This is a genomic window from Methylobacterium sp. AC832 (assembly GCF_979256025.1).
In genome coordinates this window covers 1-57,671 of the sequence record NZ_CEEDMV010000011.1, presented here as the reverse complement: position 1 = coordinate 57,671, position 57,671 = coordinate 1, and the positions used below count along the sequence as shown (strand labels likewise).

42 protein-coding genes and 2 pseudogenes (1 of these 44 running past the window's edge) are annotated in these 57,671 nt (G+C 66.1%); 12 read left to right on the top strand and 32 right to left on the bottom strand.

All coding sequences use genetic code 11. The features are described from left to right. From AC0IXR_RS23585 to AC0IXR_RS23575, 3 genes are all read right to left on the bottom strand, one after another. Positions 1-918: the start of a TRAP transporter large permease gene (locus AC0IXR_RS23585; RefSeq protein ID WP_471762389.1), read on the bottom strand. It extends 966 nt beyond the left edge of the window; 918 of the gene's 1,884 nt are visible here — the first part of the coding sequence; it begins with the start codon at positions 916-918; the stop codon falls past the left edge of the window. 51 nt (positions 919-969) lie between these two features. Next, positions 970-1,689 (bottom strand): TRAP transporter small permease subunit, encoded by a 720-nt coding sequence (locus AC0IXR_RS23580; RefSeq protein ID WP_471762388.1) that lies wholly within the window; start codon positions 1,687-1,689, stop codon positions 970-972. A 568-nt stretch (positions 1,690-2,257) separates the two neighbouring features. Then, a complete protein-coding gene (locus tag AC0IXR_RS23575) occupies positions 2,258-3,748 on the bottom strand; it encodes a diguanylate cyclase domain-containing protein (RefSeq protein ID WP_471762387.1) in 1,491 nt (496 codons plus the stop codon). Positions 3,749-3,938: 190 nt separating this feature from the next. Between AC0IXR_RS23575 and AC0IXR_RS23570 the strand changes: the two are divergent. Next, positions 3,939-4,391 (top strand): annotated as a pseudogene (locus tag AC0IXR_RS23570) (hypothetical protein); the annotation flags it as partial. 94 nt (positions 4,392-4,485) lie between these two features. Here AC0IXR_RS23570 and AC0IXR_RS23565 read toward each other — a convergent pair. Further along, positions 4,486-5,598 (bottom strand): FAD-binding domain-containing protein, encoded by a 1,113-nt coding sequence (locus AC0IXR_RS23565; RefSeq protein ID WP_471762386.1) that lies wholly within the window; start codon positions 5,596-5,598, stop codon positions 4,486-4,488. Between the two features lie 80 nt (positions 5,599-5,678). Between AC0IXR_RS23565 and AC0IXR_RS23560 the strand changes: the two are divergent. Beyond that, positions 5,679-6,001: pseudogene (locus AC0IXR_RS23560) on the top strand (integrase core domain-containing protein); the annotation flags it as partial. Positions 6,002-7,018: 1,017 nt separating this feature from the next. Here AC0IXR_RS23560 and AC0IXR_RS23555 read toward each other — a convergent pair. The 10 genes from AC0IXR_RS23555 to AC0IXR_RS23510 form a co-directional block, all read right to left on the bottom strand. Further along, positions 7,019-7,420, bottom strand: a complete 402-nt coding sequence (locus tag AC0IXR_RS23555; RefSeq protein WP_471762384.1) for a c-type cytochrome — start codon at positions 7,418-7,420, stop codon at positions 7,019-7,021. Next, positions 7,410-8,345 (bottom strand): cytochrome c oxidase assembly protein, encoded by a 936-nt coding sequence (locus AC0IXR_RS23550; protein WP_471762383.1) that lies wholly within the window; start codon positions 8,343-8,345, stop codon positions 7,410-7,412. The genes AC0IXR_RS23555 and AC0IXR_RS23550 overlap by 11 nt, the downstream gene beginning before the upstream one ends. Further along, on the bottom strand, positions 8,342-8,665 hold the full coding sequence (locus AC0IXR_RS23545) for a hypothetical protein (RefSeq protein WP_471762382.1): 324 nt from the start codon (positions 8,663-8,665) through the stop codon (positions 8,342-8,344). The genes AC0IXR_RS23550 and AC0IXR_RS23545 overlap by 4 nt, the downstream gene beginning before the upstream one ends. Before the next feature lie 74 nt (positions 8,666-8,739). Further along, on the bottom strand, positions 8,740-9,393 hold the full coding sequence (locus AC0IXR_RS23540) for a cytochrome c oxidase subunit 3 (protein WP_471762381.1): 654 nt from the start codon (positions 9,391-9,393) through the stop codon (positions 8,740-8,742). After that, complete coding sequence (gene ctaD, locus AC0IXR_RS23535; RefSeq protein WP_471762380.1) at positions 9,390-11,306, bottom strand: cytochrome c oxidase subunit I; 1,917 nt, start codon at positions 11,304-11,306, stop codon at positions 9,390-9,392. Before ctaD ends, AC0IXR_RS23540 begins: the two co-directional genes overlap by 4 nt. Continuing rightward, entirely contained in the window at positions 11,303-12,319 is a 1,017-nt protein-coding gene (gene coxB / locus AC0IXR_RS23530) for a cytochrome c oxidase subunit II (protein WP_419951332.1), read from the bottom strand. Before coxB ends, ctaD begins: the two co-directional genes overlap by 4 nt. After that, positions 12,316-12,879, bottom strand: a complete 564-nt coding sequence (locus AC0IXR_RS23525; protein ID WP_471762378.1) for a c-type cytochrome — start codon at positions 12,877-12,879, stop codon at positions 12,316-12,318. Before AC0IXR_RS23525 ends, coxB begins: the two co-directional genes overlap by 4 nt. Next, entirely contained in the window at positions 12,876-13,709 is an 834-nt protein-coding gene (locus AC0IXR_RS23520) for a substrate-binding domain-containing protein (RefSeq protein WP_471762377.1), read from the bottom strand. The genes AC0IXR_RS23525 and AC0IXR_RS23520 overlap by 4 nt, the downstream gene beginning before the upstream one ends. Further along, the gene (locus AC0IXR_RS23515; protein ID WP_471762376.1) at positions 13,690-15,525 is read right to left on the bottom strand and encodes a methanol/ethanol family PQQ-dependent dehydrogenase; all 1,836 of its coding nucleotides are present in this window, start codon (positions 15,523-15,525) and stop codon (positions 13,690-13,692) included. The genes AC0IXR_RS23520 and AC0IXR_RS23515 overlap by 20 nt, the downstream gene beginning before the upstream one ends. A 58-nt stretch (positions 15,526-15,583) precedes the next feature. Continuing rightward, complete coding sequence (locus tag AC0IXR_RS23510; RefSeq protein WP_471762405.1) at positions 15,584-16,387, bottom strand: Crp/Fnr family transcriptional regulator; 804 nt, start codon at positions 16,385-16,387, stop codon at positions 15,584-15,586. Positions 16,388-16,943: 556 nt separating this feature from the next. Between AC0IXR_RS23510 and AC0IXR_RS23505 the strand changes: the two genes are divergently transcribed. Continuing rightward, positions 16,944-17,921, top strand: a complete 978-nt coding sequence (locus AC0IXR_RS23505; protein WP_471762375.1) for an NAD(P)/FAD-dependent oxidoreductase — start codon at positions 16,944-16,946, stop codon at positions 17,919-17,921. A 30-nt stretch (positions 17,922-17,951) separates the two neighbouring features. Here the strand turns inward: AC0IXR_RS23505 and glf are convergent, their stop codons facing one another. Together glf and AC0IXR_RS23495 are read right to left on the bottom strand one after the other, a co-directional pair. Beyond that, on the bottom strand, positions 17,952-19,109 hold the full coding sequence (glf, locus tag AC0IXR_RS23500) for a UDP-galactopyranose mutase (protein ID WP_471762373.1): 1,158 nt from the start codon (positions 19,107-19,109) through the stop codon (positions 17,952-17,954). Positions 19,110-19,193: 84 nt separating this feature from the next. Beyond that, on the bottom strand, positions 19,194-20,387 hold the full coding sequence (locus tag AC0IXR_RS23495) for a glycosyltransferase (RefSeq protein ID WP_471762372.1): 1,194 nt from the start codon (positions 20,385-20,387) through the stop codon (positions 19,194-19,196). A gap of 312 nt (positions 20,388-20,699) precedes the next feature. On the opposite strand from AC0IXR_RS23495, the gene AC0IXR_RS23490 reads away from it, so the two are divergent. The 3 genes from AC0IXR_RS23490 to AC0IXR_RS23480 are packed head-to-tail and all read left to right on the top strand — an operon-like array spanning position 20,700 to position 25,848. Next, entirely contained in the window at positions 20,700-22,865 is a 2,166-nt protein-coding gene (locus AC0IXR_RS23490; RefSeq protein ID WP_471762371.1) for a sugar nucleotide-binding protein, read from the top strand. Further along, the gene (locus AC0IXR_RS23485) at positions 22,862-24,028 is read left to right on the top strand and encodes a beta-glucosidase (protein WP_471762370.1); all 1,167 of its coding nucleotides are present in this window, start codon (positions 22,862-22,864) and stop codon (positions 24,026-24,028) included. The genes AC0IXR_RS23490 and AC0IXR_RS23485 overlap by 4 nt, the downstream gene beginning before the upstream one ends. Then, positions 24,025-25,848 (top strand): ABC transporter ATP-binding protein, encoded by a 1,824-nt coding sequence (locus AC0IXR_RS23480; protein WP_471762369.1) that lies wholly within the window; start codon positions 24,025-24,027, stop codon positions 25,846-25,848. The genes AC0IXR_RS23485 and AC0IXR_RS23480 overlap by 4 nt, the downstream gene beginning before the upstream one ends. 273 nt (positions 25,849-26,121) lie before the next feature. Here the strand turns inward: AC0IXR_RS23480 and cyoD are convergent, their stop codons facing one another. The 5 genes from cyoD to AC0IXR_RS23455 all read right to left on the bottom strand — a co-directional run bounded on the left by cyoD (position 26,122) and on the right by AC0IXR_RS23455 (position 32,875). Then, entirely contained in the window at positions 26,122-26,508 is a 387-nt protein-coding gene (cyoD, locus tag AC0IXR_RS23475) for a cytochrome o ubiquinol oxidase subunit IV (protein ID WP_471762367.1), read from the bottom strand. Beyond that, on the bottom strand, positions 26,505-27,191 hold the full coding sequence (gene cyoC / locus AC0IXR_RS23470; protein ID WP_461234453.1) for a cytochrome o ubiquinol oxidase subunit III: 687 nt from the start codon (positions 27,189-27,191) through the stop codon (positions 26,505-26,507). The genes cyoD and cyoC overlap by 4 nt, the downstream gene beginning before the upstream one ends. Continuing rightward, positions 27,188-29,194: a cbb3-type cytochrome c oxidase subunit I gene (locus AC0IXR_RS23465; RefSeq protein ID WP_461228433.1), complete on the bottom strand. Its 2,007-nt coding sequence runs from the start codon at positions 29,192-29,194 to the stop codon at positions 27,188-27,190. The genes cyoC and AC0IXR_RS23465 overlap by 4 nt, the downstream gene beginning before the upstream one ends. 2 nt (positions 29,195-29,196) lie before the next feature. Continuing rightward, the gene (gene cyoA / locus AC0IXR_RS23460) at positions 29,197-30,123 is read right to left on the bottom strand and encodes a ubiquinol oxidase subunit II (protein ID WP_471762366.1); all 927 of its coding nucleotides are present in this window, start codon (positions 30,121-30,123) and stop codon (positions 29,197-29,199) included. Positions 30,124-30,508: 385 nt separating this feature from the next. After that, a complete protein-coding gene (locus AC0IXR_RS23455; protein WP_471762364.1) occupies positions 30,509-32,875 on the bottom strand; it encodes an FdhF/YdeP family oxidoreductase in 2,367 nt (788 codons plus the stop codon). Positions 32,876-33,611: 736 nt separating this feature from the next. Here AC0IXR_RS23455 and gltX point away from each other — a divergent pair. After that, positions 33,612-34,958 carry a glutamate--tRNA ligase gene (gene gltX, locus AC0IXR_RS23450; protein ID WP_471762363.1) on the top strand — a complete coding sequence of 449 codons (1,347 nt, stop codon included), beginning with the start codon at positions 33,612-33,614 and terminating at the stop codon, positions 34,956-34,958. Between the two features lie 284 nt (positions 34,959-35,242). Here the strand turns inward: gltX and AC0IXR_RS23445 are convergent, their stop codons facing one another. Beyond that, positions 35,243-36,940, bottom strand: a complete 1,698-nt coding sequence (locus AC0IXR_RS23445) for a methyl-accepting chemotaxis protein (RefSeq protein ID WP_471762362.1) — start codon at positions 36,938-36,940, stop codon at positions 35,243-35,245. 437 nt (positions 36,941-37,377) lie between these two features. Continuing rightward, complete coding sequence (locus tag AC0IXR_RS23440) at positions 37,378-38,289, bottom strand: LysR family transcriptional regulator (protein ID WP_471762361.1); 912 nt, start codon at positions 38,287-38,289, stop codon at positions 37,378-37,380. 121 nt (positions 38,290-38,410) lie between these two features. Between AC0IXR_RS23440 and AC0IXR_RS23435 the strand changes: the two genes are divergently transcribed. Then, positions 38,411-39,271, top strand: a complete 861-nt coding sequence (locus AC0IXR_RS23435; protein WP_471762360.1) for a DMT family transporter — start codon at positions 38,411-38,413, stop codon at positions 39,269-39,271. A gap of 97 nt (positions 39,272-39,368) precedes the next feature. On the opposite strand, the gene AC0IXR_RS23430 is transcribed toward AC0IXR_RS23435, so the two are convergent. From AC0IXR_RS23430 to AC0IXR_RS23410, 5 genes are all read right to left on the bottom strand, one after another. Further along, the gene (locus AC0IXR_RS23430; protein WP_471762358.1) at positions 39,369-41,066 is read right to left on the bottom strand and encodes a methyl-accepting chemotaxis protein; all 1,698 of its coding nucleotides are present in this window, start codon (positions 41,064-41,066) and stop codon (positions 39,369-39,371) included. Positions 41,067-41,470: 404 nt separating this feature from the next. Further along, entirely contained in the window at positions 41,471-42,742 is a 1,272-nt protein-coding gene (locus tag AC0IXR_RS23425; RefSeq protein WP_056434635.1) for a hemolysin family protein, read from the bottom strand. Positions 42,743-42,897: 155 nt separating this feature from the next. Continuing rightward, positions 42,898-44,127: an MFS transporter gene (locus AC0IXR_RS23420; RefSeq protein WP_471762356.1), complete on the bottom strand. Its 1,230-nt coding sequence runs from the start codon at positions 44,125-44,127 to the stop codon at positions 42,898-42,900. Between the two features lie 123 nt (positions 44,128-44,250). After that, entirely contained in the window at positions 44,251-46,401 is a 2,151-nt protein-coding gene (locus AC0IXR_RS23415; protein WP_471762354.1) for an OmpA family protein, read from the bottom strand. A 231-nt stretch (positions 46,402-46,632) separates the two neighbouring features. Continuing rightward, complete coding sequence (locus AC0IXR_RS23410) at positions 46,633-47,643, bottom strand: DUF2865 domain-containing protein (protein ID WP_056434626.1); 1,011 nt, start codon at positions 47,641-47,643, stop codon at positions 46,633-46,635. Between the two features lie 208 nt (positions 47,644-47,851). On the opposite strand from AC0IXR_RS23410, the gene AC0IXR_RS23405 reads away from it, so the two are divergent. After that, positions 47,852-48,331 (top strand): CreA family protein, encoded by a 480-nt coding sequence (locus AC0IXR_RS23405; RefSeq protein ID WP_471762404.1) that lies wholly within the window; start codon positions 47,852-47,854, stop codon positions 48,329-48,331. Positions 48,332-48,413: 82 nt separating this feature from the next. Here AC0IXR_RS23405 and AC0IXR_RS23400 read toward each other — a convergent pair whose 3' ends face one another. Beyond that, complete coding sequence (locus AC0IXR_RS23400; protein WP_056434739.1) at positions 48,414-48,755, bottom strand: hypothetical protein; 342 nt, start codon at positions 48,753-48,755, stop codon at positions 48,414-48,416. Between the two features lie 368 nt (positions 48,756-49,123). Between AC0IXR_RS23400 and cysS the strand changes: the two genes are divergently transcribed. Both cysS and AC0IXR_RS23390 read left to right on the top strand, forming a co-directional pair. Further along, entirely contained in the window at positions 49,124-50,506 is a 1,383-nt protein-coding gene (gene cysS / locus AC0IXR_RS23395) for a cysteine--tRNA ligase (RefSeq protein ID WP_471762353.1), read from the top strand. Between the two features lie 457 nt (positions 50,507-50,963). Next, positions 50,964-51,197 carry a hypothetical protein gene (locus AC0IXR_RS23390; protein WP_156652672.1) on the top strand — a complete coding sequence of 78 codons (234 nt, stop codon included), beginning with the start codon at positions 50,964-50,966 and terminating at the stop codon, positions 51,195-51,197. A 135-nt stretch (positions 51,198-51,332) separates the two neighbouring features. Here AC0IXR_RS23390 and AC0IXR_RS23385 read toward each other — a convergent pair whose 3' ends face one another. After that, on the bottom strand, positions 51,333-53,978 hold the full coding sequence (locus tag AC0IXR_RS23385; protein ID WP_471762352.1) for a caspase family protein: 2,646 nt from the start codon (positions 53,976-53,978) through the stop codon (positions 51,333-51,335). 622 nt (positions 53,979-54,600) lie between these two features. On the opposite strand from AC0IXR_RS23385, the gene AC0IXR_RS23380 reads away from it, so the two are divergent. Continuing rightward, on the top strand, positions 54,601-56,712 hold the full coding sequence (locus AC0IXR_RS23380) for a TonB-dependent siderophore receptor (protein ID WP_471762403.1): 2,112 nt from the start codon (positions 54,601-54,603) through the stop codon (positions 56,710-56,712). A 181-nt stretch (positions 56,713-56,893) separates the two neighbouring features. Here the strand turns inward: AC0IXR_RS23380 and AC0IXR_RS23375 are convergent, their stop codons facing one another. Then, positions 56,894-57,109 carry a hypothetical protein gene (locus AC0IXR_RS23375; RefSeq protein ID WP_018041891.1) on the bottom strand — a complete coding sequence of 72 codons (216 nt, stop codon included), beginning with the start codon at positions 57,107-57,109 and terminating at the stop codon, positions 56,894-56,896. Positions 57,110-57,377: 268 nt separating this feature from the next. Further along, the coding region (locus AC0IXR_RS23370) for a ComEA family DNA-binding protein (RefSeq protein ID WP_471762351.1) at positions 57,378-57,671 on the bottom strand (294 nt) is incomplete at its 5' end.

Sequence of the window (57,671 nt, the reverse complement as noted above, 5' to 3'; positions counted from 1 at the left end):
GAGGGCCAGTGCCAGCAGCGCGGATGCAACGACGCGCTGCGCGCCGAGGAAGCGGTTCATCACTGCGCAGACCAGCGCGACCACGGTGGCGATGCAGATCGTCAGGATGACGTAATCGGCGCCGCCCTTGGTGCCGGTCTGGGTCATCACCGCCATGCCGATCAGGGCGGAGAACAGGACGAGGATTCCAAGCTGCCAGACGCCTCGGGCACCGTTCGCCTCACGGTAGCCGATCGCGTCCCGGGGCAGGCCAGGTGCGGCCTTTGGCCAGATCAGGGTAACGAGGAGGACGTAACCGGCATACATCGCCGAGAGGACGAGACCGGGAACGAAGGCGCCCTCGTACATGTCGCCCACCGATCGGCCGAGCTGGTCGGCCATGACGATCAGCACCAGGGAGGGTGGGATGATCTGCGCGAGTGTGCCCGAGGCCGCGATCACGCCGGTGGCGACGCGCCGGTCATAGCCGTAGCGCAGCATGATCGGCAGCGAGATGAGGCCCATCGAGATCACCGAGGCCGCGACCACGCCGGTGGTGGCGGCGAGAAGCGCGCCGACGAAGATCACAGCGTAGGCGAGACCGCCGCGAATGGTCCCGAAGAGCTGGCCGATCGTGTCGAGCAGATCCTCGGCCATGCCGGAGCGTTCGAGCACCAGCCCCATGAAGGTGAAGAACGGGACCGCCAGCAGCACTTCGTTCGACATCACCCCGAAGACGCGCTCCGGCAGGGCTTGAAGCAGCGGCCAGGACAGGCTGATCGTGTCAGGCGCGTAGGGCGCGAGTTCGACTGCCACCACGAAGAATAGCAGGCCGTTGGCGGCGAGCGCGAAGGCGACCGGATAGCCGAGAAGCAGGAACACGACGAGCGTCGCGAACATGATCGGCGCGAGGTTGTGGGCGATCAACTCGGCGAACATCGGACCTTGGTGGGTTCGAGAGCTGGGGACGGACGTGTCGGTGGGGCAGGCTTACGGGACTGCCTTCGGCGCGGGTTTAGGGCCCGCCTTCGGATCGGCCTCGAAAGCCGCCTTCGCCGGCTCGCCCGCGAGCTCCGCCACGAGGCGCTCGGCCTCCGACTCGGCGGCGGCGTGGTGACCGCCCGCGCTCGTCGTATCCTCGATCCGGCCGGCGAGGATCAGCAGGCGCTTGGTCAGTTCGGAGAGCCACTGCAGCCCGAGCAGGAAGAAGCCGACGAGGATCAGCCCCTTTGCCGGCCAGATCAGCAATCCACCGGCGTTGGTGGAGACTTCGGCGGAATTAAAGGAGTTCAAGAAGAACGGCGTCGTCAGCCAGATCATCACCACCAGGAAAGGCAGCAGGAAGAACAGGTGCCCGAAGACGTCGACGAGGTCGCGGCCACGCTTCGAGAGCCGGCTTGACACGATGTCGATGCGGATATGCTCGTTGTCCTTGAGTGTCCAGGCGGCGCACAACATGAACACGGCGCCGAACAGGTACCATTGCAGTTCGAGCCACGCGTTCGAGGAGGTGCCGAACAGCTTGCGCACGATCGCGTTCAGGGTGGACACGATCACTGCAGCCACGATCGCCCACGCGGCAGCCTTACCGATCCGCTCATTGAGCACGTCAATCCACTGGCTCAAGCGGAGCATGCGCGTCCTCCTCACGGGGTCGTTATTCGACGCCCCTATAAACTTTCTAGCGCGAAGCTCCGCCGAGATCAGCACGCGTTGTGAGAGTTCACAGTCTTTGTTACGGTCACCCGCGTCTAGGCGCCTGTCCCACGCATACCCGCGTCCGCGATTCGATCGGCGTGGGACGCCAGGATGTCCATGACCGCCCTGGTGCCGACGTTCGTCATCGCCCGCCAGCGGCGCGTTCGGCCATGACGACGGGCATCCGCAAGGGACACCATCCGCGAATGGCGAAGCTCGCCGCCGAGCACGGGGCGGACATCGAGCTTCGATCGGGCCATTTCCTTGGGCTAGCGAACGGATCGGATTGACGACTGCGATTCCCGAAACGTTTCTGCCTGCCATTCGGCGATCAGACGCTCGGACTACTGCTACGAGTGGACGGTGTTGATGTCCGCTTGGAGCTTCCAGCGACAAAAGCAGTCGCACCGCTTTCCACCCGTTCCTGTCGTACCCTCTGTCCCGCTCTGCGGCCTGGAAGCGGACTTTCCAGAACCTGCCAAGGGTCGAATGTGGTCGCTAGAAGCTGAAGGACCAAGGGAAGAGAAGGCGTTGGTCCGGGACCCTTCGAGTAGCCCGAGGTCTACCAGCATGATGCCGGCTAGTGCCTGCCCGCTCTTTGTTCTGAGCGCAGCATGTCGTGCGGAACGATTGCGCGCCCCTCACCGGAGACGGCAGCGGACCCGCGTTGGTGGTTCTTGGCCCGGTAGAGAGCTTCGTCGGCCCGTTTCATCAAGCCGCTGCGGCTCGCGATTGTCACGTTAAAGTGGCAGGCCCCGATCGTGGCCGACACGGTGATGACGCGTGCTTCCGTTTCTACATCGTGGCGTAACGTGGCGAGGAGATGCCCGAGGCGCCGTTTTAATTCGGCATCGTTAAGGCTCTCGGACAAGACGAGAGCGAACTCGTCGCCGCCTAGCCGAGCCGCAAGCCCGTCCGCTCCGCAGGAGGCCTGGAGCTTCTCGGCCATCACTCGTAGGACGTCGTCGCCGGCAGGATGCCCACAGGCGTCATTTACGGCCTTGAAGTGGTCGAGGTCGATGAGCAGAAGGACGAAGCCACTATCATTCTCGCGTACCAGCCGAATTCGCTCATCGAGAAACAGGTTGAGGCGGCTTCGGCTGGCAAGGCCCGTAAGGTCATCGGTCTGAGCGGCGTGGCGAAGGGCCTGCTCCATGGCGTGCCGGTCTGTGATGTCCTGAAGCACCCCAATCAGGGCCACCGCCGCATCAGCACGGAATTCCAGTTCGCCCTTTAAACGCACGCGCAAGGCCTCGCCTTGAGCATTACAAAAGTCGCTCTCGATGTCGAAGGACTCACCGCTCGAGATTGCGCGCGAGACCGCCGTCTCGATCATGATGCGTCCTTGTGCCGAGTAGAAATCGAGGACTGCTTCCAGGGACACTTCGTTGCCCACTGGCATTCCATGAATGGCATAGGTCTGATCCGAGTAGGCCATGACCTTCGTGCGAAGGCAGAGTCTCCACGAGCCGATCCGGGCCATCCGTTCTGCCTGACGAAGCTGGCGGTTGCTCCGGTCAAGTGCTTCCAGTGTCCGACGGCGCTCTTCCGCGAGCCGGACGAGCGCGAAGGTATTGCTGCGGGCTGTCAGTAGGGCTTCGGCAAGCCGCGCGAGGTCCCGCAGAACCGTCATGCCAGCCTCATCCAGTTCCCGCGGCTGACGGTCGATAACGCAGAGCGTAGCCACAGCGATGGGGCCGGCACCGTGCGGGCGTTCGACGCGAATTGGCATGCCGGCATAGAAGCGAATGTGCGGGTCCCCCGTCACAAGGGGATTATGGGCAAAGCGCGAATCGACTGTTGCATCGGACACGACAAGCAGGTCGTTGGCCTTGAGTGCATGAGTGCAGAACGCGTCCTCACGCGGGGTACCGTCGATACTCAGTCCGCAAACGGCTTTGAACCACTGCCGGTTCTCATCCACCATCGTAACAAGGGCGATGGGACATTCCAGCACTTGCCCGGCAGTCCGTACCAGGGTGTCGAACTCATGCTCGGGCGGCGTGTCGAGGATGCCGAGGCCCCTGAGGCATGCGAGCCGTTCGGCTTCACTTACGATTGCGTGCATCATTCCCCACCAATGAATCGCGCAGCTTAACACCCCCCTACCACTATGTACGGCATCTGACCGAACTACATTCAGTCCGGCAGCGACCTGTGGAAGGTCTATTCCTGGTTGTGGTCAGCGCTGCCTGGAACATCCCCTGCAGTTACCGTTTTGCTCTCTTAGTCGTGTTTTGCGGGTAAGGGGAGCTTATCGGGTGCAGAGATACGGATCTTCGTTCGGTATTGGAATTGTGGCTGGGATGCGGAGCATGTCCGCGTGCGCTGCCCTGAGCTGGGCGGCATCCCAAGGGCGAACGCGGGATGTACCCATTCCCCATGGTCCAGGCTCGCGCGCAGTTGCGACAGCGGCAGCACTGGCCGAAATGGCGGGCGACAAAATGCCGTTCGCACCTGACCGGCGCATCCCTCCGTCGTTCGCATTACGGCTATGCATTGGTACGGTTGGCGGGTGGGCATTGGCTGGGCAAAGGGCATCGCCAAAAACCGGAGCAATGGCTGGGGTGGCAGGCACGATTGCCGGCACGCTCCTTGGGCGAGCCATGCGGGGGCCAGACTCACGTACGACGGCGGGTCGCTCCAAGGGCCTAGCCGAGGATGCAGCTGCCGCTGTCCTCGCGACATTTGTGGTCGCTTCGGCGGAGCGCCGTTCCGGCACAATCACGACCGCTCCCTCAACCTCCGCTCCGAAAGCGGACCCTCAAGACGAGCGCACCGCGCGACTTCGCCAAAACGTTCAGCGAGTTAACGCAGTAAGAGCTGAGGGATAGCTTTCCGCATCCGGGAATAGCCTCGATTCGACAACGGCCAGGCTGCCTCGTCCCAGGCCCGTCGTAGGCGCAGGCAACCCTCTGGTAGCGCCGTGGCGGATGGCCCGACCGGTGCCCAGGCGGTCACGACTGGTAGGCTGTCCGCCCAACCACTAACAGCAAGGCCAGCCGGGCATCCGAAAAGGGGTTCGGCTCGCGCTAGGGCATCCGCCATCGCGGCTTCATCCGCGGCCTTGACCCGGTCTGAGGCGCTCTCGGCATGGGCAACGAGCCCACCGATACGGACGACCCGCGCGGTGCCAAGGCAGAGGCTCTCCGGGTGCAGGTCGTCGAGGTGCAGGAGGAGCGCGACCTCGCTGTTGGGCATGGCATCGACCAGCGGCAACGGCATTTCTCGGGGCGGCATCGGCTCGTCGAGGGCGTCGGGGTACTCATCGAGGCCAACCGGGTCGAAGCGTCCATCAGTATAGCGACGGATATTCTCGGCGCGGGCAACGTAGTGCTTGCCCCGGGTGTGCAGGCCGGCAACCCAGCGCCAGGAGAGCGTATTGGTGGCCGGATCGCCATCGACGAGGTGGCGCATGAAGAACTCGGCACCGAGAGCCCAGGGCAGGCGGAGGGTGAAGATCCAGATAGAGGCGAACCACATACGTGCGTGGTTGTGGAGCCAGCCAGTCTCAACGAGTTCGTGCGCCCAGGCATCAAAGCAATCAATGCCGCTCCGGCCTTCGACCGCAGCCTCATAGGTCCGCCGTAGGCCCTGTTCGGCGGCAAGGCGCTCATGACCCTCAGCGGTCAGCGCAAGGTAGCCTGTCCAGGCGGCGGGGTGGGTTTCCAAATGCCCCTTTAAGTAGGTCCGCCAGAACACCTCGCTGACGAACTTCTCGGCCCCCTCGTCGCCGAAGGCAACGACGGCCGCACCAACGACCTCGGCCTCGGTGATCAGGCGCCGACGCAGGTAAGGTGAAAGCGCCGAGGTCGTGGACCCCCCTTCGGGCCCAAGGTCGAAATTGCGGGACCCGGCATACTCGCCACCTTCATGTGCGATGAAGGTGGCGAGGCTTTCGAGCCCGGCGGCACGAGTCATTGGGAAACTGCGATCCATGACCATGACCTAGCGCTGGGCGGGGAGATGCCGATGCGACCTATTTTCGAGGGTTGGGGGAACTGCTGCGCGGAGGGCCGCACGCGATACAGGTCGATAACGGGCCTGAGTTCGTCAGGAAGGCGCTCGACCGCTGGCCTATGAGAAGGGCATCACGCTGGACTTCTCGCGGCTTGGCAAGCTGACCGACAACGCGCTGGTCTAGTCGTTCAACGGTTTGCGCGACGAGTGCCTGAACGCGAACTGGTTCGTGTCGTTGGCCGACGCAAGGAGCAAGATCGAGACGTGGCAGCGGCAGTACAACGAGAGCCGTCCTGACATAGCCCTGGGGTGGCTGACGCCCCAGGAATTTGCCTTGGCGGCGGCCCAGCAGGCCGCCGAATGAGACCCGGAGGCCCACCTTTCAACCGGACCAAGATCCGGGGGACCCTCATTCGAATTCCACGTTCTGCCCAGACGTTTCGCGTTATGAATACTGTTAGGCCTGGGCTCACGGGTTCTGCCGCTCGTCAACCATGCCTCCCCGGCACATTGCGGGTTTGACGGTTGCACCGAAACGCTGCTACGAAGCTTGCATTGAGCGCATGAAGAAGCCGTTTGTTTATAGGGCATTAAGGGTGGGGGCGGCGAATCCCCCCCTCTCCGCCAAGTCTTCTCGCCTAGGTGAGCTCCTCCCCGAAAAGTGTCTCTGCCCGTCATGTATACGGGATTGCACGCGCGTGCCGAGCCGTCACCTTACCCGCCATGGGCGGGGCCCTGTCTTCCAGATCCGGGTACCCAAGGCCTTCGATCCTGGTTTGCGGGTGGCCCCCGATTCGGGTCACGATCGGTCACGTGCCGAATTTGCGGTCGCCCCGGATCACCGATATCCTCACGGGGATGGTGCGTGACGAGTTCGAGCGTATCTGAATTAGCTGATTGAACGCCGTCGACCTGTTGTCACTCGCAGGCAGATCGAGAACCGCCTGACGGGCGCGATTCTGGCGCTGCTTGGTCTCACAGTTCTCGATTAATGCGCGCTGCCCGAGGATATTCGCGAGCCCGCGGTGGACGCCGTCTTCGATGCCTCAAGCCACTTCGGCTGCACGCGCGCGATGAGCCAAGTGCCATCGACGTGCGAGCCCTGGATGGAGGTTCCGGTTGCGTCAGCATTTCGGGGCGAAAATACCACTCGTGCAATGCTTGGCATGAACCAAGTCGTGGCCGTCCCGCGACCCGGCCCTGTCATGACTGAACTCGCGGCTATCAGAGCCATCTGGTGTAACTAAAGAATACGACCGGATCGGGCGGGTTTATGCCCAGACGCTTCACGGCAAATCGATAGCAAGGCGGACCTAAGCGTCGAACAGTTGTATGCTTCTTCGCAGCCATTCGCGTCACGGATAGAGCCCCGTTCGGCTCGTCACGGGTTTGCGTAAAGGTAGGCTGCGATGTCCCGAGCCTGCGTTTCCGATATTCCCGTGATGGGCATCGCGGTTCGCGGGTTCAGGGATTTCGGGTCTACGATCCAGCGAACGAGGTTCTCGGGCGTATTCGTGACCACGCCACCGATATAGACGCGCTCGGCCAGCCCGCGCAGAGGCGGGCCAACCCGGCCGCTGGGGCCTGCGACACCCGGAACGTCATGGCAGCCGGCACAGCCATAGGTGATCATCAGGGCCGGTGCACGTGCGGGATCGCTGCCGGTCAGTCCCTTGGCGAGGTCCACCCGAGCTTGTCCGCGCTCGATCCGATGCACGACGATTCCCGCCACGGAACCGATCGCGGCGAGACCGGCGGCAAGGACGATCCATCTACGTCGCATAGGATCGCCGCGTGGGACTTGGGTGCCGTGTGGAACTTGGGTGCCGTATCCAGAGCCCCATCAGGATCAAGGCGGCAGCCGTATAGACCAGACCGGCGGGAACCCACATGACGAGCCCGGCCAGCTGCTGGTCCTCCAGGGGAGTCAGTCCCCATTCGGCGGCGGCAGCGGTTTGGCGTGGATACCAGAGACGGGGCGAGACCGTGAGCAGCACGCCAAGCAGACCGGTATGGAGGCTCGTCAGGAACAGGTAGACGAAGGCCGCGCCAAAACCGCGGCGGCGCGCCGGTCCTCGCAACAAGGCCCACCAGAACATCAGGGCCGACATCAGGAAGCTGACATGCTGCAGCCAATGCGCGAGCGGGCTGACGAGAACGAGGTCGTACACTCCCGGCATATGCCAGGCCCAGAGCGCAACGGCATGAATGAGCGTCGCCGCCAGAGGTAGGCTGACGACGCTCCAGGCGCCCGCAAGACCAAGCCGTTGCGGCAGTCGAACGACCGGTCCGCGCCAGCGGGCGGGCAAGGCCCAGAGCATAGCGCTTCCAGGCCGCGCCAGCACGATCAGGGGCGCGGCGATCGCCATCAGCAATTCGTGCTCGATCATATGCGCCGTGAACAGGCGCTCGCCGAGCCAATGCAACGGTGAGAGCAGTGCGAGGGCGAGCACCGTCCATCCCGACCAGAAGCACGCGACCTGCCAGCGTCGCACACCGCGCCCGTGGCCGGCCCGGCGCCACAACCGGACGGTCCCGATGAGGAACAGGATGGCGCTGCCATAGAGCGGCAGGATGACCCGCAGATCGCTGGTCCAGGCCGCGCCCGTGGCCCAGAGTTCGCCGAGATCGCCGCCATGAGCGGAGGCGCTGCCCGGAAGGAACATGGTGGCGAGCCCGAGGCCGATCGCGGCGGCAGGCCGGCTCATCGCTCGCATCCATCGAACACGATCCCGGCGACGCCGTGGACCGCGATGACCAGGGCGAAAAGAAGGGAGACCAGGATTCCGATGATTGCGACCAGGCGATGTGGTCGTCCGCCCTCGGGCGGGTCGAGGGGAGGCGCCCTCGACGCATCGGGCATCGGAACGGTCCCGATACCAGCCGCCCCGGACCGTCCGAACGCTCGCCAGGACAGAAAGGCGCCCGCGAGACTGAACATCATCAGCGGAAAGGCGACGAGCGGCACGGCCCGTAGGCCATGGGCGCAGGTCCAGGGGACCATTGCGTAGTTCGCCTGCGTGCTCACGAGCCAGGCCGCCGGGCCCGCATAAAGGCCGGCCGATGGGAGCCCGCGCGCGAGCAGTTTCCGTACGGACGACGTCACCACCGGGGGAGCCAGTACACGACGAGGTAGATCGGCAGCCACGAGGCCACGACGAAATACCAGTAGAAGGCATTGTCGCTGACGTCGCTGAAACGTCGTCCCTTGGCGGGGCCCTTCGCATGGTGCGTGAACATCAGGACGGTGAGGACGAGGGTGTCGCCGGCATCGGTGACGAGATGCGTCAGGTGAAGCGCGAGCAGGACCCAGGTGATCGAGCCGTAGGCGTTCTGGTCCCAGCGGACACCCAAACCGGCGAACTCGTAGAGCCGCAGGCCAAGGGCGGCGAGCGCGATGAGCGACATCAGGATCAGCCCTCGCCGGACCCGGGGAAGATCCTCGTGATGGGCATCGCGATCGACGATGGCGTTGGGCCACAGGCTCGCCAGCAGCAATGCCGTGTTGAGCGTGCCCGCCCAATGATCCGGCGCTACGGGTGCGAGCGGCCAAGCCTGGTTCTGCTGGACGAGGTAGAAGTAGGTCCCCAGCGCCAGTGCGAAGGCCATTCCCTCGGTGACGAAGAAGCCGAGGGTGCCCCACCACATCGGGCTCTTGGGCCCGAACCCATAGGTTGGAAGATGCGAGAGGTCGCGGACGATGCGCGTCGGCACGACGGCGGAAAACGGGGGCGGGTCGCGAGGGGGGAGGGTCATTCCTCGTCCTCCGGCGTGTCCTTGGGCCAGAACCAGGCGATGAGGGCCGCGGCGATCGGGATCGCTCCCCAGAGGACGGCGTAGGGCGTGAAAATCGACCCTATGAAGGTGGTGCCGACGACGAGAGCGGCGACCAGCGGCCAGATCGAGGGGGCGGGCGAGGTCTCGCGCAGTTGCGGCTCGGCCTCCGACACGCTGGTGACCACCAATTCACGGTAGCGCGTGCTCAGTCCCGTCACCACCGGCAGTCCCTGCCGCTCCGCCCAGAGCGGCTCGCGATGGGTCACGAAGGGAATTTGGTCGAAGTTCTGCGGTGGCGGCGGCGAGGCCGTGGCCCATTCGAGCGTGCTGGCGCCCCAGGGGTTCGGGCCCGCCACCGCGCCATGACGACGACTCGCGACGACATTCCAGAAGAAGACGACGAAGCTCGCCAGCAACAGGAGGGCGCCCGCCGTCGAGAGCATCTGGAGGTTCGCCCATCCCATCTCGGGACCGTAAGTATAGACACGCCGCGGCATACCCATCAGCCCGCTGATGTGCATCGGAAAGAAGGTGATGTTGAAGCCTGTGAAGGCGAGCCAGAAGTTCCAGGCACCGAGTCGCTCCGACAGCATCCGGCCGGTGAATTTCGGGAACCAGTAGTAGATCGCCCCGAGGAGCGGAAAGACGTTGCCGCCGATGAGCACGTAGTGGAAATGCGCCACGACGAAGTGGGTGTCGTGCACCTGGGTATCGATCGGCACGGAGGCGAGCATGATGCCCGAGAGGCCGCCCGCCACGAAGATGAAGAAGAAGCCCATCACGAACAGGAGCGGTGTGCGCCAGATGGGGCGTCCATCCCATAGCGTCGCGATCCAGCAGAAGATCTGCAGCCCGTTGGGGACGGCGATCAGCATGCTGGAGGCGGTGAAGAAGGCCGCTCCCAGTTGTGGGAGTCCCGTCGTGAACATGTGGTGGACCCACAGCCCGAAGGAGAGGAACCCGGTGGCGACCAAAGAGAGGACGAGGGCGAGGTAACCGAAGATCTCGCGGCGCGCGAAGGTCGGGATGATGGCCGAGACGAAAGCGGTTCCCGGCAGGAAGATGATGTAGACCTCGGGGTGGCCGAAGAACCAGAACAGGTGCTGATACAGCAGCGCGTCACCGCCCTCGGCCGGGTTGAACAGATGCGTTCCGATCAGCCGGTCAAGGATGAGAAACGTCGAGGCGATCATCACCGCAGGCAACGCGAAGATGATGATGAAGGAGTTGATGAACAGCGCCCAGACGAAGAGCGGAATACGGTCGAGGCTCATGCCCGGCGCGCGCTGCTTGAGCACGGTGACGATGATCTCCACCGCCACACAGAGTCCCGACAGCTCCGTGAAAGTGATCATCTGCGCCCAGACGTCGGCGCGCTTGCCGGGCGAGTATTCGGGACCCGCCAGGGGGACGTAGGCGAACCAGCCGACATCGGGGCCGATGTTGAGCATGAAGGAGATCCACAGGAACATCCCTCCCGACAGGTAGATCCAGTAGCTGAAGGCGTTGAGGCGCGGGAAGGCGATGTTGCGGGTGCCGACCATCAGCGGCACGAGGTAGACCGCCATGGCTTCCCCGATCGGCACGCCGAACAGGAACATCATGGTGGAGCCGTGCATCGTGAAAAGCTGGTTGTAGGTGTCGGGCCCGACGAGCTTGCCCTCGGGCCGCGCCAGCTGCAGGCGCATCACGATGGCGGTGAGGCCGCCCAGAAACAGGAACAGGAAGGCAGTGGCGATGTAGCGGCGACCGATCACTTTGTGGTCGACGCTGGAGAGCCAGCCGATGATCCCCTCCCGGGTGCCCCATATCCGGGCAAGCCGAGCGGTGAGGGGCGGGCCCTCGCGCGCCACATCGGGCGGGTCGCCGATGGCGGTGGTGGCCTCGCTCATTTGAGGCCCTCGAGGTAAGCCGAGATGGTGTTGATCTGATCGGGGTCGAGCTTGACCAGAGGCATGTTCACGCCCGGCTTGATGCCGTGCGGGTCCACGATCCAGGCCGCGAGATTGCCGCGGCTCATCGGCAACGTGGCGGCGCCAAGCGTGCTGCGCGAGCCCAGATGCGTGAGATCCGGGCCGATGCGGCCGGCGGCCCCCGTCCCGCGAATCTGGTGGCACATGGAGCAGGGGGCGGCGGTGAAGGCGGCCTCGCCTGCGCTGGCAGCGGCGCTCGCCGGCTCGATGCGGGGGTGGACCTGCGCGTCCCGCCAGCGGCCGAAGGCCTCCGGCTCCTGGGCGATCACCAGCATACCCATCTTGGCGTGCTGCAGGCCGCAGAACTCGGCGCATTGGCCGCGATAAGTGCCCGCACGGTCGGCGGTGAAACGGAGGGTGGTGCTGCGCCCGGGGATGAGGTCCATCTTGCCCATTAGGCTGGGGACCCAGAAGGAATGAATGACGTCCGTCGATTCGAGCTTCAGCAGAACCGGCACGCCCACCGGCACATGAATCTCATTGGCGGTGGTGAAGCTGCGGCTGGGATCCGCACCTTCGTATTCGAGCTCCCACCACCATTGATGGCCGAGCACCCGAATGGTCAGGCCAGGGGCCTCGGACGCGGACAGGCGCCGCTGCCCGGCATAGCTGAGGCCGGTCAGGACCAGCACGACGAGCCCGGTGGCGACGGCCAGTCCGGCCACGAGGGCGGCTGTCCGGTTTTCGCGACGGAGATCGACGCCGAGCGGATCGGCATCGAGAGCGCGGCGCGCCCGCAGGCTCGCAAGCAGCGCCAGCATCACCGCGAGCCAGATCGCGAAGAGGATTCCGGTGAAGACCCAGAACAGCCAGAGCAGGTCACGGGCCTGGGGGCTGACAGGGTTCAGGGGGGACTGCATGAGGTTGCAGCCGGTCAGAGGCAGGATGGAGACCAGGGCCAGGCCATGCCGGGCGGGGAGCGACGCGCTCATTGCGGCATCTGCCCGGACGGCGGGATGATGCCGCCGGAGACCGGTGGGCTCGGGCTGGTCCTGTTCTCGGAAGGGTGCGGATGCAGGGTGTCGCTCCGGGCGGGCGCTGCGCTCGCCGGAGCGTTGCCGCTCATCGACCGGACATAGGCGGCGAGCTGCCAGATCTGGTCTTCCGTGGCCCGCCCCCGGAAGGACGGCATGCCGTTGGGTCGCCCTTCACGCAGCGTCTGGACGATGTTCTCGATGGAGCCGCCATAGATCCAGCGATCGTCCATCAGGGCGGGACCCATGCCGCCACCGCCCTGGCCGTGGCAGCCGTTGCAGTTGAACCAGGTGAACAGCTTCTTGCCCTGACTCATCTGGTAGGCGTTGCCCTCGAATAGCCGGGCCTTGCCGCTGGTCTGGACCATCGGCCCGGGCTCTCCGGGCGAGAGCCCGACGAGGGCGACCTGCTCCTGGCTTTCCGATCCGACCGGGCTCGGCCGAGCCTCCCGCTCCTCGCGTTGGCAAGCCGTCAGAACGATGCCGACGAGGATCAGCGCGGGCAGACGCGCCGTCATCGCGCCGCGACGGGTTGCGCGACCGCCTCCTCGGCACGGGGCACGTGGTACTCGGCCAGAATCGCGTCGATCTGCTGGCGACGCCCGGCGAGCGACGCGCCGACTTCCTGGCGGAGCGCCTCGTCCTCCCGACGCAGGCCCATGACGATGTCGAAGACCATCGGACGCATCGGGCCGTCGATCAGCGGCGAGACCGGTGTGACTCGCAGCCGGACATCGGATCGCGCTGCGAAATACCCGGCCATCGGCCCCCAGGCGATCGCCACATCGATCTCGCCCTTCGCCACAGCGTCGATGATCCGAGCCGGCGGGTTGGGCTCGGCGTAATCGCCGGTCAGCACGAAGCCGCGGACGTTGTCGGTGAAGCCGCGCCGGGCGAGGGCCTGGCCGGGCGGAGTGGTCGCCGCATCGTTGCCGGCCAGCTGCACCCCGATCCGGAGGCGGGCCAGGGCCGGGTCGTCCAGCGAGGCGACCGCCGGCCCATCCGCACGCGACACGAAGACGTAGGCGGAACGATAATATGGCCGCGTCGGACGCAGTCCCCCGAGCCCCACCGGCATGCCGGGAACGAGATCGCATGTCCCGGCGCGGATCGTGTTGCGCGGGAAGCCGCGCCGCTGCGCCCACCACGTATAGGCGACGGTCGCCTTCAGATCCCTGGCGATGAGTTCGACGATGCGGTTCTCGAACCCTTCACCGCGCTCGTTCGAGAAGGGCAGGTTGTTAGGATCCGCGCAGACCCGCAGCTCACGCGCCTGTGCGCCGGATGCAGCAACCATCGCCAAGCAGCACAGGAGGGCTGCCCCGCTCTTATGGGAGGGCGAAATCATAGAGCATTCCCCCCTTGGTGGTGGCCTCCTTGAGGTCTCGCATGGCGTTGAGGAAGCCGAGGGCACCGGTGCCGTCGCGCGGGTCGAGATCGGCGGAAACGACGACGCCCGGCCAGCCTCCGACGCCGGACAGGATCGCCACGTGCTGGCGCCCGTCCGGACCCCGATAGGTGGTCGGCTGCCCGATGATCCCGGAGCCGGTCTTGAACTGCCAGACGACCTCGCCCGTCCTGGCGTTCACGGCTTTGAACCAGCCGTCCATGGTCCCGTAGAAGGAGACGTCGCCGGCGGTGACGAGGGTTCCGCTCCAGACCGGGAAGTTTTCCTTGATCGACCAGGCCGCACGTTCGTTGGCGACGTCCCAGGCGGTGTAAACGCCCCGGTGGCCACCGGGCCCCGGCTTCATCCGCGTCTCGGAGCCGAGATAAGGCGTGCCGGCGATGTAGTTCGCCTGCATGTGCTCCTCGTCCATGCAGAGATTGGTATGCGGCATGTAGAGGAGGCCGGTCTTGGGAGAGTAGGCCGAGGGACTCCAGTCCTTGGCACCGGAGGCGTTGGGGCAGATGTCGCGCATCACCTTGCCCATCTCGGGCTTCTTCTCGGGAATGTATTGCAGACGACCGGTTTTCAGATCGACGCCCGTCGTGGTCGTGATGGCGTGGAATGGCTTTGCCGAGAGAACCTCGCCGGTCACCCGGTCGAGGATGTAGACGTAGCCGTTGCGCTCCGGCCGGACGAGCACCTTCCTGGGCTGCCCTTGCCAGGTCATGTCGAGCAGGATCTGCTCGTTGATCCCGTCCCAATCGTAGAGATCGTGCGGGCTCCACTGGTAGAACCAGCGCGCCTGACCCGTTTCCGCCTCGCGGGCGAAGATGCCGGACGTCCACTTGTTGTCGCCGGGCCGCTGGTCGGCGTTCCAGGGACCGGGATTGCCGGTGCCGTGATAGAGGAGATCGAGATCGGGGTCGTAGGAGAGCCACCCCCAGACCGTGCCGCCGCCCTGCTCCCAGGCCTGGGGCGGCCACGACGTCACCCCGAGATCCTGGCCCTTGTCCATGTCGTAGAACGGCTTGAACGCAGGCCCGATCAGCACGTCCTTGTCCGGCCCCGTATTGAAGGCCTTCCAGGCGACCTTGCCGCTTTGCTGGTCGAGCGCCTGGATCCAGCCGCGCACGCCGAATTCGCCGCCTGAATTACCGACGAAGACTTTGCCCCTGGCGACGAGAGGCGCCATCGTCATGGTCTCGCCGATGTGGATGTTACCGACCTTCGTCTTCCACGCCTCACGCCCGGTCTCGGCATCGACCGAGACGACGTTGCCGTCGAGGGTGTTGAAGAAGACATGGCCATCCGCGAAAGTCGGCCCGCGATTGACCACATCACAGCATGCGACGCCCTGGGACGCAGCCTCGGGCTTCGGATTGTACTGCCATTTCAAGGGCGCGCCCGGCTTCGTCAGGTCGAGTGCGTAAAGGATGTTGGGGTAGGGCGAGAGGACGTACATCGTCCCGCCGACCACGAGCGGTGACGATTCCTGACCGCGATTGACGCCCACCGAGAAGGTGAACGTGACGCGCAGGTTCCCGACGTTCTGCGGCGTGATCTCGGAGAGTTCACTGTAACGGGTGCTCGCGACATTTTTGGCCGGCATCGTCCATTGGCCGTCGTCTGGAGGCGCTGCGGACGAAGGCGGAACCGGAAGTACCTTGGCGGAGCCACTCGCTTGAGCCGATGCGGTCGTACCCTGGGCTGATCCAGGCGTCCCCGACGTCCAGAGAGACACAAGAAGCAGAGCCGAAACGATGCACCTGTTCACTTCAAACTCGCGGGTCTCACGGCGCAAAGAGTATGAGAGATCCTTATGAACGCTGATATTATAGCCTGCATTGACCTTGGTTAATGCCGTTGATGGCGTCTGGAATGCACCGCTCTCGATTCTCCGGCTCGACGGAGGGCGCCTTCGTGAAGGTCGCTCCATCCGGTAAACCGGTCCGGCCCGCCGTGCTGGGTGCCAGATACAGGTAGGTCGGATCGAACCCGACGAGTTCGCTCAAGGCTCGCCAGTTCTCGATGACGAGTTCATCACCGGCCAAAGAAATCAGGCCGCGGGCCCTCAAGTCTCGCAGAACCTGACCGGCATCGCCCGCCGTAAGTCCGGTGGCATCGGCAAGATCTCCCGTCGTCAGGGGAAACCTGCAGCGACCATCCTGCGCCAAGCCGATGGCGGTGAGCTTCGTGTAGATCTCACAGAGCAGATGGGCGATCCGCCCCGTCGAGGAGCGTCGGCCGATATTGACCATCCATTCGCGGAGGATCGCAGCGTCCAGCAGAGTATCCCGCCAAAGGGCCGCCGCGATGGCAGGAAAATGCTCTGTCAGACCATGGAGAGCGTGATGGGGAATGAAGGCAACCGTGCATTCCGTCAGGGCGCCGAGGCTATGCTCCATCGTCGGCAAATGGAGCTTTTGCAGATCGGGGATATCACCTGGGAGATGCAGGGACAGGATCTGTCGCCGACCGTCCTGCAGGGTTTTGAAACGGCACGCCCACCCGTCGAGGATGACGGAGCATTGCGATGAACCGTGACCCTCGGACGTGATCTCCTGGCGAGCAGCGAGGCGGCGGTATGTCCTGGGTAACCCTTGGATGGCATGGCGCTCATCCTCGGACAAAGTCATGACATTCATGAGCTTGCGGATCAGCGGCATCGCATCACTGGCGGTTTTGACGCTCGACGGAGCGCCGCCTCTGCCACCCGCGGAGAGACCGCGAGTCTGCACGCACGACCACGCACCGTCGGCGCACTATCTCTACCGACTATCACCCCCGATCCGGCCGAGCGTTAAAATAGATTGGCATCCGCGCAAAATCATTCCTCAACAATGATAAGCACATATTCTAATAAGTGTTGTCGTCATCGAACTTTCGTCGCGCAACCCGTCTCGGCCGCGGGACTCTGCGATGGTCGACAGGGCTTCCTTCGTCACGCGGCATACAACGACATCTCGACGTGAGAGCATTCGTGGCCACCGATCTTTCACCAAGCTTCGCCGCCTCGATTGATTCAGGTTGTTGTTCTGCCCCCCGCACCTCCGGAGAATGGCGTTGCTCCTCGTGGGCAGGGCTCGGCGATGGCCTGCGATGCAGCCGTGAACCCCTCTCGAATGTGCGGCGGCGATGGGGAATCGAGCGGCGCGGAGCGTATCGGGGGTAACTTTCAGGACGGATGACGGGATGACGATCGCATCACCGGTGAGCCGGGATACTTGCCTCGATTGCCTCGTGATCGGCGGTGGTCCGGCAGGATTGACGGCGGCCTTGTACCTGGCCCGGTTCGAACGCCGCTTCCTGGTCGTCGATTCCGGTCAGGCGCGAACGTCCTGGATCCCAACGAGCCACAATATTCCCTTCTTCAGCGCAGGAATATCCGGCCCGGAAATCCTGACCCGCCAGCGCGAGCACGCTTTCCGCTTCGGTGCGAAGATCGTCGACGGGACGGTCACGAAGCTGGAAAGACACAACGGCCGTTTCATCGCTACGGTCGAGGGCGGGGTCGCCCAACACCAGATTCGCGCGCACCGCGTGCTGCTCGCCACGGGTGCCGACGACATCGAGCCGAACCTGCCGGACCTGCCCGACGCGATCCGGCGCGGGCTCGTGCGGTATTGCCCGATCTGCGATGGCTACGAAGCGAAGGACAAGCGGATCGCCGTCATCGGCTATGGCGACCGCGGCCTCGGCGAGGCCGTCTTCGTCGCTCGAACCTATTCCCGGGACGTCACCCTCCTGACCCTCGGCCAGGGCATGGCGCTCGACGCGCGCCAGCGCGAGCAGGTGGAACGACATGGGATCACGGTGGTGCACGAGCCGGTGCTCGGCCTCGACATCGGGGACGGCCGGATCACCGTGCTGCGAACGGCGGACGGCGCGGAGCACCGTTTCGAGGTGCTCTATTCGGCCCTGGGTTTGACGATCCGCTCCGAACTCGCCCTCGCCATGGGTGCCCGCCATGATGGGACGGGCGCCCTGATCGTCGACGAGCACAACCGGACCACGGTGCCGGGTCTCTATGCGGCCGGCGGCGTGGTGCGGGGCCTCGATCAGGTGGTCGTCGCCATGGGCCACGGAGCCATTGCGGCCACCGACATCCACAACCGCTGCGAATTACCGACCGAAGAAGAAGCGGATGGCGGCGCAGCGGTCTCCGATTGAGCCTCCCGTCGGAGGTCGCGATCCGGCCCCTCAGGCGGGGCTCGGCGCGGCCAATTCATGGCCCGCCGACGGGCGCGCTCGCCCGTCGCGCCGCGACACCTCCGCATCGATCCGCCGGAACGTCGCCAAAGCCTGCCCGACGATCTGGTCCATGTTGTAGTAACGATAGGTCGCCAGGCGTCCGACGAACCAAACCCTCTGCTCTTCCAAGGCTCGGCGCTCATACCGCTTGTAGAGCGCCTGATGCTCGGGGCAGGGGATCGGATAGTAGGGCTCACCCTCCGCGACCGGATATTCGTAGGTCAGCGCAGTATGAGCGTGCTGCTGCCCCGTGAGATGCTTGTACTCGGTGACGCGCGTGTAATCCTCGGTTTGGGGATAGTTGACCACGCCGACGGGTTGGTGCCAAGGCACGTCTCGCGTGACATGCTCGAAGCGCAGGCTGCGATAGGGCAGCGGGCCGTAGCAGGTGTCGAAAAAGGCGTCGATCGGTCCCGTGAAGATCGTGCGGCAGGCCCGCACGGAACGGCTGAGGCTCCGGTAATCGGTATCGAGAGCCAGGGTGATGTTCGGATGATCGAGCATGGCGGTGAACATCGCCGTGTAGCCATGCTTCGGCATCGCCTGATAGATGTCGTTGAAGTAGCGGTCGTCTCGGTTCGTCCGTGTCGGCACGCGTGCCGTCACGGATTTGTCGAGCTGTGAGGGATCGAGCCCCCATTGCTTGCGCGTATAACCACGGAAGAACTTTTCGTAGAGTTCGCGCCCAACTGTGGAGACAACGACATCCTCCGCCGTCCGGATCTCCTCCACCGGCTCCGCCCGTGCCGCGAGCCACGCTTCGAGCTGTGAGGAATCGAGATCGAGCCCGTAGAGCCGGTTGATCGTGTCGAGGTTGATGGGGATCGGAACGCGCTGGCCATCCACTTCGGCCAGTACACGGTGCTCGTAGGGGCGCCACGCGGTGTAGCCGGAGAGATAGTCGAACACGGATTTCGCGTTGGTGTGGAAGATGTGCGGCCCGTATTGGTGGATCAGCAAGCCATCTTTATTCAAGCAATCATAGGCGTTGCCGCCGATGTGGTTGCGCCGATCGACGAGGAGGACCCGCTCGTCGCGCTCCCGTGCGATCCTTTCGGCCAGGACACTGCCCGCGAAACCCGCTCCAACGATCAGCCAGTCATACATCGCTTTCAAGCCCTCATGCAGCGGCCCGACGCCGTCGCCCGGGCGGCGGCGTGGAGAGGCGCGCGACAAAGTGGAAAAGGAAGATCAGGCCGTCTCGCGGAGCGGCGGCGAATAGGAAGCAAGTATCGGGATGCCCAGGGCGGCCATGATTTTCGCCTCCATGTCGGCCCAGGTCCGCTCCCAGGAACCGCCCGCGAGGCGAGTATCGACCTGGGTGAGCCAGGGCTCTCGCGGGCGCGCCATCAAGGCTTCGGCTGCGAGGACGGCCTGGATCGGCGTTTCGGCAATCTCGACGAGACCGATCTCGCCGTAGCTGCGCACCACGTCGACGATCGGCGTCGAGACGACCGGCAGTCCGGCGGCCAGGAACTCTGGCGTCTTCGTCGGGCTGATGAAGCGTGTCGAGGCGTTGAGGGCGAAGGGCATCAGGCCGAGATCCCAATGCGCCAAGTAGTCCGGAAGCTCGGCGTAAGACTTCGGCCCGAGCCAGTGGATGTTCGGCCCTCTCGGCAATCCGGCCGGATCGATCTTGACCACCGGACCGAGAATGACGAACTGCCAGTCCGGCCGCAGGTCGGCGAGTTCGTCGAGGAAATCGGCGTCGAAACGTTCATCCACGACGCCGAAGAACCCCAGGCGCGGATGCGGGATCGCAGCCTGATCGGCAGGGTCAGCCGTGACGCTTCCCCGAGCGCGGGCGAAATGCGCCGCATCGACCGAGGATGGGAAGCAATGGATGTTCGGATGTCGGTCGCATTTCGCGGCATGGAGGCTGTGCCCGCCGGTGAAGACGAGGTCGGCCTGTCCCAGCAGAGCCGTCTCCTGAGCGACCAGCGTGTCCGATGCACCCTTGAAGGCCGACAGCTCATCCATGTTGTCGTAGAGCGTCAGATCGCGCGGTAAATCGGAAGTGAAGGCGATGGCTGCCGGCGTATAGTACCAGAAGATCCGCGTCGTATGGCCGAGGGCGTCCAGTTCTTGTGCGAGGAGGCCTTGCAGGATCGAGACGGCCTCATGTGCATCCGCGGGATCGATGACCGGGACGAGGAGCTGCAGGGACGGCCCAATCCGCTTGCGCTCCAGCCGCGCCACGGCTCCCGCCTCGAAGATGGGCTCCTCGACGAAGACGACATCGAACCGTTCGGACGCATGGCTGAGAAGATGCTGTGGACGCTGCCAGACGAAATTCCAGCGTAGATGTGAGAAACAGACCAGCAATGGGCGAGCATCGCTCTGCGACGCACCCCGATACTCGAAGTCGAGGCGCGAATGCCGCAACGTCGGGAGCGCATTGATGGCGGAAAGTCCCTGTCCAATAGATGAAGGCGGCGTCGGTCCAGCTTCTTGCTTCACAGATGAATTCCCTCCTCAACTCCGCCAGCCATCGCTCAAGCGAAGCAGCACAGGCAGATCAGGATCAATAAAAAACCAATATTTTCAGCTAAACATGCCGTCTATCGCATAAGTTAATGATATTACCGTGGCCGATGCATATTATTATTCGAATAACATGTGACATCTTTTCAGATATCGGGTCATGATTAGTATGAAATCCGACAAATGCCTAAACCGGCGGTCGCGGATTGGACGATGAATTCATCAGCCGCACCCCCTGAACTGTGGGGTGGTTTCGAATGTACGGTTGCCCGGATTCAAGACCGGTTCCGCGATCAGATCCGCGAGACCGGCCATCGCTGGCGCATGGGGGATATCGATGCCGTCGCGCGGCTCGGAATCCGTACCCTGCGCTATCCTCTTCTGTGGGAGACGGTCGCCCCGCATGATCCGGATGCGCGGGATTGGTCCTGGCACGATGCGCGGCTGGCCCGCCTGCAGCGCCACGGCATCGTCCCGATCGTCGGCCTGCTTCATCACGGTAGCGGCCCGCGCTACACCAGCCTCCTCGATCCGGCCCTGCCTCGCCTGTTGGCGGATTATGCCGGCTCGGTCGCCAGGCGCTTCCCCTGGCTACGCGACGTCACGCCGGTCAACGAACCGCTGACCACGGCGCGATTCAGCGGTCTCTATGGCCATTGGTACCCTCACCTGCGCAGCGAGGCCGCTTTCCTGCGCATGGTCGTCAACCAATGCAAGGCGACCCTCCTCGCCATGCGGGCGATCCGCCGGGTGATACCGGATGCCCGCCTCGTCCAGACCGAGGATATCGGGCGGACCTTCAGCACGCCCGCCCTCGCCAGCCAGGCGGCCTACGAGAACGAGCGACGCTGGCTCAGCCTCGATCTCCTCTGCGGGCGGGTCGATCCTACCCATCCCTGGTTTAGACGCCTCATCGATCATGGCGTCCCGTTGGACGATCTGGCCCTTCTCAGCGAGGGGGAAGGTGCGCCCGACATCATCGGTGTGAACCATTATCTCACGAGTGAGCGCTATCTCGACGGTCGGCTGAGCGCGTACCCGAAGGATCTGCGGGGCGGAAACGGCCGCCAACGCTACGCCGATGCGGAGGCCGTACGCGTCGCCCTCTGCGACGGCGGTACGGGTCCCGCCGCCCGCCTCACCGAGGTCTGGCACCGCTACCGCACCCCCATGGCGATCACCGAGGCGCATCACGGCTGCAGCCGGGACGAACAACTGCGCTGGCTGGCGGAGCTTTGGAATGCCGCCACGGCTCTCCGTGTGAAAGACATTCCGGTCAAAGCCGTGACCCTATGGTCCCTCATGGGAGCGGTGGACTGGAACAGCTTGCTCGTCGCCCGGGCCGGAACCTACGAGCCCGGCGCCTACGACATCCGGGCACCGCTGCCCCGCGCGACGGCCTTGGCCAAAGCCGCGGCATCGCTCGCGCGCACGGGACGGTTCGATCATCCGGTCCTCGACATGCCCGGCTGGTGGCGCCGACCATCGCGCTATTACGTCAAGCCCGTCGACACCCCTCCAGTCGCCCATTCGGAGCGGGCCAGGCCTGTCCTGATCCTCGGTTCCGACGGCGCGCGTGCGCGCGGTCTGGCTCGCATCTGCGAGGAGCGTGGTCTCCGTCACATCGGCGCTCCGGCCGCGTCCGGAAAGGTATCGGCCCTCGCCGAACTGATCGCCCTGCACGGAGCCTGGGCGGTGATCGACGCCACCGGCCTCGATATCGATGCGGCGGCAAGGCGTTATCCCGGCGGTACGCTTCTCGTCGATGCCGGCCGGGCAGGGCGGGTCGCCTCAGCCTGCACCTCAGCGGACATACCACTCCTGGTTTTTTCCAGCGACCGGGTTTTCGACGGCAGCCTCGGTCGCCCCGCCTGCGAGGCCGATCCGGTCAGGCCCGAGGGCCTCTATGCGCAAAGCGTCGCCGAGGCCGAAAGGCGCATCCGGTCCCACGCCCCGCGCGCCTTGATCGTGCGGCCCGGCCTCGTCTTCGATGCGCCCGAACCGGCCAGCGGATCGGAGCAGTTTCTCGGAGCCCTCGGGGAGAGCGGCGGAAGACTGCCCCGGCCGACCGAGATCCTGTCCCTGAGCTACCTGCCGGATCTCGCCCATGCGGCGCTGGACCTCCTCATCGATGGCGAGGCCGGGCCCTGGCATCTCGCCAATCGCGGTGCGGTCCTGCGAGACAGCTTTGCCGCGGAAATCTCACGCCTTCTGTCGAGTCCTGCGCCGCCTGCCGTCCAGGGTGGAGCGCCGACCACCAACCGAGCCCTGACGAGTTCACGGGGCCTCCTCATGCCGACCCGGATCAGCGCCATGCAGCGCCTTCGCGACGCCCTCGGTGCCACTCCGCCGCTTCCCGCGCGCCAGGCCGCGGAATGACCGGCGCCCTGAGCGCGTTCCGCGAGGAACCGGCATGCGGGAGGGGGCACGCGATCACCCCGACGCCGTTCCTCGGCGGGTTCGAATGTTCGACCCATCGCCGCGCCGATGGACGCCGCCTCGACCTGATCGCCGCCACCGGCCACGACATCTGGGCGGCCTCCGATTACGCGGCCTTGCGCGCTCGCGGGCTGGGCGGCGCCCGCGATGGCCTGCGTTGGCACCGGATCGAGGTCGCCCCTGGCTGCTACGACTGGTCGAGCGCCCTGCCGATGCTGCGGGCGGCCCGCGACAGCGGCCTGCGGGTGATCTGGGACCTCTGCCATTACGGCTGGCCCGACGACATCGACATCTGGTCGGATGCCTTCGTCGCCCGCTTCGCCGCCTTCGCCTCCCACGCCGCACGGGTCGTCGCTGCCGAGACCGACGGGACACCCGCCTTCTGTACCGTCAACGAGATCTCGTACTGGGCCTGGGCAGGAGGCGACGTCGCCCGCATGGCGCCCCTGGCACTGGAACGGGGGCCGGAGCTGAAGCGACAACTCGTGCGAGCCTCCATTGCCGCGACGAGGTCCATCCGGGAGGTCGTGCCGGACGCGCGCTTCCTCCATGCCGAACCCCTGATCCATGTGATTTCCGGGCATCCCGAGGGCGAGGCGGCCGCGAACGCCTACCGGAGCGTGCAATACGAAGCTCTGGACATGGTGAGCGGACGCCTCTGTCCGGAACTCGGCGGTGATCCTGGCTGCCTCGATATCGTCGGCGTGAACTTCTATCCGGACAACCAATGGGTCCATGGCGGGGGGACGATCCCCCTCGGGCACCACGCCTACCGGCCCCTGCGCCACATGCTGGCCGACGTGCATGCCCGGTTCGCACGCCCCATTCTGGTGGCCGAGACGGGCGCCGAAGGCAGCGCCCGCCCTGCCTGGCTGCATTACGTCTGCGGCGAGGTCCGGGCCGCCCGCCGAATGGGCGTTCCGGTGGAGGGAATCTGCCTCTATCCGGTCGTCGACTATCCCGGATGGGACAACGAACGGCCCTGTGCGGTCGGTCTGTTCTCGACGCCCGATCCCGATGGACGACGGTCCTGCGACCCGGACTTCGCCGCGGAACTCGCCCGCCAGCAGGGCCTGTTTGCGGACATATCAGGTACCTCATGACGGACGCTCCCTTCGTCTCCCCGCACCTGTCCGGTCCCGGCCGGTTCATCCTGCATCACATCTCGCGCTGGCGTTGGCATTTCGGCCTGCTCTTCGCCCTCGTGATCGCCTCGGCGGCCTGCGGCGTCGGCCAGCAATACGTGCTCAAGCGGTTCGTCGATGCGATGACGCTGCCATCCGACGCCGCGTCGGCCGTCACCGGGGTGCTGATACTGTTTCTCGGCCTGATCGCCGCCGAGAGCCTGCTCGCCCGGCTGACCGGCTGGCTCGCCTGCCGCACGACGGTCGGGGTCGGGGTCGGCCTGCGCCTCGAGCTCTTCGACGAGCTCAGCGCGCAATCGATGCGTTACTTCGCCGAGAACCTCGCCGGTTCCCTCGGCCAGCGCATCACGGCCACGGCCGGCAATTTCGGAGCGCTGATCAACACCCTGATCTGGCGGATCATTCCGCCGCTCGTGGATGTCGGCGGGGCCGTGATCATCTTCTCCACCATCGACCTCGCGCTCACGGCGGCCCTCCTCGTCTTCGTCACCGCCGTGACCCTTGGCCTGATCGTGTTCGGGGAGCGCGGCCGGCCGATTCATCGGGCCTATTCGGGGGAGGCGGCGACCGTGGCCGGGGACCTCGTCGACACGATCACCAACATGTGGACGGTCAAGGCCTTCTCGGCGCGCCGCCGCGAATGGCTGCGCCTGCGGACCGGCTTCGAGGCCGAGGCCGCCGCCCAGCGACGGAGCTGGATGTATCTCGAAATCGCCCGTCTCCTCCACGACCTCGCCCTCTGGGTGATGGCGGCCGGCATCCTGACCTGGGCGATCGTTCTATGGGGGCGAGGGCAGGCGAGCCCCGGCGACATCGTGATGGTCGCGAGCCTGACCTTGCGCATCCTGCACAGCTCGAAGGACATGGCCCTCTCGCTCGTGGACGTGGCGCAGCAATTCGGCTTCATCGAAGAAACCCTGGCGGTCATCGCCAAGCCCCGGACGGTCCGCGACGCGCCGGGCGCTCCCGCCCTGCTCTGCAGCGCCGGCCGGATCGAATTGCGGGATGTCTCCTTCGCCTATGGGCCGGGTGCGCGCGCGCTCGACGGTGTCAGCCTGACCATTCCGGCCGGGCAGAAGGTCGGGATCGTCGGCCCTTCCGGCGCGGGCAAGTCAACGCTGATTCAACTCCTGCAGCGCCTGCACGACGTGGAGAGGGGGGCCATCCTCATCGATGGGACGCCCATCGACTCCATCACGCAGGATTCGCTTCGCGACGCTCTCGCGGTGGTGCCCCAGGACATCAGCCTCCTCCATCGCAGCGTGATGGAGAACATCCGCTTCGCCCGCCCGCATGCCGACGACGCGGCCGTCTTCGCCGCCGCCCGGGCCGCGGCCTGCGACGGTTTCGTCAGGCGCCTGCCGCAGGGCTATCACACGATCGTCGGCGAGCGCGGTGCCAAGCTCTCGGGCGGCCAGCGTCAGCGGATCGGCATTGCACGCGCCTTCCTGAAGGATGCTCCGATCATCCTGCTCGACGAAGCGACCTCCGCCCTCGATACCGAATCCGAGATGGCGATCCAGGCCGCCCTGGTGCGGATCATGCGTCACCGGACGGTCGTCAGCGTGGCCCACCGGCTCTCCACCCTCACGGGTTTCGACCGCATCCTCGTCATCGACCAGGGCCGTGTGGTCGAGGATGGCAGCCCCGCCTTCCTGCGCCACGCCGGCGGCGTCTTCGAGCGGATGTGGCGGCTACAGGCCGAGGGACTTCCTGGCGACCGTCATGACGCCGGCGGTGCCGAGGCGGCGGCGGCGGAACACGCCCATCCTGCCTGATACCCCGTCTCGGTGAGGCGCGGCGGACGGGCCTCGACAAGTCAGGCTCGTCGAAGCGCGGTGCGAGCCGGATCGTCGAACGCAGACCGGTCCGGGCTTTCGTCGCTCAGATCAGCATCCAGAGCAGCAGGTCGGCCGCGATCGCGGTCACGACACCGAGCGTGAGACCGAGGCCGAACTGAAGAGCGGCTATGATGGGACGGTCGCCGTTCACGTCCTGTCCAACCTGCTGCGTGGTTGCGGGATCGGGCGCATGGCCGAGCGGCGGCGGACCTAATGGTGGCTGGGCGCGGAAGGGGTCTGGGGCATCATGTTGTGGTTCATGTTGTTCATGATCCAGATCGAGCCCCCGAACAGAAGGATGACGATCAGGACGCCGAAGGCCAGGGCCATCACGTTGTTGGTGTTGTCCGGCCCGGTGGTGATGTGCAGGAAGAAGACGAGGTGGACACCCATCTGGGCGATGGCGAAGACGAGGAGCGCCACCGGAATGGCCGGGGCCCAGACGAAGTTGGCACGCAGGATCGCGAAGGACGCGGCGGTCAGCAGCGAGGCCAGGACGAGCCCGATGAGATAGCCGCGCAGGCCCTTGCCGATATCCTCCCCGCCGAACTCGTCCCCGGGCGCGGTATCCGTCTCGTGGCGATTCTCGGCGCTCATGCGATCGACCCCATCAGGTAGACGACGGTGAATACGGCCACCCAGACGATGTCGAGGGCATGCCAGAACAGGGAGAAGCACATGACCCGGCGCAGGATGTCGGGCCGGAAGCCTTTGGTGGCGACCTGCGCCATCATGGTGAGGAGCCACAGGAGGCCGGCGAAGACGTGCAGGCCGTGGCAGCCCACGAGCGTGAAGAAGGCCGATAGGAAGGCGCTGCGGGTCGGCCCCGCGCCCCGATCGATGAGGTCCGCGAATTCCCGGAGTTCGAGGGCGAGGAAGGCCGCGCCGAACAGGAACGTCACCGCCATCGCGGCCTGGAACATCAGGTGCCGCTTGGCCGTGAGCGCCAGGCCGGCGACGCCGCAGACGAAGCTGGAGATCAACAGAAAGGCGGTCTCTATCGCGACGTTGTCGAGGTCGAAGAGCTGCGCCCCGGTAGGGCCGCCCGCGGTGCCCGTCTGCAGCACCGCGTAGGCCGAGAAGAAGGCCGCGAACATCACGATGTCGCTGAGGAGGAAGATCCAGAACCCGTAACCGACGACGATCCGCTTGGGAGAAGGGCCGCCGGTTCCCCGGCCCGTGGCCGTCGCGTGGCCTTCACCCGACCGGGCATGGTGGCCGAGATGGTGAGGGTCCGTCCGGATCCGGGCCTGTGCCGGGAGAGCGAGGCCGTCCGTCATGCGGCTCTCCGCCGTGCGTTCTCAAGAGCCTGCATCCGGGTCGCGCGGTTGGCGCGGTTGATCCGTGCGACGCGGTCGGCCGGGATCTCGTATTCGAGCCGGTCGCGCCAGGCGAAGACCACGAAGGTCGCGAAGGCGCCGGCGATTCCGAATCCGGCCAGCCACCAGATGTGCCAGATCATGGCGAACCCGATCAGCGTCGCGAAGAAGGCGCAGATGAAGCCGGTGGGGCTGTTGAGCGGCATCTCCACCGGCTCGTAATCCGGCTCCTCGCGCAGGCGCGCCTGCTCGCGGGCTCGCTGCTTGATGGTCCAGTAGGCTTCCTCGCCCTCCACCCGAGGCATCACCGCGAAGTTGAACACCGGCGGCGGCGAGGCCGTCGCCCATTCGAGGGAGCGTCCGTCCCAGGGGTCGCCGGTGAGGTCGCGCAGGCTCTCCCGCCGCCGGATGCTGACCACGAGTTGGACGATCTGGCAGATCACCCCGATGAGCATCACCGCGACGCCGAAACCGGCGATCAGGATCCAGGGGCGCCAGCCTTCGATGTCGTAATGCTGCATGCGGCGGGTCATGCCCATCAGGCCGAGCACGTAGAACGGCGTGAACACGATGACGTAGCCCGCCACCGAGAACCAGAACGCGACCTTGCCCCACCATTCGTCGAGCTGGAAACCGAACGCTTTCGGGAACCAGTAGGTGTAGCCGGCGAACGCCCCGAACAGCACGGCGCTGACCATGACGTTGTGGAAGTGCGCCACCAGGAACATGCTGTTGTGAAGCACGAAATCGGCGGGCGGGATCGCCAGGAGGACGCCGGTCGCACCGCCGACCACGAAGGTGATCATGAAGGCGAGCGACCACAGCATCGGGGTCGTGAGACGAATCCGGCCGCCATACATGGTGAAGAGCCAGTCGAAGATCTTCACGCCGGTGGGCACCGCGATGATCATCGACGTGATGCCGAAGATGCCGTTGACGTCGCCCCCCGCGCCCATCGTGAAGAAGTGGTGCAGCCAGACCATGAAGGCGAGGACGAAGATCGCCATGGTGGCGCCGACCATGGAGCGGTAGGCGAAGAGCGGCTTGCCCGAGAAGGTCGAGATGACCTCGGAGAAGATGCCGTAGGCCGGCAGTGCGAGGATGTAGACCTCCGGATGCCCCCAGGCCCAGAAGAGGTTCATGAACATCATCGAGTTGCCGCCGGACTCGTCCGTGAAGAAGTGGAAGCCGAGGTAGCGGTCGAGGGTGAGCATCGCGAGCGTCGCGGTCAGGATCGGGAAGGCCGCGACGATCAGGAGGTTCGAGGCGAGCGAGGTCCAGCAGAACATCGGCATGCGCAGGTAGCTCATGCCCGGCGCCCGGATCTTCAGGATCGTGGTCACGAGATTGACGCCGGACAGCAACGTGCCGATGCCGGAGATCTGGATCGCCCAGAGATAGTAATCGACCCCGACGCCGGGTGAGTAGGTCGTCTCGCTCAAGGGCGGCGAGGGCCACCAGCCGGTGCGGGCGAACTCGCCGACGACCAGGGATATGTTGACGAGGAGCGCCCCTGTCGCCGTGAGCCAGAAGCTCACCGAATTCAGCGTCGGAAAGGCGACGTCGCGCACGCCGAGCTGCAAGGGGACGACGAAATTCATCAACCCGACGATGAACGGCATCGCGCCGAAGAAGATCATGATCGTGCCGTGCGCCGAAAAGATCTGATCGTAATGCTCGGGCGGCAGATAGCCGGGGGATTGGTAGGCCAGCGCCTGCTGCGTGCGCATCAGGATCGCGTCCGAGAAGCCGCGGATGAGCATCGCCAGGGCCAGGGCGCAGTACATGACGCCGATGCGCTTGTGATCGACGCTGGTGATCCATTCCCGCCAGAGATACGGCAGGTGTCCGCCGATCACGATCCAGGCTAGGACGCCCAGGACGAGGAGGGCGACCACACCGGAGGCGACGAGGGGAAGCGGCTGGCTGAGGGGAATGGCCTCCCAGGTGAGCTTGCCCAGCATGTCTACGATCCCCCCTTGGGCCGGACGTTCGGCGGCGCGCCGTCCGCTTTCTCAGTCGGTCCCGGCCCCGGAGGGACGGTCTGGTCGACGATCCCCTGAAACAGTTCGGGATCGATGTCGCCGAAGGTCCGCGGCTTGTCCGCGATGCTCTGCTGGGCCAGCGCGCCGTAGGCCGCCTTGTCGAGGCTCGAACCGGCGTCCCGGGCCGAGGCGACCCATGCGTCGAAACCGGCGGGCGAGACCGACTTCATGGTGAAGTTCATGTCCGAGAAGCCGTCGCCGCTGAAATGGGTCGACAGGCCGAGATGGTCGCCCTCGCGGTCGGCCAGCAGGTTGAGCCGGGTGACCATCCCGCGCATCGTGTAGATCATGCTGCCGAGGCCGGGGACGAAGAACGAGTTCCAGACACTGCTCGAGGTCAGGTGGAACTGGATCGGCGTATCGACGGGCACGACGAGCTGGTTGACCGCGGCAACGCGCTGTTCGGGGTAGATGAACAGCCATTTCCAATCGAGCGACACGACCTGGACCTGGATCGGCTTCTTGTCCGAGCGGATCGGAACGGCCGGATCCAGATCATGGGCGCCAATCCAGGCGATCCCGCCGAGGAAGATGATCGTCAGCAACGGGATCGACCAGACCACGAGTTCGATACGTCCCGAGAAGGCCCAGTCCGGCCGGTAGCGCGCCTTCGGGTTCGAGTCCCGGTACCACCACGCGAAGATGACGGTGGCGATCATCGTCGGCACTATGATCGCCAGCATGATGACCGTCGCGATCAGCAGGATGTTGTTCTCGGCGGCGCCGATGGGTCCCTTGCTGTCGAGGATGCTCGGCTGGCAGCCCCCGAGGAGGAGACCTATTCCGATGGCTGGTGAGGCGGCACGGATGCACCGTCGGATCGTCGGCGAAGGGAGCTTCGCCATCATGCGCATGCCGCTGAGTCAGCCAACGATCAGCCTCGTCCTTGCCGGAATTCAACGAAGACTTGCGCAGTTCAATCGGGCATACAACAACATGGGTTGAGGCCAAATGAGTGCTGCTAAGTATTTGAATTAACCCTCATTACTTTCTTCGAGGTCGGATCAGATCGTCATCGGGGCGATGCCGTGAGCGAGGCCCGGATGCCGGTCGGTCACGGCAGGATGTCACGAGACACCCCCGTCATCCCGGCGCGTGACCGAGCGGCATCGGGGCTCGCTGGCCGCAGCCCACGACCGAACGTCGCGCGGCTGCGGTGTTCTCTCGCGGGTCTTATCCGTCGAAGGTCGCGATGCTCGGGGGGCTTGGCTGGGAAGCGGGGCGGGGCCGCCCTCAACCGGTGGCGTATTCGAGTTGAGGCGCCAGCACGCGGTCGTCATCGGCATGCAGGGTGACCGGGATGGTCTTGGCCGCCGGAGTCTTGCTGCCGATGGCATAGTGCCAGATCGGCATCAGCACGTTGCATTCTGGATAGTAGCCACCGATGCAGCCGATGGGGATGTCGTAGGCGACGACGAGCATGTCGGAGAGCCGGCGATCGATCCCGTCATCGGCGACGGTCTTCAACGTCACCGCCTGTCCGATCTTCAGCCCGAGCCTGTCGATGTCCGAGCGGTTCATCAGCACCACTTTGCGGGTGTTCTTGATGCCCCTGAAACGATCGTCGTAGCCGTAGACCGTGGTGTTGAACTGATCGTTCGAGCGTAGCGTCATCAGGCGCAGGACGCCGTGACCGACGTCGGGCATGTCGGCGTCCTCGTCCAGGCCGGTCGGCGTCACGAGGTTCGCCCGGCCCGTATCCGTATGCCATTCGCGCTTGTTCGCAGGCAAGTGACGCTGGAAGCCGCCCGGCTCCCACATGCGCCGCTCGTAATCCCAGAAAGAGTCCGGCAGCGTCTCTGCGATTTCCTTGCGGATCTCGGCGTAATCCTCCTGATAGGCGTCCCAGCGCACGCGCGGATTAGGCTCCAGCACCCGCCGGGCCAACTCGCAGATGAGACGGACCTCGCTGATGAGGTGGGGCGAGGCCGGGCGGCGCAGGCCCCGGTTGCCGTGAATGCAGGCGGAGGTGTCCTCCATCGAGAGGACCTGCTGCCCCGCTTTCGTCTCGTCGATCTCGAGGCGGCCGATCACCGGCAGGATGTAGCTGACTGCGCCCGGTAGCAGGGCCGATCGGTTGAGTTTGGTGATCACGTTGACGGTGAGCCGCAGGCGGCGCCAGGCCGGCTCCATCTGGCCGTGGTCGGGGATGGCCCGCACGAAGTTCCCGCCCAGCATGAAGAAGGCCTGTACCTCGTCCTTCAGGATCGCTTCGCAGGCCTCCACGGTGTTGTAGCCGGCCTCTCGCGGTGGCTCGAAGCCGAACTGCTCGCCCAGCCGGTCCAGGGGAAAGAGTTCGGGCTTTTCGGTGATCCCCACCGTGCGCTGGCCCTGCACGTTGGAATGTCCGCGAATTGGGCAGATACCGGCACCCACGCGGCCGAGATTACCGCGCATCAACAGGAGGTTGACCAGCATCCGCACGGTCTCGACCCCGGCCCGGTGCTGGGTCAGCCCCATGCCGTAGACGCCGATCACGGCGTGCGATTGGCAATAGACGCGCGCCGTTGCTTCCATATCCGCGCGGTGGAGGCCCGAACGGCGCTCCAACTCGTCCCAGTTCTGGAGGCGAAGCCAGGCGGCGAAGGTGTCGAAGCCGTGGGTGTGCTCGGCGATGAAGGCCTCGTCCAGCACGGCCGGGCCGCCCGCTTCCCGTGACGCCTCGTGCGTGTCCAGCACCGCCTTGCAGATGCCCGCCAACGCGGCGAGATCGCCGCCAGCCTTGACCTGGTGATACTGCGAGCTGATCCGGGTGTCCTTGCCGGTCAGCATCTCGGTCGGCGATTGCGGATTCAGGAACCGTTCCAGCCCGCGCTCGCGCAGCGGATTGTAGGTGATGATCGGAACGCCGCGCTCGCTCGCCTCCTGCAGCGGGTGCAGCATGCGGGGAGCGTTGCTGCCCGGGTTCTGGCCGAAGAACAGGATGCAGTCGGACCTGCCGAAATCCTCCAGGGTCACCGTCCCGACGGCCTGTCCGATGCTGGCGGGCAGCGCCACCGAGGTGGTCTCGTGGCACATGTTGGACGAGTCGGGCAGGTTGTTGTTGCCATAGAGCCGGGCGAAGAGCTGGTACAGGTAGCTCGCTTCGTTCGACAGGCGGCCCGAACTATAGAACACCGTGCCCTTGTGACGGTCCTCGACTGCGCGCAGCTCCTGGGCGATCTCCTCCAGGGCATGCCCCCAGGAGACGGGCACGTACTTGTCGCTGGCGGCGTCGTAGCGGAGCGGGTGTGTCAGGCGGCCCGGCTGTTCGAGGTGGAAATCGTCCCAGCCCCGAAGTTCGGTGACGGTGTGCTCGGCGAAGAACTTCGGCGTGCAGCGATGTGCGGTCAGCTCCCAGGCGACCGCCTTGACGCCGTTCTCGCAGAACTCGAACGGCAGGGGGCTCGCGGGCTTCACCCAGGCGCAGCTGTTGCACTGGTAGCCGTCGACCTTGTTGTGGCGGGTCAGCGCGATCGGCACGCTCGCCAGCACCCCTTCGCGCCGCAGGATGTTGCCGACGGAGCGGGCCGACCCCCATCCCCCTGATGGAAGGCGGTACGGCTTGTAGGTGGGCTTATCCAATGAACGATCTCCGTGCCAATACAGCTGCGGGAACATCGGCCGGCTCGTCAGGTTCTACGTCCGGCCCATGCATCCATGTATAGTTGCAAAATCAGGTGCGGCATTATCGGAGGTTACGATGATGATTGATCGAGATTATCTTCTAAAGAAGCCGGCTGGACCGTCTGGGCCGAAGTTTTTCTTGGATACGACCATCGTGCCGCTTGTCGCAAATCTCGCCGGTGGCTTCGAAGTCGTCTTGGATCGCTCGGCCAGGCGCATGGGAGTCAGACCCTCACGGATCCTGGCAGGGGCAATCAGCCTTGCCGCATTGGGCACTCTTTGTCTGATGCGCCGGCGCGGCGCGACCCGTCATCCTATCGAGAGAGCAATGAAACCTGCAGCCTGCGATGTATAAGCTTGGACTTATCGGGTTCGGAGGGGCCGCGGGGCCGGAACACCGAGCAAGCGTCTGCGCCAACGGGCCGGTCCGGTCTCCCGCAACGTCCAGGCTCCGTCGGATACTGAGACTAGACTCAGACTGAGGTCCAGCCGTGGCCGCCTGACCAGAATAGAGAGCAAGGCGCAGGGCGGCCGCGACTTTGCCTCCTGATGACATGCGATCAGGACCGGAATTCGTTCCGGTCGCGATCGTGTTTGGGCCGGGCTGCAAACGCGCTCGGGCTGAGCTCACCGAGGCTCCTGCGACAGCGGCACCTATCATGTGCGACCTGCCCCGGTCTTCCCGAAAGCCGGTTCCCACCGTTCGGGTCGATGCTGTAGACGGGCAGGCATGACATCCGCCCCTCTCGTCCGCTTCGCGCCCTCGCCCACGGGGTATCTCCATATCGGCAACGCCCGTCCGGCGCTGTTGAACGCCTTGTTCGCGCGGGCGCATGGCGGGCGCTTTCTGCTGCGCCTCGACGACACCGACCGCGAGCGCTCGACGGAGGAATTCGCCAAAGCCATCGAGGAAGACCTCGCCTGGCTCGGCATCGTGCCCGATCTCTTCGCCCGCCAATCGGACCGCTCCGCCATCCACGATGCGGCGGCAGAGCGCCTGAAGGCGGCGGGCCGGCTCTATCCCTGCTACGAGACGCAGGAGGAACTCGAGCGTCGACGCCGGCGCCAGCTCGGCCGTGGCCAGCCGCCGATCTACGACCGCGCCGCGCTCAGCCTGACCGATGACGAGCGTGCGGCCTTGGAGGAAGAGGGGCGCACGCCGCATTGGCGCTTCAAGCTCGACGCCCGCACCGTCGCCTGGGACGATCTCGTGCGTGGGCCGGCGCATGTGGATTGCGCTTCCCTCTCGGACCCGGTGCTGATCCGCGCCGATGGCAGCTACCTCTACACGCTGCCCTCCGTGGTGGACGATGCCGAGATGGGGATCACCCATGTCATCCGCGGTGAGGATCACGTCACCAATACCGGCGTGCAGGTGCAGATCTTCGAGGCCCTGGACCAGCCGGTGCCGATCTTCGGCCACCACAACCTGCTCACAACCGCCGACGGCGAAGGTCTGTCGAAGCGCCTCGGCCACCTCTCGCTGAGGGGCCTGCGCGAGGCGGGCTATGAACCCGGCGCGGTGCGCTCGCTTGCCGTACTCACCGGCTCGGCCGAGGCGGTGCGCGCGGTGCCTAACCTCGACGAACTCGCCGCCCTGGTCGATCTCTCCCACATCTCGCGGGCGCCGGCGAAATTCGATCCGCAGGAACTCGACGGGCTCAATGCCCGCCTGATCCATGCCATGCCGTATGAGGAGGCACGCGAACGCCTCCTCGGAATGGGCATCCCCGAGGAACGGGCGCAGGCGTTCTGGGCGGTGATCCAGCCCAACCTCACCAAGGTCGGGGACGCCGCCGAATGGTGGCGGATCGTGGCCGGGGAGGTGACGCCGGTCATCGCGGATTCGGGCTTCGCCGCCGCCGCCCTGGACGTGCTGCCGTCCGAGCCCTGGGACGGCCAGACCTGGAAAGCCTGGACCAATGCGGTGAAGGAGCGGACCGGCGCCAAGGGTAAGGCCCTGTTCATGCCGCTCCGCCTCGCGGTGACAGGGCTGGAGCACGGCCCCGACCTCTCGGGCCTGCTGCCCCTCATCGGCCGGGACATTGTGGCGGCGCGGCTCGGCGGTCGCGACTGACAGAATCGGCCCGAAAAGCGGATCCCGCTTCTCCTGCCAAGCTGCGCTGATCCCGACCGATGGTCGTCTTCAGCGCGTTCGGCGGACGCCCGCCGCCGCGCAGTCACGCGGGCGGCCGACGATGAGTTCTCCTCATCGTCGGCCGGTCTCAGACCGATGCCGGTCGGCCTCATACCCCCTCCGGTTGGTCGCTTCGGTCAGGTTGGCCGGAGCCGGCTCCCTCTCCCGTGTGGGAGAGGGGACCCGTGCTCGCCGGACACCGAATGTAGCGGCCGGAGACGGCCTCAGGCCGCTCTTACGCTGGCGAGGAAGCGGCGGACCTCGGCGTTCAGGTGTTCGGACTGGCGAGAGAGCTCGCCCGCCGAGCCGAGCACTTGGGATGCGGCGGCCCCCGTCTCTTCGGCGGACCCCGCGACGCCCGAGATGTTGCTCGTCACTTCGCTCGTTCCCGTCGCGGCCTGGGCGACGTTGCGGACGATCTCCTGGGTCGCGGCCCCCTGCTGCTCCACCGCCGCGGCGATGGTGGTCGCCACCGAATCGATCTCGCGGATGCGGGCCGTGATGGAGGCGATGGCCGAGACCGCCTCGTCGGTCGCCCCCTGGATCTGGGAGATCTGACTGGAGATGTCCTGAGTCGCCCGCGCCGTCTGGCTGGCCAGTTCCTTGACCTCGGTGGCCACCACGGCAAAGCCTCGACCGGCCTCTCCCGCGCGGGCTGCCTCGATGGTGGCATTGAGGGCGAGAAGGTTGGTCTGGGCGGCGATGTTCGAGATCAGGCCGACCACGTCGCCGACGCGCGAGGCGGTCTGGGACAGTGTCTGCACCAGGGCCGCCGTCCGATCGGCTTCCGATACGGCGCCCTGGGCGAGATCGGCCGACCCGCTGACCTGCCGTCCGATCTCCTGGACGGAAACGCCGAGCTCCTCCGCCGCCGCCGCCACGGTGTTGACGTTGGTGGCGGCTTCCTCGGCGGCGGCGGCCACGGTCATGGATTGGCTCGCCGTTTCCGTGGCGGTGGAAGTCATGGTCTGGGCAGTGGCCTGGAGTTCGGTCGCCGAGGCCGACACCATCTCGATGATGCCGCCCACGGCGCCTTCGAAGCTGTCGGCCATGGCGATCATCGTGCGCTGGCGCTCGGCCTGGGCGACCTCCTCGGCGAGACGCCGGATGTCGGCTTCCTCGGCGGCCTTCCGGGCGACCATGGCCTTGATGCCTTCCACTGCCTTGCCCACGGCGCCGATTTCGTCCCCGCGCCGGGCCTCCACGATCTCGGCGTCGATGTCTCCCTTCGCCATCCGCTGCAGGACGAGGACCAGGCCTGCCAGCGGACGGGTGATGCCGAAGGTGACGATGAGGCCGGCCAGGATTGCAGCGACCGTGAGGCCGAGGGCCGCGGTGGCGATCAGGCGCTGGATGGTGTCGGCCACCTGAGCTTCGAGAGCGCGCTTGCCGGCCTGCATTTCCTCCGTGATCCGTTGGGTGCGCTGCTCGATGAATGCGTTCAGCTTGTTCCGTGCTGGCTGAGCTTCCTCCCGGATGACTTGTAGTGCTTTAGGTGTCTCGCCTTGCATGGCGAACGCTGTCGCGCGATGGACAACGGTAAAATACGCTTCGGTTATCTGCCGAAGGTCTTGGCCAATCTTGCGGCGTTCCGGGGTCTCGGCCAGCTGGATCAGTTTATCGACAGACTCGGACGTCTCCTTCTCCGCCTTTTCATACCGCAGCTTGTAATCGGACATTTTGTCTTTGTCGGTTACCAAAAGGATATTGCGGCTCAGGAGAGCTGCTTCCGCGAGTTTGATCTGAACCCGCAGATAGGTCTCCTGCCGGACACTTAGAGTTTCGGTGTAATATCTGACTTGTTCTGCGATGCTGTTCAGGTTGCTGCGTGAGTAGCCCACCAACCCGATAGCCATCAGGCCCATCAGAGCGAGCGGGATGGCGATTTTCAGCATCACGCCGGCTTGCCTAACGACCTTCATCACGAACTCCAGAATAATATCTGCCCATACGCAGAATCTTGCAAATCAATCTTACGCAATATAGTATAAATATAAGCTTAAGATCCGATTGCGGCGGGTAAGATCGTTGATGTCCATGTTGACGAAGCAAGGGCAGGTGAAGTGCCGTGGGAATTGGAAGGATCGTGCCAGATCTGAAGGTCGGGATGTGGTATGACTTAAGAGTGACACGAGCCATCTTGCAGTTCGGGCGAGCGTCATCGAGCAGAGCTTGGCATCGGACGGAGGTCATGGGGGCTTGCTCGCGAAGCGGCGGCGCGGTCCGTCGCGCCGACTGTCTTCACGTCGGCGTGGCGCTCCCCTGCTCAATCGGAGCAGACGCGTGAGATCGAGGGCGACCCGGTCCTGAGTGGGAGGTCGGCGCCGGTGGCCCAGTCCCGATCCGGCGCGGCTCGGGTTCAGTCGCCTGCGCCGACCGCCTTCGGCACGAGCGCGTCCCGTTCCCGGAGGAGATGTCTCACGAGCCGTTCCGCCGCCTGGCCCGGCGGTCGGCCCGCCGGGCGGATCAGCATCGTCTCGATGGGCAGGCGCGGCCGGAACGGTCGCAGCACGATGGGCAGGTTCGCGAGCGCGCGGGCGGGAAGCGGATCGACGATGGCGATCCCAAGCCCTTCGGCGACGAGGCCGCAACGCGCCGCCGTGTACTGAGCCATGAGGCCGAAACGTGGGACGAGGCCGATCGCCGCGAAGGACGCTTCGATGGCCTGTTGGAACACCCCCGTCGCACCCGCGATCAGGGGCTCTTCGGCGAGATCGCCCACCTGGATCACTCGCTTGGATGCGAGGGCGTGTCCTCGGGGCAGGGCACAGACCGCGTCGATGGCGAGGAAGGGCTCGCAGATGACGCCCGCATAGCCGGAGCGGGGACGAACGAGACCGAGATCGCATTGCCCGGAGGCGGCCCAGGACCAGATCGTCTCCGGCGCGGGCACATGAACCGAGACCCGGATGCCCGGGGATTCTTCGCTCAGCCGCCGGATCGCCCGCGGCAGCAGCCGCGAGGCCAGGGACGGTTGGCAGGCGACGCGCAACGGCCCCGTGCCGAGGTCGCGGATCTGGCGGGCCGCCTGGGAAAGATGGTCGAGCCCCGCATAAGTCCGCTCGACCTCGCGGGCGAAGGCCTCACCCTCCTGCGTCGGCAGCGCGCTGCCATGGCCGCGCACGAACAGGGCGAAGCCGAGATCGGCCTCGAGCTGCGCCATCGCGCGGCTGACATGGGGTTGCCCGATGCCGAGAGCCGCAGCGGCCCGCGTCATCCCGCCATGGCGCAGGACGGCGCGGAAGAGATCGAGATGAGCCGGGTTCATCATGCCTGTTTCGCATGGATATCAAAGAGGTAAGCATTTGACGGCATGGGCGCGGGATGATTGTCAAGCCGCCTAAGCCGGGTCCTGTTCGATCCCGCGACACCAACCGGGACGAGACGACGCGATGCAACGGAATGCGGCGGGGTGGGGCAACGGTCTCGTGGGCGTCATCATCTTCAGCGCCTCGCTGCCGGCGACGCGGGTGGCGGTCGGCGGGTTCACGCCGCTCTTCCTGACCTCGGCGCGGGCGGTGATCGCGGCCCTGCTCGGCGCGACGATGCTCCTCGCCCTGCGTCAGCGCCGTCCCGCAATCGGCGACCTCGTTCCGCTCATCATCGTCGCCCTTGGCGTCGTCGTCGGTTTTCCCCTCCTGACGGCGCTGGCGCTCCAGCACATCACCTCGGCGCATTCCATTGTGTTCATTGGCCTCCTGCCGCTCGCCACCGCCATCTTCGGCGTGATCCGGGGCGGTGAGCGTCCCAGCCCGGCCTTCTGGCTGTTCTCCGGCATCGGCAGTCTCACGGTGGCGGGCTTCGCGCTGTTCCAAAGCGGGGGCGGCTCGCTCACCGGCGACCTCCTGATGGTCGCCGCGATCGTACTCTGCGGCCTCGGCTACGCGGAGGGCGCCACCCTGTCGCGTCGCCTCGGCGGGTGGCAGGTCATCTCCTGGGCCCTGGTCCTGTCGTTGCCGGTCATGGCCGCCATCGCCCTAATGAGCCTGCCCTCGGCATGGAACGGCATCGGCCTGCCGGCCTGGATCGGCCTCGCCTACGTCTCGGTCTTCAGCATGCTGGTGGGGTTCGTGTTCTGGTATCGCGGGCTCGCTTTGGGCGGCATCGCCGGCGTCGGGCAATTGCAACTGCTGCAGCCGTTCTTCGGCCTGGCTCTCGCGGGGTTGCTGCTCCAAGAGCCCGTCGCCCCGAGCATGCTGGCCGTGACCGGCCTCGTCGTCCTCTGCGTGGCGGGGGCCAAGCGCTACGCCTGACGTCCTCGTGGCCTTGGTCCCGGTCTCGACGCCCGCCGGGATCGAGCATGTCGGCCCAGAAAGGCGAAACCGCTTTCCGGGCCGACATGCAGCGATCTCAGGCTGCTCTTACGCTGGCGAGGAAGCGGCGGACCTCGGCGTTCAGGTGCTCGGATTGGCGAGAGAGCTCGCCCGCCGAGCCGAGCACCTGGGATGCGGCGGCCCCCGTCTCTTCGGCGGACCCCGCGACGCCCGAGATGTTGCTCGTCACTTCGCTCGTTCCCGTCGCGGCCTGGGCGACGTTGCGGACGATCTCCTGGGTCGCGGCCCCCTGCTGCTCCACCGCCGCGGCGATGGTGGTCGCCACCGAATCGATCTCGCGGATGCGGGCCGTGATGGAGGCGATGGCCGAGACCGCCTCGTCGGTCGCCCCCTGGATCTGGGAGATCTGGCTGGAGATGTCCTGGGTCGCCCGCGCCGTCTGGCTGGCCAGTTCCTTGACCTCGGTGGCCACCACGGCGAAGCCTCGGCCGGCCTCTCCCGCGCGGGCTGCCTCGATGGTGGCATTGAGGGCGAGAAGGTTGGTCTGGGCGGCGATGTTCGAGATCAGGCCGACCACGTCGTCGACGCGCGAGGCGGTCTGGGACAGTGTCTGCACCAGGGCCGCCGTCCGATCGGCTTCCGATACGGCGCCCTGGGCGAGATCGGCCGACCCGCTGACCTGCCATCCGATCTCCTGGACGGAAACGCCGAGCTCCTCCGCCGCCGCCGCCACGGTGTTGACGTTGGTGGCGGCTTCCTCGGCGGCGGCGGCCACGGTCATGGATTGGCTCGCCGTTTCCGTGGCGGTGGAAGTCATGGTCTGGGCAGTGGCCTGGAGTTCGGTCGCCGAGGCCGACACCATCTCGATGATGCCGCCCACGGCGCCTTCGAAGCTGTCGGCCATGGCGATCATCGTGCGCTGGCGCTCGGCCTGGGCGACCTCCTCGGCGAGACGCCGGATGTCGGCTTCCTCGGCGGCCTTCCGGGCGACCATGGCCTTGATGCCTTCCACGGCCTTGCCCACGGCGCCGATCTCGTCCCCGCGCCGGGCCTCCACGATCTCGGCGTCGATGTCTCCCTTCGCCATCCGCTGCAGGACGAGGACCAGGCTTGCCAGCGGACGGGTGATGCCGAACATCACGATGAACCCGCTGAGGGCAACAACAGCGGTCAGTCCGAGCGCCGCGATGACAATGAGGCTCTGCACCGTATTGGATACTTCCAGTTCCAGGGCGTGCTTACGGGCCTGCATCTCATCCGTGACCCGCTGGCTGCGCTCCTCGATGAGGGCGTATAATTTGGCCCGCGCCGGCCGCCCCTCGTCCTGGATCACCTTCATCGCCTTGGCGGCATCGTTCTGCATCGCGAACACGATGGAACGGTCGAGAATGCCGAAGTAAGTTTCGAACATCTGTCGTAGGTCGTGACCGATCTTGCGGCGTTCCGGCGTCTCGGCCAAGGCGATCAGCTTGTCGACGTAGACCAGCGCCGTCTTGGTCGCTCCGTCATAACGCGCCTTGTACTGGTTCATCACCTCCTGTTGCGTCTCCACCACGATGTTTCGGCTGAGCAAAGCGGCGTCCGTGGCATGGAGCTGCGCACGGAGGTAACTCTCCTGCCGGACCGTGGCGACGTCGGCGAAGTGATTCGTCTGCTCCAAGACGCTGTTTAGCGAGGCACGGGCGTAGACGACGAGACCTATCGCCATAAGGCCCATCAGAGTCAGCGGGACGGCAATTTTGAGCATCACGCTCAGATGTCCAATGAACTTCATTGCATGCTCCGATGCTGTGTGAATTATTATACAGATGTTAGCCACGGATGTTATAAGGTATATTAGATAAAGAATTATTACCTTCAAATTATAAGAAGTATATACAGTCTATCTCGACCTCTATCCAGAGCAACTCGCGGCGGCGGTGCCTTCTCGGCGATAAAGCTGTTCGGTTCGATCGTTCAGGTACGGCTGCGATCTGATGCGCTTCGACCAAGGTCGAAGTCATGCGGCTCGGCAAACGCCGACGGCCGTCGAAGTCAAGACGCGACGTCGAGCCAGTCCGTGCCGTTGGGCATAGGCTCCGCGGCACGGCCTCGTCTGGATGAGGATGGACGGGACGCAGGCCATCCACCATTAGTCCGTCGCGAGAACGGTCCGAGACCTTCGGAAAGGCGGGACGGTCAGGCGATCCGCGACACCAGGATCTTGTCCACGCGGCGACCGTCGAGATCCACCACTTCGAAGCGCCATCCGGCGATGTCGCAGGTCTCACCCGTCTCCGGCAGGCGCTGCAGCTTGGCGATGACGAGGCCGGCGGCGGTCTCGTAGTCGCGGCTCGATTCGAGCTTGATGCCGAGCTGGTCGGCCATCTCGTCCACCGGCATCCAGCCGGCGATGAGCCAGGACCCGTCCTGGCGCTGCACCGCCTCGGGTTCCGAATCCTCGGAATGGAATGCGCCCGCGATGGCGTCGAGGATGTCGGCCGGCGTCACGAGCCCGTCGAAATGGCCGTATTCATCGTGGACCAGGGCCATCGGAACGTCGGCCGCCTGAAGGGCCGTGAGTGCGTCGAGGGCGTCGAGCGTATCGGGCAGGACGGGGGCGCTGCGGATATAGGCGCGCAGGTCGAACCGTTCGTTCTCGATGAGCGCTTTGACCAGTTCCCGGACCTGGACGACGCCGAGCATGTTGTCCGGGTTGCCCTCGCCGACCGGGATGCGCGAATGCGGGCTCGAGACCAGCATGGCGCGGATCTCCTCCGGCGCCTTGTCGAGGTCGATCCAGTGGACGTCGGTGCGCGGGGTCATGACGCCCCGCACTGCGCGGTCGCCGAGGCGCAGCACGCCGGCGATCATCTTTCGCTCGTCGGTCTCGATCACGCCCGCCGTCTCGGCCTCCGCGACGATGGTGCGGATCTCCTCTTCGGTCACAGCGCTGGCGCTGGAGGCTTCCTGGCCGAACAGCCGGAAGACCGCGCGGGTCGAGGCGTCGAGGAGCCAGACCGCCGGAAGCGCGATCCGCGAGATGAGGCGCATCGGCCGGGCGACGAAACAGGCGATGCCTTCAGGATCGCGCAGGGCCACGTGCTTGGGCACCAATTCGCCGATGATCACCGAGAGGTAGGTGATGATGGCGATGACGATCCCGTATCCGAGAGGATCGGCCACGGGTTTCGACAGGCCCGCCTCGAATAGGATTTCCGTGAGGCGCTCGCCCAGGGCCGCGCCGGACACGGCGCCCGACAGGATGCCGACGAGGGTGATGCCGATCTGGACGGCGGAAAGGAAGCGCCCCGGATTCTCGGCGAGGGTGAGGGCGGCCTGGGCGCCGGGCCGGCGCGCCTCCACCATCATCCGCAGCCGCGACTTCCGCGACGAGACGACGGCGAGTTCGGACAGCGCGAAGGCCCCGTTGAGGGCGATCAGAGCGACAGCGACGGCGAGCTCGAACACGTTCGGTTCCGTAAGCCGGAGCCGCTTGGACCAAGCGAGCCGGACTTCCTCAGTTGTCGGCGATCGCTCGCCTGTTGCCCTGTCGGCGGCGATTGCTCGCCTGTCGCTCCGGTGAGCGACGACGATCGCCTAGATGGGCCGTCGCGGCGGGCGGGTCAACGGTCGTGGCCGGAGGATGTGGCCGGGACGAGGGGCGGCAGGCGTGAAAGACGGAGCGCGATGGCCAGCGCGAGCCCGTAAAGCCCGCCGAAGAAGGCGACGACCCCCGTCCACCCCGCATGATCGAAGAACCAGCCTCCCGCCGTCCCGAGCACCGACGAGCCCAGATAATACAGGGACAGGTAGACCGAGGAGGCCTGCGCCCGGTCGCGCAGGGCGCGTCGCCCGATCCAGGAACTCGCCACCGAATGGGCGCCGAAGAAACTCACCGTCACGACGACGATGCCGACGATGATGACGGGAAGGCGCTCCGACAGGGTCAGCAGAATACCGACGATCCCGAGCAGGATGGCGAGCCACAAGACCCGGCGGCGTCCGAGCCGGCTGGCGATCTCGCCGGTCACCGCCGAACTGAACGTGCCGGCGAGATAGACCACGAAAATCGCGCCGATGGCCGACTGGCTCAGGTTGTAGGGCGGATCGAGCAGGCGGAAGCCGATGTAATTGTAGACGCTGACGAACCCGCCCATGAGCAGGAACGCCTCCGCAAAGAGCCAGGGCAGGCCCGGATCGCGGAAATGCTGGCCGAACGTGCCCGGCACCTGGCGCCAGCGCATCCGGTTGGCGAGGAAGCGCCGCGATGGCGGCAAACCGCGCCAGAACAGGATGGCGGCGACGAGCGCCAGGATTCCGATGGTGCCGAGACCCACGCGCCAGGACAGATGATCGGTCATGATGCCGGCGATCAGCCGCCCGACCATGCCGCCCATGGCGTTTCCGCCGATGAGGAGCCCCATGGACAGGCCGATGGCGCGGGCATCCATCTCCTCGCTGAGATAGGCCATGGCGACGGCCGGCAGGCCGCTCGCCGCCAGCCCGGTGAGCGCGCGCAATGCCAGGAAGCCATGCCAGCTCGGCACGATCACGGCGATGAGCGTGAGGATCGCCGACGCGAAGAGGGAGGCGACCATGATCGGTTTGCGCCCCCACACTTCGGAGAGCGGGCTGACCACGAGGAGCGCCAGGGCCAGCATCGCGCAGGGGAGCGACAGCGACAGGCTGCTCTCGGCCGGCGAGACATGGAACTCGTCGGCGAAGACCGGCATCAGCGGCTGCACGCCGTAGAGTACGGCGAAGGTAGAGAAGCCTGCGGCGAACAAAGCGAGGGTGGTCCGACGAAAGATCGGCGTTCCCGCCGTGATCAGGCGGTCGCTCTCCTCGGCCATGATCGCCGGTCTCCTCGATGTCCCGCGCTTGCAGGAGTGTTGGAGAAGCACGGAACGGCGCGGGCCACACCCCTCTTTCGAGACATGCAGCCCGTGACGTCACGACAATGCAGCTAAGCCGACTTACTTGGGCGGAGCGTCCGCAGCCTCGCCCTGCTGCTGGATCAGCGGGGTGATGCGGCGCACCGTGACCCGACGGTTCTCCCGCGAAGCGTCCTGGGTGTTCACCTTCAGGGATTGCTCGCCATAGCCCTGGGTGGTCAGGTTCTCCGGCGGCACCTGGAAGTTCTGGCTGAGTACCGTCGCCACCGACTGGGCGCGACGATCCGAGAGCGACAGGTTGTCGACCTCGCTGCCCACCGCATCGGTGTAGCCCTCGATGAGGAACACTTCCTGCGGGTTGGCCTTCACCGCCTGGTTGATCGCCGCCGCGATGTTGCCGAGCCGCGAGGCCTGATCGGGTGTGACGTCGAACGATCCGGTATCGAAGGTGATCGTATCGATGTCGACGCTGCGCATCCGTGCCCGCAGCTGCGGGCTGTAGCGCACCTGATCGAGCGTGTAGCGGCGGTCCACCGCCACCACCGGCGGGGCGGACAGGGCCTCGTAGACCTGCCGCTCGTCGGCGCCCTCGTAATTCACCACGTAGCGCTCGCGGGGGATGCGGATGTCCGGCGGCGGCAGGTCGACGACATCCTCATAAATCGGACGCTGGGGACCGCCGAAGCCGTTGTCGATGATCACGACCTCGCGGCCGTCGCGGAAGCGGCGCGAACGGCGCACGAGGCGGCCGTCATCGTCAACCACGGTGACGATCTGAATGCCGCCCGGACGGTCGAGATAGGTGATCGTGTCGCCGCCACGACGCTCGCTGCGGTAGGAACCGCGGTCGAGGTACCGGAAGCGCTCGTTCTCGTCGTGACGGATGAAGTAATTGTCGCGGTCCCGCACGATGATGCGGCCGGGCTCGCGGATATAGGTCCGTCCACCCTCGTTGAACTCGCGCCGGTCACGGCGGACTTCGTCGTAGCTGCGGACATCGTTGCCGCGGAACCCGCCCTCGACATAGCCGGGCCGGCCTGGACGGTTGAAGACGTCACGGCGATCCCGCTCGTCCTTGCGCTCGAACGCTTCGCGGCGTTCACGGTCGCGCCGCTCGATCTCGCTGCGCCGATCGGAATCGCCCACTGCCGGGGTGCGGTCGGTATTTCCGGGACGGTTGGGCGTGCCGGGCCGGTTGTCGTCCGACGTGCCGCGCCGGTCATCCGGGCCGCGCCGGTCGTCGGAGCCACGCTTGTCATCGGAGCCACGTCGATCGTCAGGGCCCCGCTTGTCGTCCCCGCGCCTGTCGTCACGGTCGTTCTTGTCCTGCGCCTGACCCGGCGGGACGAACGGCTTTCCCGGAACCCCAGGACGGGCATTCGGAGCAGGCTTCGCGTCCGGCGCCTTGGTGTCAGGAGTCCTGGCATCCGGCGCCTTGGTGTCAGGCGTCTTGGCATCCGGGGTCTTGGCATCCGGGGTCTTTGCATCAGGCGTCTTGGCATCCGGCGTCGCGTCCGGTCCGGTGCGGCGGGCGGGCTCGGGCTTCTCGTTCCGGTCCGGCCTTTCATTCCGGTCCGGCTTGTCTCCACGCTCCGGCCGATTCTCACGGTCGGGTCTGTCGGCGCGCTCGGGCTTGTCGCCGCGATCGGGTTTGGCGCCCGTATCGGGTTTCTCGTTCCGGGCAGGACGGTCCGGGCGGGCGGGACGATCGGGTGTCGCGTCGCGCTCGGGAGTGGCGGGGGCACGCTCGCGGGGAGTCGGAGCCTCCTTGGGTGCCGGACGGGCGGGGGCCGGGTCCGCATCGCGCTCACGCGCGGCGGGAGGGGTCGGCCGTTCGGCCGGCGCGCGGTCGGGCTTCTCGGGACGCTCAGGGCGCGCGGGTCTCTCGGCCGGGGCACGTTCCTCGCGGGCAGGGGGCTTCTCCTGGCGCGGCTCGGGACGTTCCGCCCTTTCAGGACGTTCGGCCCTCTCAGGACGTTCGGCGCGCTCGGGCCGCTCCGCTCTCTCAGGCCGCTCCGCCCGCTCGGGACGCTCGGCTCTCTCGGGCCGGGCCGCGCCGCCACGGGGAGCCTCGCCGCCTCCGCGCGGATCACCACGTTCGGCTCCGGGACCTGCCTGCGCGAGCAGCATCACGCCCGGCCCACCATTGTCGGGGCTGGCCGAAAGGGGGCCCGATAGGATCAGGGCCGGCAGCATGGTGCCGGTCAGAAAGAGCAGGCGGAGGTTCCGCATGGATGGTCACTCACAAAGGTTGATGTGGCCATCGGAACCGAATGGAGCCGGGATGGTTCCAAATTCATTCCCGGATCATTCGCCCATACTCTGCCGCCCTGCGCGGCCTCAAAGTCGTGGCAGGCAGGGAAAACCGTTCACCGTCAGCGAGTTGCGCCCATGACGCTATGCGCGATCGGCGCCCCCATGGGGGAATGCTCCCTCGTTCGTTCGGCGTTTCGGCGATGGCCTCTAGGGCGCTATCGACCGAGCCGGCGTCGCGATCATGTTCGGCGCGATAATGCGAATATTGGCGCGCTCTTCGCCGCTAGGGGGGGGCGTCTGAGCCGTGGCTCCGTCGCGAACCGAACCGGATTCGGACAGGATGGCCCCGTTCCGGGTCGCCGCATCGGCGGCGATGGCGGCCACGGTCTTGTCCGCGCGGCCCGCGAGGGTGACGCGCACCTTCGGCCGCGACATGGCCTCCGCCTGCATCGGCGTCACGAAGATGTCGCCCTTGTGCCGGACGAGCATGCTCTCGGCCTTCACCAGGGACTGAGCCCAGGTCTGGTTCGCCTTCTTGCACGAACAATCGGGCGTGAAGCTCTTCTGGAACTTGAACGCGTTGGCGAGGGAGACATAGGCACGGCTGCCCCTGATCGACGCGGCCTGTTTCAGGCCGTCATCGCCATGAGGCATCGAATAGGCCACCGCCTCTGTGCCGGGGCAGAGAGCCTGGCACAGTTCGTTGGCCCCTTCGCGACCGTCGGGCAGATTGTTCATCGGGAAGTAGGCGCCGTCGCAGGTCCGGACACAGACGACCTGCGCCCCGCCCCGTCCGCGCTGCTCGCCCACGGGGCCGTCCACGACCTTCTGCCCGGTCTCGGCGCAGGAGGATGCAATGGCCGCCGTGAGTTGACGCCGCCGGGCGGCGGTGACTTCGCCGTTCTCCGCGCCGTACCCGGCCTGGAGCGCCCGGATGCGCTGCTCCACCGCGCCGCATTGCGGGGGGCGCGAATCGAAGAACAGGAACTTGCCGCCCTCGCAGCTCAGCGTCCGGTAATACGCCTCCAGCCGGCCGATCTCGTTCTGCAGGGCGCGGGCGGTGTTGGCGCCGTCGCTGAGATTGGCGAGCTCGTAGCGGTATCGCTGGCACTGGGCGTTGGGCGCCTGTGCCTGCACGGCTGTCCCGAACGCGATGGCGGCCATGGCGGCGCCGAACGTTGCGACGAGCTTGCGGATCTGTGGAGGGATCAGCGGCATGACCTGTCAGGAACGGGTGTGAAGCTGGGCGGTTCCGGCCCTCGGACAGGGTACGGAAGAGCGCTTTAGCAAAGGTTGTCTAACCGCCCTCGCGAGAGCGGGACAGTGTTCCCACATGCCCATCGACAAACTTGAGGGGAATGGTGTGATGATGTGTCTTCGGAGTCTCACAAGCAGGGCGGTGGCTGTGGGGTTGGCCGGGCTGGCGATGGGCGGAGGGGTAGCCCGCGCAGACGATACGGACCGGATCTTCGACAAATCCACCGTGTGGCGTCCGCTCACCCCCAACGACAAGCTGGTGGTCTACGGCATCGACGACCCGGAGGTCTCCGGCATCGCCTGCTGGTACACGCAACCCGAGAAGGGCGGCATCAAGGGCACGCTCGGCCTCGCGGAGGACGTCTCCGACATCTCCCTCGCCTGCCGGCAGGTCGGGCCGGTGGCGTTCAAGAACCCGAAGGACAAGCTGAAACAGGGCGAGGTGGTCTTCAGTGAGCGACGGTCACTGATCTTCAAGTCGATGCAGATCGTCCGCGGCTGTGACGCGAAGCGTAATACGCTGATCTACATGGTCTATTCCGACAAGGTGATCCAGGGTTCGCCCAAGAACTCGACCACGGCGGTGCCGCTGATGCCCTGGGGCACCACCGACGCGCCGCCCCGCTGCGGCGATTTCTTCAAGAGCTGATCCGGCTCCGGAGGCGGCGCCGGCATCGGGCCGGGCCGCCTCGAACGAACGGGATCGATCCTTGCGGATCAGTCCTTGCCGATCAGTCCTTGCAGGTGATGCGGATCGGCGGCTCGACGGGCTTCGGCGCGGGCGGCTGATCGATGGTGCCGGTATAGTCCTCGGGAGCGGCCACGCCGAAGGAGCCGGCGACGGCGAAGCCTTGCGCCTCGCACCAGGCATCGGCCACGACCTGTCCGCAGGAGCCGCTGCCCGCCACCAAGCATTCGCCGACTCCGTAACCCTCGCCGGCGGGAATCAGGAACGTCTTCTCCACCTGACCGGGCACGCGGGCCGGCTTCTCGCCGTCATCGACGGCCAGGGCAGCGGAGGAAATGAGCGCAAAGGCGCAGAGAGCGCCGAGACCGGCAGCCGAGCGTCGCATGGGCAAGACCTTGATGACGGGATCCACGAAAGGCGGGATTCACCGGATGGGAGGATTCGCGTTTGGGAAAATCTCGGCCTCGTCGGTAAACAAATCCTTTCCGGATCGTCGCGACCTTGACCGAAGCTCTCCCGGCGTCGTTCTCGAATTCATCACCGTTTTGGGGTAGCCCAGTTGCTCGGCAGGGTCCGTCGCCTCCGTGCAACACGCAGGGAGCTTGGCATCCGGCTTGTCCGATCACCTCGGTTCGGGGGCATGTGCCTCGCGAATCGTAAAAGTTGATCGGTTCTCGGGATTTAGGGCATGGGGACGGGCGGCCTCCGCAGGTGGCGGCACGGTCGCGTTCCAGGGTTACGAAAGACGGTTTCATGGCGCCGATGTTGCGGCTCTACAACACCCTGACCCGCGAGAAGGCGCCGTTCGCGCCGATCGATCCGACGCATGTGCGGATGTATGCCTGCGGGCCGACGGTCTACGACGCGGCCCATATCGGCAATGCCCGGCCGATCATCGTCTTCGACCTGCTGTTCCGACTGCTGCGCCATCTCTACGGCGAAGCGCATGTCACGTATGCCCGCAACGTCACGGACGTGGACGACAAGATCAACGCCCGCGCGGCCGAGCGCGGCATCACCATCCGTGAACTCACCGACGGGACCCTCGCCGCCTTTCACGGCGACATCCGCGACCTCGGCGTGCTGACGGCCGAGGATGTGAACGTTCCGGGCGAGCGCCCGCGCTTCATCGAGCCCCGCGCCACCGACCACATCACCGAGATGCACACGATCATCGAAGGGCTGGTGGCATCGGGTCATGCCTATGTGGCGGAAGGCCATGTGCTGTTCGACGTGCCTTCGATGCCCGATTACGGCGCGCTCTCGAAGCGGCCCCTCGACGAGATGGAATCCGGCGCGCGGGTCGAGGTCGCCCCCTACAAGCGCTCGCCCCTGGATTTCGTCCTGTGGAAGCCCTCCAAGCCCGGCGAGCCGTCATGGCCCTCGCCGGCCGGCATCGCCGAGCCGGGGCGGCCGGGCTGGCACATCGAGTGCTCGGCCATGTCGTGGAAGCATCTGGGCAAGACCTTCGACATCCATGCCGGCGGTCTCGACCTGATCTTCCCCCATCACGAGAACGAGGTGGCCCAGTCGCGCTGCTGCTTTTCGACGGACGTGATGGCCAATGTCTGGCTCCATAACGGCTTCCTCCAGGTGGAGGGGCAGAAGATGTCCAAATCGCTGGGCAACTTCGTCACCCTGCGCGAAGTGCTGAAGGATTGGCCCGGGGAGGTCGTGCGCCTCGCCATGCTGAAGACGCATTACCGCCAGCCCATCGACTGGACCGTGCGCGGGCTGGAGGAGGCGGCGAAGATGATCGACCGCTGGTACGGCATCGTCGGCGACGTGACCGCCGGACCCGAGGCGCCGGCCTCGGTGGTGGAGCCGCTCCTTGACGACCTCAACACCGCCGCCGCCCTCGCCGAGCTGCACCGCCTCGACGACCCGGCCGCGTTGAAGGCCGGTGCGGGCCTGCTCGGCCTGCTCGGAGGGACGAAATCCGCACGGGAAGACAAAGCCATCGCCGCTGCCGGCGTCGACGTGGCCGCCGTGGAGGCCGCGATCGAGGCCCGCCGCGCCGCCCGCGCCGCCAAGGACTGGCCGGCCTCCGACCGCGCCCGCGACGCGCTCGCCGCCATGGGCGTCACCGTGAAGGACAACAAGGACGGCACGACCACTTGGACGGTGTCGCGGTAGGCGTGGACGCCGATTTCGAGAACACCGCATCTCATCGTCGACGGAAGAAATCCTCCGCGATAGAAAAGATACCTTCATCTAAGCCGCCTGAGATGCAGTGATGGTGGCAAGACGAACGAACGCTCGGCACATGCGCCCTTCGAGGTTTCGGAGGGTCTTCGCGAGATCGAGCAGGCCATCAGGGCCGTGCGATTGCGCCGACGTCAGCCCGCATCCGACCTCGCGTCCCGCGTGGGGGTCTCCCTCCCGACCTTGCGTAAGCTCGAGAAAGGCGATCCTTCGGTGTCGCTCGGCGTCTTCGCCAGGGCCGTCTGGACCCTCGGCCTGTTCCCGGCCGTACGGGCGCGGTCAGCCCCGAGAACGACCACCTTGCCGCGTCCATCGAGACCAGCCGCCTTCCCAGCCGTGCGCGTCGCCCGCGCGACGTGAACCTCGATGACCTCTGAGGTCTATGTCCATGTCCGCCGCGAGGACGGGGCCACGGACCTCGTCGGCCGCCGGAAGTCACCCGACCACCGGCAACTGCCTGACACGGGTCGAGGATTTCGACCTCTCGCGGGACGAAGCCCGAGACATCGTCGCCACCCTGGCCATCCGCATGCGCTCCTGGCGTGCCGACTTCGTCGCCGACGGCGTCGACGATGCGACGGTCGAGCGGCTCGCCCGCGCATTCTCGAAAGACCTCGACTGACCTCAGGCGCGGCGGGATTCCGCCGAACGCGCTGAGGACGGTCATCGGCTGGGATCAGCGCCGCTGGATGCAAGGCGATCTTATCGAGGCCCGACACGAGGTCCGGGCTCATCCTCTCGCTTCATCGCCTCCGCCTCAGCGACAGGGCCGGCCCGGATGGCAGTTCGGGTTCCCGCCCGATGGCGGAGCCTGCCTCTGCTGGCGCTGAGCCGCCTGTTGTTGCTGTTGCTGCTGCATCATCTGTTGCCGCTGGGCGGCCTGTTGCTGTTGTTGCTGGGCCTGCATCTGCTGACGTTGCATCATCTGCTGTTGCTGCTGCATTTGCTGCCGCTGGGCCTGTTGCTGCTCCATCTGCATGCGCTGTTGCTGGCGGTTCTCCTGGGTCTGCTGACGCTGCATCATCTGCTGCTGCTGGGCCTGGCCCTGCTGACGCTGCATCATCTGCTGCTGCTGGGCCTGGCCCTGCTGGCGCCGGGCGGCCTGTTGCTGCTCCATCTGCATGCGCTGTTGTTGGCGGGCCTCCTGGATCTGAAGCCTCTGCTGCTGGCGTTGCAGGGCATCGGAATCCGGGCCGCGTCGCGGCGGCTGGCCGGGCACTTCGCGATTGGGGTTGGCCGGCTCCCGCCTGACGCGCTCTGGGCCGTTCGGCTCGAAACCCGACCGGGCCACTCTATCGTGCCCCGGACGCCCCTCGCGGGCGCGGTCGACGAGCGGCTGGTCGAGGGCGGGACGCAGCTGCGGTCGTTCGGCTTTGGCGGCGGCGCGGGCCGCCTCCCGGCGCTCGATCCGTTCCCGGCGCAAGGCGGCGCGGTCGGCGGGATCGGCGTTGCCGCGCCCGGCTCCGGGGTCGGCGGGGTTCACCGCATCGGGCGGGGCACGACGGTCGATGGCGGCCTTCCGGTCCGGCCCGGTCTTGCCGTCCCCCGGGCGCACGCGGTCGGGCGGTCCGCCGACGTCGCCGGACGGGCGCGTGTTCGCGACCGGCCTCGGCTCGGGCAAAGCCTTCGGGGCCGGCCGCGCGGCGCGCGGGTCTGGGACGCTCAATGCGGGGAGCGGGCGGCCGATGCGGGGATCGTTCGGTCTTTCGTCGCGGGCGCCCGGCGGCAGGCCGGGGCGGTCGCGGCGAGGGCCGTCGGCGTTGTGACCGGCGTCATGACGGCCGGCGCGGTGCGACAGGGAGGGCGGCAGCGCCACCCGGGCGGCCAGGGCAGCAGCGCCGAGACCGGCGGCGCCGCCGATGAGAGCCTCCGCCGAAGGTCCGCGCGGCCGCTCGATGACGCGCCGGTTGATCTCGTTGATCACGACCGTGTTGTGAATGTTCTGGTAGATCACGTTGTCCGGCGGCGCGACGATATAGGCGGGTGCGCTCACATAGGCCGGGACCGGCTCGAAGAGGGGGACGGGGAGTGCGAACAGCTCGTCCTCGGGCGGCGGCGCCGCGATGTCGACGATATAGGCCGGACGGGGTGCCAGCACGCCGGGGGGCGGCGGGGGCAGGGCATAGGCCGGGTCGTCGAAGGCGACGACCTGCCGGTCGAAATAGCTCTCTTCCTCAGGCGGCGGCGGGGGCAGGTCGAAGGAGAGTGCGGTGAAGGCTTCGGGCGGCCGCGGCGGGGCGGAGAGGCGGGCGAGGCGGCGGCGCGCATCCGCCGCGTGCGGTCCGCGCGGGTAGCGCGAGAGGTAGGACCAGTAGGCGTCCTGCGTGCCGGACGACAGGGCGCGACGCCAGGTCGTCGCCTCACGCCGGGCGGCCACGATGGCGCGCACGCGCTTGGCCATCGGGTCGTCGGGATAGGCCCCGAGGAAATCCTGGTAGCCCTGCAGCGTGTCGCGCTCGACCGCCACCGAATAGGCCTCCCGCGCGCCGATCTCGCCTAATGGGCGGTCGCGGAGGGACGCGATCGGCTCGGGCTGCGCCGGGGCGGGCGCGTCGGCATTGCGCTCGAAGAACACGAACGGTGCCTCGATCCGGGCATCGTCCCAGGGCATGGCTGCGCCCCTGGTGGTTTCGTTCACCCGCAGGCGCACCCGGTCGAAGAGCGCCGCCGGCTGGAGGCCGCCCTCGCGGATCATTTCCACCAGGGCCTGCGCATAGGCGCCATAGGCCCCCGTCTCGGGCGGCGCCACGGTGCCGGGCGCCGCGTTGTAGGCGATGAGGCTGCCGGGTTCGGCCTCCACCAGGGCGAGACCGCCGGCGAGCGGTTCGCCCGTCTTCACGAACGGGTTGGCGCGGGCCGCGTCGAGCACCACGAGCCGGGCCTTCAACGGCACGGTGGAGAGGCGCTTGAGATAGTCCGATACCCGCAGGGCTGCGACCGGAACGTCGACGGCGGTGGCGATGCGGGCATCCACCGGCGCGAAGAAGGTCTCGCCCTCGAGCTGTAGGCCGTATCCGGCGAGATAGACGAAGGCCACCGTGTCCGGCCCCGTCGCCGCCGCCTTGTCGAGGAAGTCGCGCAGGGCTTTGCGCAGGGCATCCTCGTCGAGGTCGCGCGCCCCCACCACGTCGAACCCCGCCGCCTGCAGCGTCTGCGCGATGAGGCCGGCATCGTTGGCGGCGGTGGCGATGGGCGCCCCCTCATAGGCGCCGTTGCCGACCACGAGGGCGATGCGCGTCTCGGCCTGCTGCGCGGTCGCCGGAACGGATATCAGCAGGGCGGCGAACAGCGCCGCGAAGACGGCGACATAGCGGGACAGGACCATCGCCGGGAACCTCCGCCGCCGCATCACGCTGCGAGCGACATCATACGGAGCATCGCGGACGACCAGAACGCGAGCCATCGCACAATCGTGCAGAAGGGGACCCTCGTCCAGGGATGACCGGAATCGGAATTACCAAATCCTCGCTCCGAGCGGCGACGATCGCGACGCAGGGATGCGCCTGTCCGCTGGACCGGTGATCGAAGGTCTGCGTTCGATGTCCGCTCTTACTCGGCACGATCGATCGGTGCCCGGAGTGCTTTCGCCACGCTAGGTGACGTTCCGGCGGCACTTTCCATCACCGAGCCGACCGTTGTGCCGAATGTCGTGTTCCTTATCGGCCCACGCGTCCTTTCAACGTACGACATTGTCGGTCATGGAAGTCTTCGCTAGGCAGAGGGTGTCGCGCTTGGTGCTGTTTTGGGGAAAAATATTTACTTATATACTACAATGAACGTCTTTAATTTGTTGATAAGAAATAGTTTGGAGCTTTTCCAGAGAGTAGTGGAATTACAACAGGTGTTTAATAACCGGGCTGCCCTTGCTGGTGCTGGCTAAGGCGTGCTTGTAGCGAACAGCTTTGTCCTTCTACAGATCTCGATGCCGGCCAAGACATGCCGAGACTTGAGACGACGACATCATGAGTAAGCTAAAAGAAGAATTATATTGCAGCACAGTGCTGCGCCCGCTCGTCGTCTTGAAGATGACGACCATCCTGGCGATCGGTGTCGTGCCGTTCTCCGGTGCGCGAGCCCAGGTGCTCCCGGCCGAGCAGGCGGTGGTGTTGTCGGAATTGTCGGTGATCGGCAGTGGCGAGCGGGCGAACGGCCCCGTCACCGGCTACCGGGCGAGCCGTTCCGCGACCTCGACCCGGACGGACACCGCCCTGCGCGACTCTCCGCAATCGGTCCAGGTCGTGCCCCGTGACGTGCTCATCGACCAGCAGGACGTCCGCCTGACCGATGCGCTCACCAATGTGAGCAATGTCCAGCCCGCCGGCACCATCCAGGGCCGGTCCGATACTTATGTGCTGCGCGGCTTCAACACGCAGACCTACGCGATCGACGGCGTGCTGCTGAATCCGGCCAACACCTTCCAACCGACACAGCGCGACCTCGCCAATGTCGAGCGCGTGGAAGTGCTCAAGGGCCCCACCTCCGTTCTCTATGGCAGGGGCGATCCCGGTGGCCTGATCAACATCGTGACGCGCCAGCCCATGCTCACGCCCTCCGCGGACCTCACCCTGCAGGGTGGGTCTTACGCATTCCGACGGCTTCAGGGCTCGGTGACGGGGGCCGTTCCCGGGACGGAAGGGCTCGCCGCCCGCTTCAGCTTCGCCACGCAGGACGACCCCACCTTCCGGGATTTCGGTGGCCCTTCCAATTCGCGGCATTTCTTCGCGCCGTCCCTGCTGTGGACGCCCGACGCATCGACGCGGATCTCCCTGAGTGCCGAGTTCTCGCGCCAGCACAGCCAGTATGACGAAGGTCTCACGGCTTTCCAGGGCCGGGTGCCCCTGGACAATATCCGCCGTTACTACGGCGAGTCATGGTCCCGGTATTATGGCGAATCGAACTCCATCACCCTGCGGGCCGAGCATGACGTCAACGAAAGCCTGACCCTGCGGCAGGTGATCAACGGTCAATGGGGCCAGTTCGACGTGTTGGCCACCCGCGCCACCGGGGTGAGCGCGAACGGGGCGTCGCTGACGCGGCGTCTCTCCGAGGTCGAGTCCATCTACAACTCGATCGACAGCCAGACGGAGGCCGTTGCCCGTTTCGACCTGTTCGGCTTCTGCCACACGGCCCTGTTCGGCGTCGAAATCGTCGACGGTTACCGTCATCCCTATACGCAGCAGGGGACAGCAAGCGCGGTTTCCTTCCTCAACCCGATCCGGGGATCGATCCCGCAGATCGGAACGCTCGCCCTGCAGAGTGACCTGCGGCAGAACCTGTTCATGGTCGGCACCTACATGCAGGACCAGATCGAGCTGGCCCAGGGGCTGCAACTCGTCCTCGGCGTCCGTGTGGATACGGCCAACCAGCTGTATTTTCAGCGCACCCTCACCAACAACACCGTCCCACCCACGCGGGACGTCACCGGAACCTCACCGCGCGTCGGCCTGGTCTGGCGGCCGATCGAGCCGCTCACCGTCTACGGAAGCTACACGACCTCTTTCACCCCACAGACCGCCAACGTCATCGGTGGCCTTACGCCGGCGCCGGAGACCGGCGAGCAGGTCGAGATCGGCACGCGCGTCGACCTGATCCCCAATCGCCTCACCCTGAGCGCCGCCGCCTTCCGGATCGTTCGGGCGAACGTCGCCGCGGCCGACCCAATCAATACCGGCTTCTCCATCATCACCGGCGAGCAGCGTTCGCAGGGCGTCGAGGCCGACATTGCGGGCGAGATCCTGCCCGGATGGAGGATCATCGGCGGTATCGGCTATCTCGATGCAAAGGTGACGCAGGATACGACGATCGCCATCGGCAACCGGCTCCCGGCTGCCCCGACCTTCAGCACCAGCCTGTGGTCGACCTACCAGTTCCAGAGCGGCCCGATGCGGGGCTGGGGCTTCGGCGGCGGCGTCACCTATGTGGGCGAGCGCTTCGGCGACATCACCAACAGTTACAAGGTCGGCGCCTATGCGCGCCTCGACGCGACCTTGTTCTACGAGATCGACCCGACATGGCGTTTCGCCGTGAACGGCCGCAACCTCACGGATCGCCGCTACATCGAGCAGCCCTTCAATCAGTTCAACAATCTCCCCGGCGCACCGCTCACCGTCCTCGCCAGCGTGACGGCCCGCTACTGAGGTAAGGCTCGTTGCCTGCCGCAAGTCACACCTCGCGCCCGGCCGGTCGCGGGATGTGACGCGGTGCGGCGACCTAGATCGGCGGCCCCATCACCGGCCCCGGCAGGGCCGATCCCGCCCGCGGCGCGGCGGTCTCCTGCGACGGTGGGGCCTGATGCCGTCGCGCCTATTGTTTGCTCGCCTATTGCTTGGCGCGATTGATCAGCGCCTGGAGCGCTCTCGCCACGGGCTCGGTGACGTTCTTGCGGTACTTCTTATGAACGAGCTGGCCGTTGTGATAAATGTCGTGCTCGACATAGAGCCGCTCGCCATCCCACCGCACCACATTGTCGGTCTCGGAGGTCTCCGTCACCCCGAGATCGTCGCGCAGGGTGATGTTGCTGGGCTGTGTCAACATATCGGGTCCTTTCAAGCGTTTCCGGTGCATCGGGCGCGTGGGATGCGGCTTTGTCCCGTGGATGGCGGAGCGGGCTTTGCGAAAACGGTCCGCGCAATGCCGGTGAACCGGGCTGTCCCTCGCCGAGCCGCCATGGCACGCACCTCACCCATCCGGCCCCGACGCCTCGTTGTCCCTCTGGCGGGTCGCACGGCTGCAACCCACCGTCGTTTCGCCGATCTTACGGAGCGGCGGCGTTCGATGCCAGCACGAAGCCGGCCTCCATCGCTCAACGCACAGTCACCTGGTTCTTGATCCGCTCATAGGTTGACCGGCTGAGGACGCGTTTCGAGAGAAGCTGATCCACCGAGGCGTAGGGCCTGCGCTGGGTGATGGCGCGGCCGATCATGCCGCCACCCTTGAGGCCGTTGAGTTCCGCCACCGAGGCGGTGTTGAGATCCACCACGGAGACCGCCGCCGGCCCCGCATTGTCGATAGCCTGCTGCGTTTCCGACGGGGTCGCGTTTAGCGGAGGGCTCTCGGCCAGGGGCGCCACCGGGCCGCCATAGGGGAGGGGGGGCGG

Excerpts from the sequence above, each read along its gene's own strand:
- AC0IXR_RS23575 (WP_471762387.1), bottom strand. The coding sequence starts at position 3,748 with ATGATGCACGCAATCGTAAGTGAAGCCGAACGGCTCGCATGCCTCAGG.
- AC0IXR_RS23565 (WP_471762386.1), bottom strand. The coding sequence starts at position 5,598 with ATGACTCGTGCCGCCGGGCTCGAAAGCCTCGCCACCTTCATCGCACAT.
- AC0IXR_RS23555 (WP_471762384.1), bottom strand. The coding sequence starts at position 7,420 with ATGCGACGTAGATGGATCGTCCTTGCCGCCGGTCTCGCCGCGATCGGT.
- AC0IXR_RS23550 (WP_471762383.1), bottom strand. The coding sequence starts at position 8,345 with ATGAGCCGGCCTGCCGCCGCGATCGGCCTCGGGCTCGCCACCATGTTC.
- AC0IXR_RS23540 (WP_471762381.1), bottom strand. The coding sequence starts at position 9,393 with ATGACCCTCCCCCCTCGCGACCCGCCCCCGTTTTCCGCCGTCGTGCCG.
- ctaD (WP_471762380.1), bottom strand. The coding sequence starts at position 11,306 with ATGAGCGAGGCCACCACCGCCATCGGCGACCCGCCCGATGTGGCGCGC.
- coxB (WP_419951332.1), bottom strand. The coding sequence starts at position 12,319 with ATGAGCGCGTCGCTCCCCGCCCGGCATGGCCTGGCCCTGGTCTCCATC.
- AC0IXR_RS23525 (WP_471762378.1), bottom strand. The coding sequence starts at position 12,879 with ATGACGGCGCGTCTGCCCGCGCTGATCCTCGTCGGCATCGTTCTGACG.
- AC0IXR_RS23520 (WP_471762377.1), bottom strand. The coding sequence starts at position 13,709 with ATGATTTCGCCCTCCCATAAGAGCGGGGCAGCCCTCCTGTGCTGCTTG.
- AC0IXR_RS23510 (WP_471762405.1), bottom strand. The coding sequence starts at position 16,387 with ATGACTTTGTCCGAGGATGAGCGCCATGCCATCCAAGGGTTACCCAGG.
- AC0IXR_RS23505 (WP_471762375.1), top strand. The coding sequence starts at position 16,944 with ATGACGATCGCATCACCGGTGAGCCGGGATACTTGCCTCGATTGCCTC.
- glf (WP_471762373.1), bottom strand. The coding sequence starts at position 19,109 with ATGTATGACTGGCTGATCGTTGGAGCGGGTTTCGCGGGCAGTGTCCTG.
- AC0IXR_RS23490 (WP_471762371.1), top strand. The coding sequence starts at position 20,700 with ATGAATTCATCAGCCGCACCCCCTGAACTGTGGGGTGGTTTCGAATGT.
- AC0IXR_RS23485 (WP_471762370.1), top strand. The coding sequence starts at position 22,862 with ATGACCGGCGCCCTGAGCGCGTTCCGCGAGGAACCGGCATGCGGGAGG.
- AC0IXR_RS23480 (WP_471762369.1), top strand. The coding sequence starts at position 24,025 with ATGACGGACGCTCCCTTCGTCTCCCCGCACCTGTCCGGTCCCGGCCGG.
- cyoD (WP_471762367.1), bottom strand. The coding sequence starts at position 26,508 with ATGAGCGCCGAGAATCGCCACGAGACGGATACCGCGCCCGGGGACGAG.
- cyoC (WP_461234453.1), bottom strand. The coding sequence starts at position 27,191 with ATGACGGACGGCCTCGCTCTCCCGGCACAGGCCCGGATCCGGACGGAC.
- AC0IXR_RS23465 (WP_461228433.1), bottom strand. The coding sequence starts at position 29,194 with ATGCTGGGCAAGCTCACCTGGGAGGCCATTCCCCTCAGCCAGCCGCTT.
- cyoA (WP_471762366.1), bottom strand. The coding sequence starts at position 30,123 with ATGATGGCGAAGCTCCCTTCGCCGACGATCCGACGGTGCATCCGTGCC.
- AC0IXR_RS23455 (WP_471762364.1), bottom strand. The coding sequence starts at position 32,875 with ATGTTCCCGCAGCTGTATTGGCACGGAGATCGTTCATTGGATAAGCCC.
- gltX (WP_471762363.1), top strand. The coding sequence starts at position 33,612 with ATGACATCCGCCCCTCTCGTCCGCTTCGCGCCCTCGCCCACGGGGTAT.
- AC0IXR_RS23445 (WP_471762362.1), bottom strand. The coding sequence starts at position 36,940 with ATGAAGGTCGTTAGGCAAGCCGGCGTGATGCTGAAAATCGCCATCCCG.
- AC0IXR_RS23440 (WP_471762361.1), bottom strand. The coding sequence starts at position 38,289 with ATGATGAACCCGGCTCATCTCGATCTCTTCCGCGCCGTCCTGCGCCAT.
- AC0IXR_RS23435 (WP_471762360.1), top strand. The coding sequence starts at position 38,411 with ATGCAACGGAATGCGGCGGGGTGGGGCAACGGTCTCGTGGGCGTCATC.
- AC0IXR_RS23430 (WP_471762358.1), bottom strand. The coding sequence starts at position 41,066 with ATGAAGTTCATTGGACATCTGAGCGTGATGCTCAAAATTGCCGTCCCG.
- AC0IXR_RS23420 (WP_471762356.1), bottom strand. The coding sequence starts at position 44,127 with ATGGCCGAGGAGAGCGACCGCCTGATCACGGCGGGAACGCCGATCTTT.
- AC0IXR_RS23415 (WP_471762354.1), bottom strand. The coding sequence starts at position 46,401 with ATGCGGAACCTCCGCCTGCTCTTTCTGACCGGCACCATGCTGCCGGCC.
- AC0IXR_RS23410 (WP_056434626.1), bottom strand. The coding sequence starts at position 47,643 with ATGCCGCTGATCCCTCCACAGATCCGCAAGCTCGTCGCAACGTTCGGC.
- AC0IXR_RS23405 (WP_471762404.1), top strand. The coding sequence starts at position 47,852 with ATGGGCGGAGGGGTAGCCCGCGCAGACGATACGGACCGGATCTTCGAC.
- AC0IXR_RS23400 (WP_056434739.1), bottom strand. The coding sequence starts at position 48,755 with ATGCGACGCTCGGCTGCCGGTCTCGGCGCTCTCTGCGCCTTTGCGCTC.
- cysS (WP_471762353.1), top strand. The coding sequence starts at position 49,124 with ATGGCGCCGATGTTGCGGCTCTACAACACCCTGACCCGCGAGAAGGCG.
- AC0IXR_RS23390 (WP_156652672.1), top strand. The coding sequence starts at position 50,964 with ATGTCCGCCGCGAGGACGGGGCCACGGACCTCGTCGGCCGCCGGAAGT.
- AC0IXR_RS23385 (WP_471762352.1), bottom strand. The coding sequence starts at position 53,978 with ATGGCTCGCGTTCTGGTCGTCCGCGATGCTCCGTATGATGTCGCTCGC.
- AC0IXR_RS23380 (WP_471762403.1), top strand. The coding sequence starts at position 54,601 with ATGACGACCATCCTGGCGATCGGTGTCGTGCCGTTCTCCGGTGCGCGA.
- AC0IXR_RS23375 (WP_018041891.1), bottom strand. The coding sequence starts at position 57,109 with ATGTTGACACAGCCCAGCAACATCACCCTGCGCGACGATCTCGGGGTG.